Source organism: Aquabacter sp. (genome assembly GCF_965279295.1).
In the GTDB taxonomy this organism is placed as follows: Bacteria; Pseudomonadota; Alphaproteobacteria; order Rhizobiales; family Xanthobacteraceae; genus Aquabacter.
Genome location: NZ_CBDIHQ010000015.1, coordinates 168853 through 219112 on the forward strand (window position 1 = coordinate 168853; position 50260 = coordinate 219112).

At 62.0% G+C, this 50260-nt stretch carries 74 protein-coding genes and 1 tRNA gene; 51 read left to right on the top strand and 24 right to left on the bottom strand.

Annotated features, from left to right (window positions below; all coding sequences use genetic code 11):
• Nucleotides 1-219 precede the first annotated feature (219 nt).
• The 15 genes from ADADO0_RS11300 (at nt 220) to ADADO0_RS11370 (ending at nt 8537) form a co-directional block, all read left to right on the top strand.
• Nucleotides 220-897 (top strand): DUF4145 domain-containing protein, encoded by a 678-nt coding sequence (locus ADADO0_RS11300; protein ID WP_511305243.1) that lies wholly within the window; start codon nt 220-222, stop codon nt 895-897.
• Between the two features lie 1397 nt (nt 898-2294).
• The gene (locus ADADO0_RS11305) at nt 2295-2432 is read left to right on the top strand and encodes a hypothetical protein (protein WP_511305244.1); all 138 of its coding nucleotides are present in this window, start codon (nt 2295-2297) and stop codon (nt 2430-2432) included.
• Nucleotides 2432-2707: a hypothetical protein gene (locus ADADO0_RS11310; protein WP_511305245.1), complete on the top strand. Its 276-nt coding sequence runs from the start codon at nt 2432-2434 to the stop codon at nt 2705-2707. The genes ADADO0_RS11305 and ADADO0_RS11310 overlap by 1 nt, the downstream gene beginning before the upstream one ends.
• Before the next feature lie 326 nt (nt 2708-3033).
• The gene (locus ADADO0_RS11315) at nt 3034-3303 is read left to right on the top strand and encodes a hypothetical protein (protein ID WP_511305246.1); all 270 of its coding nucleotides are present in this window, start codon (nt 3034-3036) and stop codon (nt 3301-3303) included.
• 242 nt (nt 3304-3545) lie between these two features.
• The gene (locus tag ADADO0_RS11320) at nt 3546-3785 is read left to right on the top strand and encodes a hypothetical protein (protein WP_511305247.1); all 240 of its coding nucleotides are present in this window, start codon (nt 3546-3548) and stop codon (nt 3783-3785) included.
• A 2-nt stretch (nt 3786-3787) separates the two neighbouring features.
• On the top strand, nt 3788-4168 hold the full coding sequence (locus ADADO0_RS11325) for a hypothetical protein (RefSeq protein ID WP_511305248.1): 381 nt from the start codon (nt 3788-3790) through the stop codon (nt 4166-4168).
• A gap of 4 nt (nt 4169-4172) precedes the next feature.
• Nucleotides 4173-4559, top strand: coding sequence for a hypothetical protein (locus ADADO0_RS11330; RefSeq protein WP_511305249.1), 387 nt, complete (start codon nt 4173-4175; stop codon nt 4557-4559).
• Nucleotides 4556-4816 (top strand): hypothetical protein, encoded by a 261-nt coding sequence (locus tag ADADO0_RS11335; protein WP_511305250.1) that lies wholly within the window; start codon nt 4556-4558, stop codon nt 4814-4816. The genes ADADO0_RS11330 and ADADO0_RS11335 overlap by 4 nt, the downstream gene beginning before the upstream one ends.
• Before the next feature lie 147 nt (nt 4817-4963).
• Nucleotides 4964-5263, top strand: coding sequence for an XkdD/Y8K6 family phage-associated protein (locus tag ADADO0_RS11340; RefSeq protein ID WP_511305251.1), 300 nt, complete (start codon nt 4964-4966; stop codon nt 5261-5263).
• Nucleotides 5256-5588, top strand: coding sequence for a hypothetical protein (locus ADADO0_RS11345; RefSeq protein WP_511305252.1), 333 nt, complete (start codon nt 5256-5258; stop codon nt 5586-5588). The genes ADADO0_RS11340 and ADADO0_RS11345 overlap by 8 nt, the downstream gene beginning before the upstream one ends.
• An 83-nt stretch (nt 5589-5671) precedes the next feature.
• Nucleotides 5672-5905 carry a hypothetical protein gene (locus tag ADADO0_RS11350; RefSeq protein WP_511305253.1) on the top strand — a complete coding sequence of 78 codons (234 nt, stop codon included), beginning with the start codon at nt 5672-5674 and terminating at the stop codon, nt 5903-5905.
• Nucleotides 5905-6918: a tyrosine-type recombinase/integrase gene (locus ADADO0_RS11355; RefSeq protein WP_511305254.1), complete on the top strand. Its 1014-nt coding sequence runs from the start codon at nt 5905-5907 to the stop codon at nt 6916-6918. Before ADADO0_RS11350 ends, ADADO0_RS11355 begins: the two co-directional genes overlap by 1 nt.
• 152 nt (nt 6919-7070) lie before the next feature.
• Nucleotides 7071-7517, top strand: a complete 447-nt coding sequence (locus ADADO0_RS11360) for a hypothetical protein (protein WP_511305255.1) — start codon at nt 7071-7073, stop codon at nt 7515-7517.
• Between the two features lie 208 nt (nt 7518-7725).
• On the top strand, nt 7726-8211 hold the full coding sequence (locus ADADO0_RS11365; protein WP_511305256.1) for a cupin domain-containing protein: 486 nt from the start codon (nt 7726-7728) through the stop codon (nt 8209-8211).
• A gap of 71 nt (nt 8212-8282) precedes the next feature.
• Nucleotides 8283-8537, top strand: a complete 255-nt coding sequence (locus tag ADADO0_RS11370; protein WP_511305257.1) for a hypothetical protein — start codon at nt 8283-8285, stop codon at nt 8535-8537.
• A 92-nt stretch (nt 8538-8629) separates the two neighbouring features.
• Here the strand turns inward: ADADO0_RS11370 and ADADO0_RS11375 are convergent, their stop codons facing one another.
• The 7 genes from ADADO0_RS11375 to ADADO0_RS11405 all read right to left on the bottom strand — a co-directional run bounded on the left by ADADO0_RS11375 (nt 8630) and on the right by ADADO0_RS11405 (nt 14845).
• A complete protein-coding gene (locus ADADO0_RS11375) occupies nt 8630-9550 on the bottom strand; it encodes a DUF4435 domain-containing protein (protein ID WP_511305258.1) in 921 nt (306 codons plus the stop codon).
• Nucleotides 9543-11105, bottom strand: a complete 1563-nt coding sequence (locus ADADO0_RS11380) for an AAA family ATPase (protein WP_511305259.1) — start codon at nt 11103-11105, stop codon at nt 9543-9545. The genes ADADO0_RS11375 and ADADO0_RS11380 overlap by 8 nt, the downstream gene beginning before the upstream one ends.
• Nucleotides 11106-11204: 99 nt before the next feature.
• Nucleotides 11205-11660 carry a hypothetical protein gene (locus ADADO0_RS11385; protein ID WP_511305260.1) on the bottom strand — a complete coding sequence of 152 codons (456 nt, stop codon included), beginning with the start codon at nt 11658-11660 and terminating at the stop codon, nt 11205-11207.
• Nucleotides 11657-11785, bottom strand: coding sequence for a hypothetical protein (locus ADADO0_RS11390; RefSeq protein ID WP_511305261.1), 129 nt, complete (start codon nt 11783-11785; stop codon nt 11657-11659). Before ADADO0_RS11390 ends, ADADO0_RS11385 begins: the two co-directional genes overlap by 4 nt.
• 38 nt (nt 11786-11823) lie before the next feature.
• Complete coding sequence (locus ADADO0_RS11395) at nt 11824-13968, bottom strand: AAA family ATPase (RefSeq protein WP_511305262.1); 2145 nt, start codon at nt 13966-13968, stop codon at nt 11824-11826.
• The gene (locus ADADO0_RS11400) at nt 13965-14381 is read right to left on the bottom strand and encodes an SLOG family protein (protein WP_511305263.1); all 417 of its coding nucleotides are present in this window, start codon (nt 14379-14381) and stop codon (nt 13965-13967) included. The genes ADADO0_RS11395 and ADADO0_RS11400 overlap by 4 nt, the downstream gene beginning before the upstream one ends.
• Nucleotides 14378-14845 carry a hypothetical protein gene (locus ADADO0_RS11405; RefSeq protein ID WP_511305264.1) on the bottom strand — a complete coding sequence of 156 codons (468 nt, stop codon included), beginning with the start codon at nt 14843-14845 and terminating at the stop codon, nt 14378-14380. Before ADADO0_RS11405 ends, ADADO0_RS11400 begins: the two co-directional genes overlap by 4 nt.
• Before the next feature lie 47 nt (nt 14846-14892).
• Here ADADO0_RS11405 and ADADO0_RS11410 point away from each other — a divergent pair, with 47 nt between their 5' ends.
• Together ADADO0_RS11410 and ADADO0_RS11415 are read left to right on the top strand one after the other, a co-directional pair.
• On the top strand, nt 14893-15180 hold the full coding sequence (locus tag ADADO0_RS11410; protein ID WP_511305265.1) for a hypothetical protein: 288 nt from the start codon (nt 14893-14895) through the stop codon (nt 15178-15180).
• 63 nt (nt 15181-15243) lie between these two features.
• Nucleotides 15244-15906 carry a hypothetical protein gene (locus ADADO0_RS11415; protein ID WP_511305266.1) on the top strand — a complete coding sequence of 221 codons (663 nt, stop codon included), beginning with the start codon at nt 15244-15246 and terminating at the stop codon, nt 15904-15906.
• Nucleotides 15907-16145: 239 nt separating this feature from the next.
• Here the strand turns inward: ADADO0_RS11415 and ADADO0_RS11420 are convergent, their stop codons facing one another.
• Together ADADO0_RS11420 and ADADO0_RS11425 are read right to left on the bottom strand one after the other, a co-directional pair.
• Nucleotides 16146-16517 (bottom strand): hypothetical protein, encoded by a 372-nt coding sequence (locus ADADO0_RS11420; RefSeq protein ID WP_511305267.1) that lies wholly within the window; start codon nt 16515-16517, stop codon nt 16146-16148.
• On the bottom strand, nt 16514-16792 hold the full coding sequence (locus ADADO0_RS11425) for a hypothetical protein (protein ID WP_511305268.1): 279 nt from the start codon (nt 16790-16792) through the stop codon (nt 16514-16516). The genes ADADO0_RS11420 and ADADO0_RS11425 overlap by 4 nt, the downstream gene beginning before the upstream one ends.
• Nucleotides 16793-17022: 230 nt before the next feature.
• On the opposite strand from ADADO0_RS11425, the gene ADADO0_RS11430 reads away from it, so the two are divergent.
• Nucleotides 17023-17685 (top strand): hypothetical protein, encoded by a 663-nt coding sequence (locus tag ADADO0_RS11430; protein WP_511305269.1) that lies wholly within the window; start codon nt 17023-17025, stop codon nt 17683-17685.
• Between the two features lie 14 nt (nt 17686-17699).
• Here ADADO0_RS11430 and ADADO0_RS11435 read toward each other — a convergent pair whose 3' ends face one another.
• The 6 genes from ADADO0_RS11435 to ADADO0_RS11460 all read right to left on the bottom strand — a co-directional run bounded on the left by ADADO0_RS11435 (nt 17700) and on the right by ADADO0_RS11460 (nt 20499).
• Nucleotides 17700-18434, bottom strand: coding sequence for a hypothetical protein (locus ADADO0_RS11435; protein ID WP_511305270.1), 735 nt, complete (start codon nt 18432-18434; stop codon nt 17700-17702).
• Complete coding sequence (locus tag ADADO0_RS11440) at nt 18389-18997, bottom strand: hypothetical protein (RefSeq protein ID WP_511305271.1); 609 nt, start codon at nt 18995-18997, stop codon at nt 18389-18391. Before ADADO0_RS11440 ends, ADADO0_RS11435 begins: the two co-directional genes overlap by 46 nt.
• Nucleotides 18997-19443, bottom strand: coding sequence for a hypothetical protein (locus ADADO0_RS11445; RefSeq protein WP_511305272.1), 447 nt, complete (start codon nt 19441-19443; stop codon nt 18997-18999). The genes ADADO0_RS11440 and ADADO0_RS11445 overlap by 1 nt, the downstream gene beginning before the upstream one ends.
• A 50-nt stretch (nt 19444-19493) precedes the next feature.
• A complete protein-coding gene (locus ADADO0_RS11450; protein ID WP_511305273.1) occupies nt 19494-19730 on the bottom strand; it encodes a hypothetical protein in 237 nt (78 codons plus the stop codon).
• Between the two features lie 12 nt (nt 19731-19742).
• Nucleotides 19743-20102 carry a hypothetical protein gene (locus ADADO0_RS11455; protein WP_511305274.1) on the bottom strand — a complete coding sequence of 120 codons (360 nt, stop codon included), beginning with the start codon at nt 20100-20102 and terminating at the stop codon, nt 19743-19745.
• Between the two features lie 124 nt (nt 20103-20226).
• Nucleotides 20227-20499 carry a hypothetical protein gene (locus tag ADADO0_RS11460; protein ID WP_511305275.1) on the bottom strand — a complete coding sequence of 91 codons (273 nt, stop codon included), beginning with the start codon at nt 20497-20499 and terminating at the stop codon, nt 20227-20229.
• An 81-nt stretch (nt 20500-20580) separates the two neighbouring features.
• Between ADADO0_RS11460 and ADADO0_RS11465 the strand changes: the two genes are divergently transcribed.
• The 20 genes from ADADO0_RS11465 to ADADO0_RS11560 all read left to right on the top strand — a co-directional run bounded on the left by ADADO0_RS11465 (nt 20581) and on the right by ADADO0_RS11560 (nt 32045).
• Nucleotides 20581-21372, top strand: coding sequence for a LexA family transcriptional regulator (locus tag ADADO0_RS11465; protein WP_511305276.1), 792 nt, complete (start codon nt 20581-20583; stop codon nt 21370-21372).
• A gap of 266 nt (nt 21373-21638) precedes the next feature.
• Nucleotides 21639-22625, top strand: a complete 987-nt coding sequence (locus ADADO0_RS11470; protein ID WP_511305277.1) for a YqaJ viral recombinase family nuclease — start codon at nt 21639-21641, stop codon at nt 22623-22625.
• Nucleotides 22622-23077: a hypothetical protein gene (locus tag ADADO0_RS11475; RefSeq protein WP_511305278.1), complete on the top strand. Its 456-nt coding sequence runs from the start codon at nt 22622-22624 to the stop codon at nt 23075-23077. Before ADADO0_RS11470 ends, ADADO0_RS11475 begins: the two co-directional genes overlap by 4 nt.
• A complete protein-coding gene (locus ADADO0_RS11480; RefSeq protein ID WP_511305279.1) occupies nt 23077-24336 on the top strand; it encodes a recombinase family protein in 1260 nt (419 codons plus the stop codon). The genes ADADO0_RS11475 and ADADO0_RS11480 overlap by 1 nt, the downstream gene beginning before the upstream one ends.
• Nucleotides 24333-24464: a hypothetical protein gene (locus tag ADADO0_RS11485; RefSeq protein ID WP_511305280.1), complete on the top strand. Its 132-nt coding sequence runs from the start codon at nt 24333-24335 to the stop codon at nt 24462-24464. The genes ADADO0_RS11480 and ADADO0_RS11485 overlap by 4 nt, the downstream gene beginning before the upstream one ends.
• Complete coding sequence (locus tag ADADO0_RS11490) at nt 24464-25189, top strand: hypothetical protein (protein ID WP_511305281.1); 726 nt, start codon at nt 24464-24466, stop codon at nt 25187-25189. The genes ADADO0_RS11485 and ADADO0_RS11490 overlap by 1 nt, the downstream gene beginning before the upstream one ends.
• Before the next feature lie 10 nt (nt 25190-25199).
• A complete protein-coding gene (locus tag ADADO0_RS11495) occupies nt 25200-25664 on the top strand; it encodes a single-stranded DNA-binding protein (RefSeq protein WP_511305282.1) in 465 nt (154 codons plus the stop codon).
• 10 nt (nt 25665-25674) lie between these two features.
• Nucleotides 25675-26772 (top strand): ATP-dependent DNA helicase, encoded by a 1098-nt coding sequence (locus tag ADADO0_RS11500; protein ID WP_511305283.1) that lies wholly within the window; start codon nt 25675-25677, stop codon nt 26770-26772.
• Nucleotides 26769-27047, top strand: coding sequence for a hypothetical protein (locus tag ADADO0_RS11505; RefSeq protein ID WP_511305284.1), 279 nt, complete (start codon nt 26769-26771; stop codon nt 27045-27047). Before ADADO0_RS11500 ends, ADADO0_RS11505 begins: the two co-directional genes overlap by 4 nt.
• 90 nt (nt 27048-27137) lie before the next feature.
• Nucleotides 27138-27785: a phosphoribosylanthranilate isomerase gene (trpF, locus tag ADADO0_RS11510; protein WP_511305285.1), complete on the top strand. Its 648-nt coding sequence runs from the start codon at nt 27138-27140 to the stop codon at nt 27783-27785.
• Nucleotides 27782-27979 (top strand): hypothetical protein, encoded by a 198-nt coding sequence (locus ADADO0_RS11515; RefSeq protein ID WP_511305286.1) that lies wholly within the window; start codon nt 27782-27784, stop codon nt 27977-27979. The genes trpF and ADADO0_RS11515 overlap by 4 nt, the downstream gene beginning before the upstream one ends.
• Nucleotides 27976-28152 (top strand): hypothetical protein, encoded by a 177-nt coding sequence (locus ADADO0_RS11520; RefSeq protein ID WP_511305287.1) that lies wholly within the window; start codon nt 27976-27978, stop codon nt 28150-28152. Before ADADO0_RS11515 ends, ADADO0_RS11520 begins: the two co-directional genes overlap by 4 nt.
• Before the next feature lie 361 nt (nt 28153-28513).
• Nucleotides 28514-28849, top strand: a complete 336-nt coding sequence (locus tag ADADO0_RS11525) for a hypothetical protein (protein ID WP_511305288.1) — start codon at nt 28514-28516, stop codon at nt 28847-28849.
• Nucleotides 28846-29397 carry a hypothetical protein gene (locus tag ADADO0_RS11530; protein ID WP_511305289.1) on the top strand — a complete coding sequence of 184 codons (552 nt, stop codon included), beginning with the start codon at nt 28846-28848 and terminating at the stop codon, nt 29395-29397. The genes ADADO0_RS11525 and ADADO0_RS11530 overlap by 4 nt, the downstream gene beginning before the upstream one ends.
• Nucleotides 29390-29659, top strand: coding sequence for a hypothetical protein (locus tag ADADO0_RS11535; RefSeq protein WP_511305290.1), 270 nt, complete (start codon nt 29390-29392; stop codon nt 29657-29659). Before ADADO0_RS11530 ends, ADADO0_RS11535 begins: the two co-directional genes overlap by 8 nt.
• Nucleotides 29652-30062, top strand: coding sequence for an ASCH domain-containing protein (locus ADADO0_RS11540; protein ID WP_511305291.1), 411 nt, complete (start codon nt 29652-29654; stop codon nt 30060-30062). The genes ADADO0_RS11535 and ADADO0_RS11540 overlap by 8 nt, the downstream gene beginning before the upstream one ends.
• Nucleotides 30059-30637, top strand: coding sequence for a J domain-containing protein (locus ADADO0_RS11545; protein ID WP_511305292.1), 579 nt, complete (start codon nt 30059-30061; stop codon nt 30635-30637). Before ADADO0_RS11540 ends, ADADO0_RS11545 begins: the two co-directional genes overlap by 4 nt.
• Complete coding sequence (locus tag ADADO0_RS11550; RefSeq protein ID WP_511305293.1) at nt 30634-30882, top strand: hypothetical protein; 249 nt, start codon at nt 30634-30636, stop codon at nt 30880-30882. Before ADADO0_RS11545 ends, ADADO0_RS11550 begins: the two co-directional genes overlap by 4 nt.
• A 3-nt stretch (nt 30883-30885) precedes the next feature.
• Entirely contained in the window at nt 30886-31755 is an 870-nt protein-coding gene (locus tag ADADO0_RS11555) for a hypothetical protein (RefSeq protein ID WP_511305294.1), read from the top strand.
• On the top strand, nt 31755-32045 hold the full coding sequence (locus ADADO0_RS11560; protein ID WP_511305295.1) for a hypothetical protein: 291 nt from the start codon (nt 31755-31757) through the stop codon (nt 32043-32045). The genes ADADO0_RS11555 and ADADO0_RS11560 overlap by 1 nt, the downstream gene beginning before the upstream one ends.
• 196 nt (nt 32046-32241) lie before the next feature.
• Here the strand turns inward: ADADO0_RS11560 and ADADO0_RS11565 are convergent, their stop codons facing one another.
• Both ADADO0_RS11565 and ADADO0_RS11570 read right to left on the bottom strand, forming a co-directional pair.
• Nucleotides 32242-33573: an integrase gene (locus ADADO0_RS11565; RefSeq protein ID WP_511305296.1), complete on the bottom strand. Its 1332-nt coding sequence runs from the start codon at nt 33571-33573 to the stop codon at nt 32242-32244.
• Nucleotides 33574-33696: 123 nt separating this feature from the next.
• A tRNA-Thr gene (locus ADADO0_RS11570) sits at nt 33697-33772 on the bottom strand.
• A gap of 191 nt (nt 33773-33963) precedes the next feature.
• Between ADADO0_RS11570 and ADADO0_RS11575 the strand changes: the two genes are divergently transcribed.
• The 11 genes from ADADO0_RS11575 to ADADO0_RS11625 all read left to right on the top strand — a co-directional run bounded on the left by ADADO0_RS11575 (nt 33964) and on the right by ADADO0_RS11625 (nt 43040).
• A complete protein-coding gene (locus ADADO0_RS11575) occupies nt 33964-34194 on the top strand; it encodes a hypothetical protein (RefSeq protein ID WP_511305297.1) in 231 nt (76 codons plus the stop codon).
• 61 nt (nt 34195-34255) lie between these two features.
• A complete protein-coding gene (murA, locus tag ADADO0_RS11580) occupies nt 34256-35545 on the top strand; it encodes a UDP-N-acetylglucosamine 1-carboxyvinyltransferase (protein ID WP_511305298.1) in 1290 nt (429 codons plus the stop codon).
• A 68-nt stretch (nt 35546-35613) separates the two neighbouring features.
• Nucleotides 35614-36063 carry a DUF2948 family protein gene (locus ADADO0_RS11585; RefSeq protein WP_511305299.1) on the top strand — a complete coding sequence of 150 codons (450 nt, stop codon included), beginning with the start codon at nt 35614-35616 and terminating at the stop codon, nt 36061-36063.
• 87 nt (nt 36064-36150) lie between these two features.
• Nucleotides 36151-37458 carry a histidinol dehydrogenase gene (gene hisD / locus ADADO0_RS11590; RefSeq protein WP_511305300.1) on the top strand — a complete coding sequence of 436 codons (1308 nt, stop codon included), beginning with the start codon at nt 36151-36153 and terminating at the stop codon, nt 37456-37458.
• Between the two features lies 1 nt (nt 37459).
• Entirely contained in the window at nt 37460-37969 is a 510-nt protein-coding gene (locus ADADO0_RS11595) for a UPF0262 family protein (RefSeq protein WP_511305301.1), read from the top strand.
• Nucleotides 37970-38024: 55 nt separating this feature from the next.
• The gene (locus ADADO0_RS11600) at nt 38025-38432 is read left to right on the top strand and encodes an arsenate-mycothiol transferase ArsC (RefSeq protein WP_511305473.1); all 408 of its coding nucleotides are present in this window, start codon (nt 38025-38027) and stop codon (nt 38430-38432) included.
• Nucleotides 38433-38524: 92 nt separating this feature from the next.
• Nucleotides 38525-39145 carry a Maf family nucleotide pyrophosphatase gene (locus ADADO0_RS11605; RefSeq protein ID WP_511305302.1) on the top strand — a complete coding sequence of 207 codons (621 nt, stop codon included), beginning with the start codon at nt 38525-38527 and terminating at the stop codon, nt 39143-39145.
• Nucleotides 39142-39339, top strand: coding sequence for a DNA gyrase inhibitor YacG (gene yacG, locus ADADO0_RS11610; protein WP_511305303.1), 198 nt, complete (start codon nt 39142-39144; stop codon nt 39337-39339). Before ADADO0_RS11605 ends, yacG begins: the two co-directional genes overlap by 4 nt.
• A 149-nt stretch (nt 39340-39488) precedes the next feature.
• The gene (locus ADADO0_RS11615; RefSeq protein WP_511305304.1) at nt 39489-40973 is read left to right on the top strand and encodes an aldehyde dehydrogenase; all 1485 of its coding nucleotides are present in this window, start codon (nt 39489-39491) and stop codon (nt 40971-40973) included.
• A 47-nt stretch (nt 40974-41020) separates the two neighbouring features.
• A complete protein-coding gene (locus ADADO0_RS11620) occupies nt 41021-42421 on the top strand; it encodes an aspartate aminotransferase family protein (RefSeq protein WP_511305305.1) in 1401 nt (466 codons plus the stop codon).
• A gap of 229 nt (nt 42422-42650) precedes the next feature.
• The gene (locus ADADO0_RS11625) at nt 42651-43040 is read left to right on the top strand and encodes a DUF1236 domain-containing protein (protein WP_511305306.1); all 390 of its coding nucleotides are present in this window, start codon (nt 42651-42653) and stop codon (nt 43038-43040) included.
• Between the two features lie 68 nt (nt 43041-43108).
• Here ADADO0_RS11625 and ADADO0_RS11630 read toward each other — a convergent pair whose 3' ends face one another.
• The gene (locus ADADO0_RS11630) at nt 43109-43714 is read right to left on the bottom strand and encodes a glutathione S-transferase family protein (RefSeq protein WP_511305308.1); all 606 of its coding nucleotides are present in this window, start codon (nt 43712-43714) and stop codon (nt 43109-43111) included.
• A 42-nt stretch (nt 43715-43756) separates the two neighbouring features.
• A complete protein-coding gene (locus ADADO0_RS11635; protein WP_511305309.1) occupies nt 43757-44605 on the bottom strand; it encodes a 23S rRNA (adenine(2030)-N(6))-methyltransferase RlmJ in 849 nt (282 codons plus the stop codon).
• 111 nt (nt 44606-44716) lie between these two features.
• Here ADADO0_RS11635 and ADADO0_RS11640 point away from each other — a divergent pair, with 111 nt between their 5' ends.
• A complete protein-coding gene (locus ADADO0_RS11640; protein WP_511305310.1) occupies nt 44717-45121 on the top strand; it encodes a hypothetical protein in 405 nt (134 codons plus the stop codon).
• Between the two features lie 10 nt (nt 45122-45131).
• Here ADADO0_RS11640 and ADADO0_RS11645 read toward each other — a convergent pair whose 3' ends face one another.
• The gene (locus ADADO0_RS11645; protein WP_511305311.1) at nt 45132-45788 is read right to left on the bottom strand and encodes a ribonuclease T2 family protein; all 657 of its coding nucleotides are present in this window, start codon (nt 45786-45788) and stop codon (nt 45132-45134) included.
• Nucleotides 45785-46261 carry a hypothetical protein gene (locus ADADO0_RS11650; protein WP_511305312.1) on the bottom strand — a complete coding sequence of 159 codons (477 nt, stop codon included), beginning with the start codon at nt 46259-46261 and terminating at the stop codon, nt 45785-45787. Before ADADO0_RS11650 ends, ADADO0_RS11645 begins: the two co-directional genes overlap by 4 nt.
• Before the next feature lie 333 nt (nt 46262-46594).
• Here ADADO0_RS11650 and ADADO0_RS11655 point away from each other — a divergent pair, with 333 nt between their 5' ends.
• Entirely contained in the window at nt 46595-47923 is a 1329-nt protein-coding gene (locus ADADO0_RS11655; protein ID WP_511305313.1) for a type III PLP-dependent enzyme domain-containing protein, read from the top strand.
• Nucleotides 47924-48030: 107 nt separating this feature from the next.
• On the opposite strand, the gene msrP is transcribed toward ADADO0_RS11655, so the two are convergent.
• The 3 genes from msrP to ADADO0_RS11670 all read right to left on the bottom strand — a co-directional run bounded on the left by msrP (nt 48031) and on the right by ADADO0_RS11670 (nt 50199).
• The gene (gene msrP / locus ADADO0_RS11660) at nt 48031-48984 is read right to left on the bottom strand and encodes a protein-methionine-sulfoxide reductase catalytic subunit MsrP (protein ID WP_511305314.1); all 954 of its coding nucleotides are present in this window, start codon (nt 48982-48984) and stop codon (nt 48031-48033) included.
• A gap of 70 nt (nt 48985-49054) precedes the next feature.
• Entirely contained in the window at nt 49055-49486 is a 432-nt protein-coding gene (locus tag ADADO0_RS11665) for a DUF992 domain-containing protein (RefSeq protein ID WP_511305315.1), read from the bottom strand.
• Nucleotides 49487-49716: 230 nt separating this feature from the next.
• Nucleotides 49717-50199 carry a DUF992 domain-containing protein gene (locus tag ADADO0_RS11670; RefSeq protein WP_511305316.1) on the bottom strand — a complete coding sequence of 161 codons (483 nt, stop codon included), beginning with the start codon at nt 50197-50199 and terminating at the stop codon, nt 49717-49719.
• Between the last annotated feature and the right edge of the window lie 61 nt (nt 50200-50260).

Consider the following 50260-nt stretch of genomic DNA (forward strand, 5'->3'; position numbering starts at 1 on the left):
GCGGCTGTCATAGCCGCGGGAGCGCGGGGAAGGGCGGGGCGGCAAGATGCGCTGGGCACTCGGCCGCCGGTGGGAGCGGAAGATCTGTGGCAAGGAGTAACCGATTGAGCGATTGCGAAATGAACGTTGCATCCCGGAGCTAGAAGGCCAGTAGGCATCAGCGAGCCTTGACGGTTAAGCTGGGTGCGAAGAATCGAACGACAATCTGGGATAGAGCGGATGTCCGTGAAGGTGCAAATGCTGAGGTCACCCCGCAATGGACGGCCAATGATGGGCCACCATCTTGAGGGCGTCAGCCGCTGTCCATTTTGTTCGATTGCTCAGCCGAGCCTCGTCAGCGTGTGGAGCAGCGAAGGCTTCACGGAGACTGCGGACAAAATTGGAAATGCATTTTGGGGCGCATATAAGTGTGAAAATTGCGCGAGTATTGTCACTGCTAAAGTAGAAAATGCAGCAGTCGGGACTGCCTCGGTCGTCACCAAGTTAATTCCGTCGGCGCGGACCGCGCACGAAGATATTCCGGAATTGGCCCGCATATATCTACAGCAGGCTTATGACACCCTACACGCACCGGACGCTGCGGCCGTGATGGCAGGTAGCGCAATAGACGCAATGCTTAAGGAGATCGGTTACAGCAACGGCTCATTATATGAGCGTATCGATCAGGCTCTCAAAAAGAACGTCATCACCCAAGGTATGGCCGACTGGGCACATGAAGTTCGCCTCGGATCTAACCGGCCAAGACATGCGGATGCAAAGAGACCTAACGTCTCCCCAGCGGAGGCAGCGCAGTCGGTAGAGTTTGCTGAGGCGTTCGGCAATTTTCTTTTTGTACTCACCGCCCGTATCAGGCGCGGAATCGAGGCGGCGAGCAGCGTTCCACCAACGGAGGAATAATGATACCTCACCAGGGAGTGGCGCTTTTTTTCTCATTTCGAGCCGCGAGAATTGACCCCCAAGGCGGTCCGTCCCCCTGCTCTCCCCCTCGATTAACTCGCACCCCCATCCCCCTCAATGGGTGCACAGATGCCCAGCGGCGACCACCAGCGGCCGTTCGACCATCTGTACCTATCTTGCCACATCTATGGGGAGGCTTGCCCTCCTGCGGGCTTCCTAAGGGCTCGGCGCTATAGGGTGGCCGGCATGCCCTTGCTTGGCGAAGGTCTGGCTCCGCTCGCCGTGTCTATTGCTGGGCATGCCGGCATAGTCGGCCGTGACCACTGCACGGTCATGGGCCGATCTGAAAGGCTGGGCGATCGCGTTGCTTTGCTGCGTCTCAATACTGAAACGCACTGTATATCTCTAATCTCTAAGATGAGACAGTTACTATACATACACATATACAAAGGCGGCGCCTTAGGCGCCTTTGTACTGTATCTAGTCTGTCTTGTTGTTCTGAGACTGTGTGCCTACGAACTCACTGGGTTCTAAGTAGGCATGACAATCACCGTCGCCGCACGGATGGAAGCCCTAAAAGATGCAACACGTCAACAGGCGGTGCCGCGCTGGGCGCGGAATTGTGGCTGGAATGGTGGTCAGCAGCCCCGCATGTATCCCCTTGGCACAGCTCACGAAACACGGTTTTCTGCCGGGTAAATTGGCCCCCCTGCGGAAAAACGTGGATAGCCCATTGACAGGTTTCGGCCCTAGGCCGGATTTGGCGCCATTCTGGCAGCGCTGACGGGGGTGCGAAGCGCCATATTCGGGGGGCCAAAGCGGGCGCGTGCTGCACCAGGTCTGCGGCGCTGCCGGGGTCGCCTCTGGCGCAGTGCAAGTGCCGCGAGAGTGCTGCGGGTGAGGACTATTTCCCCATCTCTTGCCATTCGCCGAAGCGTCTCTTGAAGCCGGGCTTTGCCCCGCACACCCCACATTAGAAGCCGGTCACGCCGCAACCAGGTCCGAAGCTCCGCACGCGTCATCTCGGGCCGCGCACGCAAGCGCCGCCGTATGTGCCCGGACAACGTCCAGCCACCACGCGCATAGCGAACGGGCGCCGAAGCGGCGCCGTCTAGGTCGACCTTGGTCATAGGGCCTCTGCCAGAAAGAGGATGCCGGACCATCGGTCAGCGAGTGCGCTGGCGCAAGCCGGATGCGATACGCAATCACCTGGAATGCGCCTGAAACGTCAATTATTCAGCGGTTTATGCGGTATGCGAAAAATAATGCTGCACTTCGCAACTTTCTGATTGCGTAGATTTCTGCATTATGCAATCAATTGGTCATCGGAACACGGCGCTGCGGCGCACCGACCTTCCCCAACCGCAATCGTGCGGGCCAAAAGCAGGAGATTTCCCATGTCCCGTTCTTCCGTCATTACCGAAACTCAGACGGCCCGCACCCTGAAGCGCCTTGCGGCCGAGGCTCGCAAGCGGGTGTTCCGGCAGTCCCGCCGTGATCGGATCAGCGCCAAGCACGCGTTCCTGTTCGCCTGATGCGCCTCTTATCGTTCATCCCGCATGCGGTCGTGCTGCTGGGCGGCGCCTGCATCTTCGAGGCGGCGATCGGGGGCGCTGTGTCTCCTCCGCTGGCACCGCGCCTGGAATTGATCCGCGCGGCACCGTGCGACGCCTCCGACGATTGTCGGCGGCTCGCCCTCCAACTCGGTCTTGATCCGGTCTACGCGCTGATGCCGGACGATGCCCTGACCCACGCATGCACGCGGGGAGACGACACCGCGTGCGCCTACCTCCTCCCCTGCAATTGGTGAGGGGCGCAGCACCGAGGGGAGACAGGTTGTCCCCTCCATGGTGCGCCTGCCGGCCGCGCTGAACGGCCACCCTCAACGCCCGCACCCGTGTGTTGCCACGTTGGACGGCAACCCCTCGGAGGCAATGCCATGACGGCAAAGCACTCCGGCAGACGGGACAAAAGAAAAAGGACCGCTAGAGCCGTGGCAACGGCAATTCTAACGATCCTCTTTTGGCTCTTGATCTAGTCGGCGCCCGCCCCTTCGGGGGCGGGTTGCCAGGGGAATCTCTCACACCCGACGCCTTTCCGCAATTGTGCGGGCCAATCAGGACACCGAGGCCGAACATGCAAGCCATCACCACCAAATTCCGGGGGCCGACCGACACGCGGGGCTCCCGTGTCATCGCCCGCGCCGCTGCCGGCTCACTGACGCACGCATGGGACTACGCCCTTGACTATGAGGGCAACCACACGGCAGCCGCCCGCGCCCTGGCGGAAAAGCTCGGCTGGGCAGGGCAGTGGGTGGGCGGCGGCTTGCCGGACGGGTCGGGGGACACCTTCGTTTGCGTTGATCGGGTGTCGCAGGAATTCACCATCACCGAGCCGGGGGTGTGAACGATGGGCACCCCTACACCATCCCTAGCCGAATGCATTCGCGCTTCATGTGCGGCGGATGCCGCTTGGAACTCCGAACTGCGACGCGTCTTTAAGGGGCGTGCATCTGAAGCCCGCTATCTCCCCGAGGGACGTGGCGAGGAGGGCAGTACCCTCCGGGAGCTTCACGACTTGCGGCAGGAAGCAACCGCGATTGAGCGCGCCGCATGGGTGCGGCAGCGCGAAGCGGAGGGCGCAGCATCATGAGTCTTGATCGCAACTATCGCCGCGCGCGCCGCGTGCTCGGCACCATCGCCCCCAGCGTGCGCAAGGCTAACGAGGAGCACGCACGGGAGGTTGCCGCCGCCCGCGTCGCCATCCGGGCCGAATTGGAAGCCGGCGCCGATCCCCGCGCGCTCTATGACGCCGAACCCCGTAGCATCACCCGACGCGTGATCCTGTTGGGCGTGCTCATGCGCGGCCTCAAAGCATTGGTGTCATGACAATGGCCAACATCAAAACCTATTCCGTCCTCATTGCATGGAACGACAAAGATCAGGAACAAGGCGAATTCGGCACCGTAGTGAAGGCTGCTGACCCTGCCGAAGCGGAGCACAAGGCGCGGGAAGAAATGCGCGCCAGCCATGAAGAAAACCATGGAGGGGAAGGGGCCGAAGAATACGAACATCAGGGATTCGACGGCTCAATTACCTTCGGAGGCTCACTCCTCAATATTGCCGAGGGTGCCATATGGGAGGCCGCGTCTCTCGAAGAAGCATTGCGCGACATCCTTTTATCCGCCGATGCAAACGACGGTGGAAGCCTCGCCAACGCCATGGAGGCGGCTCGCACCGTCCTCGCCCGCATCGACAACATGGGAGCCTGACACCATGCCCGACTACACCACCAAGGACGACGGCCCCCTCAAAGGCAGACGGGAGGGCCGCGTGATGGCGAGCATCGCCCAACGCGCCCCGAAGCTGTCGGCGGCACAGACCCGCTTACTACATTTCCTGGTCAACGCTAGGCCACAGAAGCCCGAGCGAAATTGTCCAACTGCCGCGAAATTGGTGGCTCTTGGGTTGGCGTACTGGGTCAAGCAAACCGCTAAGTACGGCACCTATTGGTGGGAACTCCACGCCACACCTGCCGCCCTGGCGGATCTGCCGCACCGCTCCGACAAGTGTGAGTGTGACAACACTCACAAGGCCAACGGCACCGTGTGCGGCCTCTGCGAATATGGCGCCGTCGTCGCCAAAGCGGAGGGCCGCGTGTGACCACACTTGCCACTCGCGTCAAAGCCGCATTCGCCGCGTTCAGGGCCGCGCAGCAATCCCACGCATACGCTGTGATCTATGACGTGTGGGAGGGCGGGAAGCCCGGTTGCGGTGACACAAGGGAAGAATTTTACGAGACCTTCAGCAGTCCGGTGGAAGCGGCGTTGATGTTTCGGGACGCGTACCCCGTGGAGTCCGGCGCCGACAATCCGCGCCTTGTTTTGATCCTGGGGGGTATCGATGCCTATCAGCGTTGAACCCTCTATCGTCTGCCTGCCGTGCGGATGTTTCTTCCAGGGGCGCGAGTTTATTTGCGATGACGGGTGCGATGAGCACGCCGAGCAGGATGAAGCGGACGACGCGCCCGAATCCGAAGCTGTCCTTACCCAAGCGGAGGGCCGCGCATGACCAAGCACACCCCCGGACCCTGGATCGTCAATGCTGACGATCCCGCCGAAATTCTCATGGACGATATAGCAAGCATCCATTGCTTGGTCGCGACTGTCCACGCTGATGGATGCGAGCCAGAGCAATGGGGGGCCGATGCGCGCCTAATCGCTGCGGCCCCCGAGATGCTCGCCGCGCTGAGACTGGCCCTGGAATATTGGGCGCACCGGCAGCAGCGCTACAAAAACCGGCATCCTGCGTGGGTGAACGAGGCTCGCGCGGCCATCGCCAAGGCCGAAGGCGGCGCCAATGGTTAGCCTTCGCCTTCGCCTGCGCATGCGCACCCCCAAGGCACGCCCCCTGTGCCCCGAGATGGTCGCGGCCGTGGTCCGAGAGTGCGCGGCCCTATGGGGCGCAGATGCGGGGCAGGTCCTGCGCAGCGACGTCCGCACCCGCCCCGTGGTGCGCGCCCGCCGGGCGGCGATCCGCCGGCTTGCAGCCAGCCCCGGCCGGCCATCGTGCTCCATGCTCGCCCGGGCCATGGGGTGCAGCCACGTCACCGTGCTGTCGGCGCTGGGCAGGAACACCCCTCCCGAGGCAACTTCTCGCGCTACCCCCACCGAGGCAATTTCTCAGGATTGACGCCAGCCCATGCCGCTACCGATGCGGCATGACCGGGCGCCTTGCCCACAACCGCAATTGTGCGGGCCATTCTAGGAGAACACATGACGAATCCCATCATCAAAATCCGCCCGCGCACTGGCCGCGTCGCCCTTAACGGCCGCTTGACCAACATCTATGTGCGCGAGGGGTCCTATATCGGCACCAATGACGACCGCCTGGGGCGTTGGTATGCCGGCGACATCAACGATGATTTCTTCCGCCCGTTCGGTGCAGGTAAACGCACCCGTGTCGATGCGGCCAAATTGGCATTGGCGGATGCCGGGGCCATTTCTTGATGGCGCGCAAAGCCCCCAGCACGAAAATCGGGGACGTGGTCGCAGCTTACATCGCAGAGATGCGCCATGTTGTGATCTCAGAAAGGAGCCTGAACACCACTTCACGGCCCATCACGAGGCTGGTGGGCTCCGCCATCATTCGCGATCAGTCAGACGTTGCAGATACGGCAGCCAGCTACATATCGGCGAGGCGCGGGGAGGGGGTGTCGGATGCCACCATCCGGCGCGAGTTGGTGACGCTTCGAGCGTCCCTGCGGCGCGCTTGGAAGCTCGGGCATCTCACCTTCGTGCCATTCGTGACACTTCCCAAATATGGAGCGCCGCGCAAAAGATGGCTGTCGCCGGAGGAAGCTAAGAAGCTGCTGGAAGCTTGTGCCCCGCAGACCGACCTATTCGTGCGTGTCGCCCTGCTCACCGGCGCGCGGGCCGGCGCCATTATGGACCTGACATGGGATCGGATCGACTTAGACCGCTTAACGATAGATTTTCGGCGCACCGATCTCTCGCGCCGTGCCAAAGGAAGGGCAATCGTGCCTATGGGCGCGGACCTGGCCGGGCGGCTCCGGCACACACCGGACAAGAAGCGTGATGGCAGGCTGTTTCCGGTGACGCTGCGCTCCATCCAAAGAGACATGCGCGAGGCGGCGTCGCGCGCCGGTCTTGTCGGGATCACGCCTCACGTTTTGCGCCACACCGCTGCGACCTGGATGCTAGGAGAACACGGGCTCCCCTTGATCACTGCAAGCCGGATGCTCGGTCACTCAACCTCTGCCATCACTGATCAGGTCTATACGCACATCATCCCGCCGCACCTGCTTGCCGCGTCCAAGGCGTTGGAGAGCACATTAGCCGGCCGAATGCGTCCCGCAATGGTGCTCGGTGATGGTGATGTGCTGGTGGCGCTGCTCCGGGAAATCCGGGGATCGCTTCTCAAGGGCGAACAAACTCCAGCAAGCATCCGCCGGGTGATTCGGATGGTGGACGCCGTGCTCCTTCCCATTGAGTTCTCTTGACCCCCACCGAGGCAACTTCTCGCGCTACCCCCACCAGCGTAACTTGGCGACCCCCGGCGAGGCAGCTTGGCGCACCCCACCGAGGAAATCCGGTGCCAGTGCCGCACCTCGCCGAGGGACGTTGGAGTCCGCACTGCAATCGTGGGAGTGACATGGATCATCAAATTCTCGAAGAAATCGCCAAAACGTTGAGTGCCGATGGCTTGAACTACACCGTCTTTCTGAAATTTTTCGAAGTACCTTTGCCGAATCCCACTGGAAAAGAGGCAATAATAAAAATGGTGTTCGGCGCTGCGGCGGCGCTTGGCGGTCTCCAAAAAGTCGAAAAAGCATCTGTTTGGCCCAGTCTAAGAGATGCGCTGCTTTATGCTGGCGACGATGCCGCTGGTCCGGACGCAGGCACACTTAGATCTGAAAGGTTCCTCGCCCTAATGGGGGTGCTTGAAGACGAGGTCCACAATCTTGTCGAGGCAGCAAACGCCACTGAATCATTTTGGTTGCAGGGTGGGCACCCCGCATACCCAGTGTTTTGGGACTTCGCCTTCCTTATCTCAGGGAAAGCGGGCGCAAGCGTTTTGATAGGGTCAAGCTCGGACTAGGTCGGAGACGTTGTCAACACTACCTAGCCCACCAAGGTAAATTCACATTACCCCCAACCGGGGCAACTTCTCACCTCCACCGAGGAAATCCGACGCCAGTGCCAGACCCTGACCAAGGCGACCGCCTAAGGATCTGCGTCAAAGGGTTTGAAAACCTCGCGGTCGGCTGGCACCGTTGCGGCGCTACATTCCGATCCGAGCACATATAATGTCCGAGAGCCCTCAGCCGAAACCAGTTGCCATACTCGCTTCGTCCGCGCCGCCTCGGACGAAGCCGTCAAGCTATCCCGAGCCGTTCTTCAGCCGGATGGCCCACCGAGAGAAGAGACCTCTGGGGGACCTATTCGGGCTGAAGAACTTCGGCGTGAACCTAACGCGCCTATCACCCGGCGGAGAATCCTCGTTGCTCCACCGGCATAGCAAACAGGACGAGTTCATCTTCATTCTCGAAGGGCAGCCCACGCTGGTAACGGACGGCGACGAGGTCTTGCTGTCGCCGGGCATGTGCGCTGGCTTCCCGGCCCAGGGCATTGCCCATCAGCTCGTCAATAGAACTGCGACCGATGTCGTCTACATCGAGATCGGCGACCGAACCGCTGGTGACGAAGGCACTTACCCGCGGGACGACCTGAAAGCTGCCCTTGGGCCTGACGGTCAGTGGCGTTACACGCACAAGGACGGACGATCGTACTAGCCCACCAAGGTAAATTCGCGTCACCCCCGCCGAGGCAACTTCTCATGCCGGAGCACCAGCAGGAGAAGCCATTGTCACGTCGCTATGTCTACGACCGGATCACCCACGAGGAGTTGTCGCGGAGGCTCACTGTGATGGGGCTTTCGGCGCGGGACCTGGCCCGCGCCAGCGGCGCGCTGGAGGACCGGGTGATGAAGTGGCTGTCGGGAGCGGAGAATATCCCCCCCCACATAGACCTGCTGACTAGGCTGTGGATGGAAATTCCAGAGGTCGATAGGAAGATCACCGGGTGGCTGGAATTCGTCTGTCACGACGTTCGAGATTGAGCGTCGGAAAAGGGCTGTGAACTTCGACCTCCAACAGGTGACACCGCTGGCCTAGACAACCTGTAGGAGGCCTCGCCGGAGTTCAACCACAACTAAATGCCTGTGACAAAGCTCTCAAACCCCGCCGGCAACGAAGAAGCGGTAGAAAATCGAGTCAACGTAAGCTCAGAAACTCGAAATGAAGACTTATTGCCAAGTTCTTTAAATACGCCGCGATCTTCTATTTTGTTCTCATCGGCTAGATCTCTTAGCCATTTCTGAAAAAAAAGCATAGCGAACTTGCCGCGATATCGATCACAAGGTTCGAGGGCCGCAAAATCGTCCTCGAATTCAATTAATTTTTGCTCAGACACCGCCTCTTGATATCGCACGATTGCATCGGCCTCTTGTGACCCGATAGAGGCTGTCCGTAGGTTCACTTCTGCGATCTTCCCAATAGAATGTGGCAAGCTATCGGTTTCAATTTTCAATTGGCGAGCTACGTATAGTCTATAATTTGCCTTTCTCGTTACCTCTAGGAAAAAACCATAGGTTTTACGAAATATGTCTGTAATCGAATTTCTAACCGCGGAATTTGCCTGACAGTGAAACTCAACATCAAGGATAGACGACAAAACGACCTCGCAAACGAGATAATTTTCGATTGAATATTTATCCGTCATGAATATGTCGGGCCCCGGCGTCTGGCCTCTTAGGTCATCGAAGTCGCGGTCGACAAAAAAATAAAGTCCGCTACTCAATCCTGTGGCATCTCTCTGTATCGCGGAGCGAAGGCTCAATAGCGGAGCCTTCCCTCGGCAGGGTAGAAAAATGTATCTTAATTGTGGCCTCACTCGATTCAGCCACTGTGTATAGATGATCTTGTCGTCATCTCCTTCAATGGAAATAATCGCGACTTCTGGATACTCAGATCTTATCTTTGAAACCTCAAGTTTCAGCACAGCATAGCTGTTCCGTGATTTTCGAAGGGCCTGGACGTCCGGATCAATGCCCGCCACGCTGCTCTCACTCATCGAACACATCGTCCCCGTATGAGAAATCCTCCGAATGCGGCAGCGCGCTGCCGCTGCCGCTGGCTAGTACGCGAAGAGATCCTGCATAAGGATCTAATTCGTTCTCGAATACGAAAGGTGAATGAGTGATGGCGATTAACTGATCGCAGAGTGGGGAGTTAACTACGTCTACCAAAATCTGACGCTGCCAATCAATCGATAGAGATAACTCAGGCTCATCAATTAGGACAATCTTCGGTGATTCGTACAAAAAAAGCTTGGCAAAAAGAGAAATCATCTGCTTTTCGCCAGACGAAAGCGCGTCAAGGCTTATTGGGCTATCTTTTAAAGTCCTAACTACTTTAACCTGCAGCGTGTTTCTATTCAAAACCAGTCGTTTTCCATCGGTAATCAGGTCGTCGGAGGGCCTTGGCGGACGAGTTGATATGTCGTCAGTCGAGAGATAATTATTGCAGATCTCAACAAACGCCTGAACTCTCGTTTCCACCTCTTTTGTAGAGGATATTACCTTATTAAGTTGAACAAGAAAGTAATTTAGAAATTTCTCAGAAGGGTCTAATTGCCGATCTTTTGAGTAAATCTTCTCTAGATCAGGAACTGTTACCGGATAATGAGGATACTGAGGGCCGTATCGTCGACTTTGCTCGACCCGTGAGAATAAAAGTTGGAGTTCTTCTTTATCTGGAATTGCGGTTTGGCTTGTGTCGTGGCTCTCATAAGAGCCGTCAATCAATCCATTGATAATATCAGCGCTAATTTTTCTATACTGACTATTTGACTCATAAACGATCAGTTCATTAATTTCGCGCAGCCGTTCCGATATATCAGAAAGACCAAACTGTATATCTCCAGTAAAAAGCCCCCCTCCCGCAAATGCGGGGAAGCTTCTACGGCTTCCTGTGCTGCGAAGCTTCGCATCTTTATTTCTATCCCTGAGTGGAAGTTCTACCCGGCGATAAGTTGGAAGATAGAGTATTTCATATTTAGACAATTTTATCTTGCACGTATTATAAATATTTCCTAGGTTCTTATTTTTTTCGTACATTGATCGAGTTAATTCTGTAACTACTTTCTCGATTGCTCTCGAGTTGAATCCATATTCCCTGGATAACGCCGAGTAAGTGGCGTTATCAAACCTGTCATCGGGATTTATTTGTAATAATGGCCATTCTTGCGTCAAGAAAACGATAAGCGCTTCTGGAGTAACTCCGCATTTTGCGGCCGCAGCAGCGATTTGTCCCATCTCTGGCGCAGAAAATGCAGCTTCGAGATCAAGTTGTCTTAAAATAAGTTCTGTTGGCTCATCGTAAAACTTGCAGAAGATCGTATCAAATTCAAGGCCTCGCAGTCGGAAAAATTGCCCTTTCAGAAAGGCATTTAATACCCCAAGCAAGGTTGTCTTTCCGCTACCATTTTTTGCTATAAGTATAGTCGCCAGATGCGAAGTATTAAGAGAAATCGTGCGATAGCCATGAAGGCCGGTGATTCCGAAAGCTTCCACAAGAGGAGGCTTCGAGGCTTTGCTCGGCCCGGCTGGAATTTCCTCGGTCGTCACGGCGTGCCTTTCAATTCATATAAATTAATGTCTAGAACGCATTTCAATTCCGCACAACCGAGCACGAGAGCAGGGCGCGGCCCGAGAGCGTTTTAATGTCTACGTGTGGATGGCCTCGGTCATTAGCCCGAGTACGATCAGCGCCAGACCACGGTCTCGCCTATCAATTCCTGTCCGCTGCGCGACATCGCGGGCCATCAGGATGCGCTTGAAGGGCAGGCGGATGGCCCGGGACAGCATCCACAACAGGAGTGCTTTGCGCGTGGGCTCATGCTGCACAAAGCGCATCGGCCACTGAAGCGCCTCCTCTGCGTCGCGGATCTGTTCTACCGTCGCTGGCCGCCTGACCCGGTTCCTCTCAAAATCCCCCTTGGCCCTCTCCTCATCAGTCTGTGTCTGCTGGTACCAGAGGTCGAGCTCTGAATAGAGATAGGCTGGCATCGAAGAGCCGTAGCCGCGCGGTCCGACCCGGCCGGCCGTGCGGTGCACCAGCTTGATGGCTTCCTCCAGGCGCTCCATCACGATGTCCCGGGTCCACAGGATATCGTCCGTCAATCGACGTCCGCCCCGAGCCCCATCTCGAGTTTTTCGACGATTGCGTTCAGCCCCTCGTCGTCGCACTCGGGGACAGGATCGACCGTTTCCGTGACAGGTTTCTTATATTTCGTGACATCAGACATCGAAATGCGCTCACAATTCCCGGTTTCCGTGACAGCCATCAAATCGTGAAGGTGTCCAAATCCTCGTCGCTGAGGCGGGTGAATTCGGTTTCAGGCAGCATCGATACCGACGCATGGGCGACGTTCATGCCGCGCACCGGCTTGCCCGTGACCCATAGCCAGGGATCGTCAGACCCGATGATGCCGTACTGAACAAGCCGGTCATGGGCGCGCTTCCACCGCTGGCGGAGGGCATTCTTCTTCTGGTCCTCGCTGCCATCCTCGCCGCCGGCGTACTGGCGCCAATAGAGCTTCTTCACCGTGCCAAGGCTGACCACCCGGCTGATACGGTTCGGGCAGTTCACATCCTGCGGTGGGATCTGGCCTTGGTCGCGGAGTGCCTCCAGCACGCACGATAGGAGCTGGCGGTCCTTTTCCGACCCTTCAAAGCCGGCATCCGTGACCTTGGAGCTGTCCAGGTCCTCCTTGGGAGGGACGCAGACGCATGAGGTGATCACCTTGCCCCGGACATCCATGCCGACGTCCACGGACTTCAGGACAAACGGCCATGTCTTTCCGGCCTCCGAGTCTTTTTGCTTCGCCACCTTGGCGTAGCGCATGGGCCGGCCGTCTTCGTCGGTGCGCTTCTCCGACATCTCGACCATCACCACGTTCTCGACGTTGGCGAAGATGGAGGTATGCCCGCGCGGCTTCACGCCGCCGGCATTGGCGTGGTGGACGATCGAGACCGCCACATCGAGCTCCTCGCAAATGCGCTGGGCTCGGGCCAGGACAGGGGTGACGTCGCGAGCCGATATCTCATCGGCGCCCGGTGTGGCAGCGGCGAACGTGTCGATCACCACCAGCCGAAGCGGAATGCCGAACTGCTCCATGAACATTTGATGCCAGCCGACGCCATCAGCGATCAGCTTGTCCGTGTCGTCGTCTGAGGCATAGAGGTTGAATTTTCCTGGCAGCAGAACGAAGGGCAGGGGGTCTTTGGCCTTCAGGTCATGCCATGTTCGGTATGCTCGAAGGCGCTTCTTGAGGCCGCGTCCGCTCTCGGCCGCGATGTAGAGCACGCCGCCCTGCTCTGAATGGTGGCCGAAGAACTCGACGCCGCGAGCCACGGCCATACCCAACTCTACCGCGAAGAAGCTCTTCCCGTGCTGGCTCGGCCCGACGATCATCGAGACCTGCCCAGCGGTGATCACCTGATAGACGAGCCACTCACTTTCGGCGCCGACCTCATCCAGGCGATCCCATGGGATGGAATAGAGCTGCGGCTTGAAGCTGGTGTCTTTCTGGCACGCCAAGGCGTGGGTCTGCGCCAGCTCATAGAGCTTTTGGAAGGTGCCCCCGGCATCCAGCCATTCACAGACGTCCTCCTTTGGCCCCAGCCCCGGCAGTTCAAGGAACCGCACCCGCTTCGCGACAGGGACGAGGTGTGAGGCCACCAGGTCACGGTGCTTCTGCCCGGGCTCGTCGTTATCGGGGAGGATGACGACGTCAGCACCCTCGAAAAAGGTCTCTAAACCGTCGAACCACTTGCCCGCCCCCATGGGATTGGTGGTCACCGGCACGCGGAGGACGGCGAGCCGCTCTGCCGCCTTCTCACCCTCGACGTAAAACACCAGGGCCCGGCTCTCGATCGCCTCCTGAAGCTCGGCCAGCCGGTAAGGCACGACGTCGATATTCTTGAGGTTCCAGATCCACGCGCCAGCACGGTCGGGGTCCGGCCTTCGTTGCAGGAAGGTCTTCTTTCGCTTGCCGGTCTTCGGATCCGTCACCCATGACCCGTCGGTGCGCTGGAACTCGAACCGCACCGTCTGGCAGACGAGGTGCCCCTCCTGGTCGCGATAATCGTAGACGGCCGTCTCGACCTTCTTTTCCTCGGTCTTGTGCTGGTTGCTCTGGCGCTCCGGTCTTCCCTCGGACACCAGGATGCCCTTGTCCTCCATCCACTGTGCGGCCTCGGCCTCGGTCTTGGCGCCCGTCAGCCTACGGATCATATCGATGACGCCGCCGCCCTCCTTCGCCTCATGGTCGAAGAACGCGCCCTTGGCGACGTCGATGCTCATGGAGCCCTGGCTGCCATAGCGAACATCGCCAGGCTTGCTGAAGCGAACGTTCGGCTTGCCCAGCAGCAGTCCGGCGACGGCCTCGATGTGTGGAGCGAACCGGTCTCCCCCCTGCGCCGTCATTTCCAATCGATCCTTATGACGTCGATGCCCAGGGCTTCGGCCTGCCGCACGCAATCGGCGGTGCCGGCGCCGCCGGGGAATGCCAGGACGTTGTCCGGCTTGAATTCTCTCAGCATCCGGCCGTTGCGCTCCGGACCGGCCCCGTTGCCGAGCTGCTGCCAGTTCGCGGAGAAGCCGGTGAAAGGGATCTTCCGGCGCTTCGCCCAGCGTTCCAGAAGCTGATCCGCTCCCGTGCGGCACTTGCCGGCCGCGACCTCGGTGAGGCCCAGGCGTTCCACCGCCGCATCCATGATCTGCTCAAAGCGCGCGCGCTGGCGGTCAGCCCTTTCCTGGGCATCGACGTATTCGATCAGCGGGGTGTGGGGTGGAACGAAACCGTAGTTCCGGCCGCCAGTGATGACGATGCGGGTCATGAGGGCACCCCGCGGAAATATCCCAGGCCCTGGAGCGTCCGGAGGAACTTCGTCGCCTGCTTCCGCGCACTCGCGTCCATGGCCGGGATGTTGGCCGCAGGCTCAAGGGCGGGCAGCAGCAGGTCCAGCGCCTTCTGGAGCTGGGAATCCTCAGCCAGGACGAAATATTCCGCGGTGACGAGATCCTGGAGCCAGTAGAAGGCGATCAGGCCGAGCTTGGAGGCGGCGTCGCCTGCCTTGCGATATGGCGCGGTAGCAACCGTGAATGCGCGTTCCGAACGCCGGATGATCTTCGCGCGCTCGGGGGCAGGGAGATCGCCAAGGACCTCGGTGGCGGCCAGCACCAGGTGCGTGCGCGCTGCAACGACGTCATCGGCCTTCGGATCAACGGCGCCGGCCTCAAGGACATCCAGCAGGATGACGGGCGCTAGGGTGAGCTCCACCCGCTGGCGATCGTTCAGCATGGCACGCCCCCGAAACTGATTCGCGTGTTCCGGCGTTTGGAGTCCCCATGAGATGGAACGACCACCTCACCCACCCGATCCCGCTGCGCACTGGCGCCATCCTGGTGAGCCTTCGCGATGCGGCTGAGGCGATGATGGCGGCCGGCGAGGGCGTGCTGAAGGACGAGACCTTGGCGTACGCGGGCAAGCTGCTGATGGGGGCGGCCGAGACCGGAGCAGACGCCGACGTTGTAGCCGCCACGGATCAGGTCAGGATTGCGCTCCAGAAGCGCGCGCTGCTGCCGGTCGACTACAGGCCCAAGGCGCAGCGACGGGGAGCGAGAAAGCAGGGGTAAGCTTACGCCGCCCCTCTCGACAACCTGAACGTGAATATGCAGGCTCCGGACCTGGGGGAGCATATGAAAAAGCAGATACTGCCGTTCATCGGTGGGTGGGTGATTGGCGTAGCGCTGTTCGTTGCGGCCTGGCCTCTCATAGCGCAGGTCTTCAAGCTGCATGTGTGCGATGCAGTGATGGGATATTCTGCAAATGTTGCTGGCGGGCTGCTCGGCGGCGGTATGACTCTTATTGCCGCAATTGTAGCGTTCGGACTTACCCAACAGCAAGTTCAAATGCAGGCAGAAGAGCTGCATGTAATGAAAGCAGAACGGTCGGATCGCGCTAAAGCAGTTGCAACAATATTGATGCGTAGCGTAGCCATTGCAAGAGCTGAAGCTGAAAATAATTTGACTGAGATCGCCACTAACGCGGATCTCATTGATCCTAGCTCCATGTTTCAAATAAAGACAATTGAAGCCGCGATGGGTTTTGGTGAGTTGTGGCGAATGGGTGACGAGATTGTCGTCACTACGCTCGATTTGGATATTTTGATTGTTGGGTTTAACGGATTTATTAATCATCCCCCCGGTAGTCGACTTGTGATGAGAGAGCGCGCAGTTACTATTTTGGAGGGCATCAAAGACTACGCAACAGAGATCGTAGAAAAGTCTAGCACCGAGTTGCTGGATCATGCTGCCGCGCTTGGTAAATCCGGGCGGCCGTCGCTTTTCGATACCATCTGAACCGTCGGAGCCTGGAAGATTGTGAATGCAATACGAAGTTTCGCATTCTTGTTCAGAGGTCGGTCCCTCCAGCCAGAAGATGTGCGGCAGCGTAATGGAAACGAATTCATCGCGAGTGATGGCTAGGCAAATGCAGTCTCCCGAGAGGCGATGGGGCGGCTGCAAATCGAGCGCGCGCCGGGACATGCGGTGGATCACCGGGACCGGACGGCAGAGCGTTGAGGAGCAGCGTTTCCTGGTCACCGGACATCTCCCGGATCAAGGATGTTTCGGAGCATCTCGGCTTCCTCGGTCACCATCAGCGTGATGATGCGGGTGGCGAACTGCTCCGGCGTCATGTCGGCTTTGTCCGCCATCTGGCCCAAGGCATCGGCGGCGGGGCGGGGCAGCGCGACCGGTACCGTCACCTCGGGGGCGATGGTGATGCCCAGGCTTCGCAGCACGCCGCGCAGTTTCGACGGATTGGCGATCCCCGTTTCGGCGCAAATCTGGCTGGGCGCCTTTCCCTGTCCCGCCAGATAGGCCGCTCTTACCTTGATGGCGAAGGAGTAGCTCGCCGTCTTTGAGCGGCTCTCGCGCTTGCGCGCCGGGGTCCGATTGGTCTCGTTCACCAGCGCGGCCCCTGCAATTTGAGGCGCTCAAGAAGAGCCGTCACCTGCGTCCAGTAGGGGGCGCAGCGCACGAGGAAGGCTTCGGCCTTGTGCAACGCCAGAGCGCGCCGGAGCTGCCCCTCGTCCGGCCCCTTGCGGACGCCGGTCTCGATCAGATACTTCTGAACGGTGATGATCCGCTCGGATTCCATGCGCAGGGCGCGCAGCATGTCGGCCACGGACAGGCGCGGCGGCGTCCACTGATCGGGCCATGTCGGGGGGAGATCGCCGCTCATGTCGGGCCTCCGCAACGCAGAGGCCTATCAGGGCTCCACCTCAAGCTGTACGATAATGCCAGGACACCGATGCTGAGATGGCCAAGAATGCCCCCAGTCATTCGACCTAGGCCAACGGTTTCGTGGAATACGCAGCTAATGAGTGGGCCCGAGCCGGCGAAAACGGCTCGGGCCCCGACACCCAACCAACGAGCGGACCGCTGGAGGGCACCGATGGAAGGAATTGGAAAATGGGCAGCAAACCCGCCGAGACCATCGCCGCCAACGCCGACGCGGCCACCGAGCCCGCCACCTCGACCGCCGACACCAATTCGGGACTGCCCGCCGGGCATTCGTCCGCGGCCCTGACGGCGGACGGCCTCACGTTTGACCTGCTGCAGAACGCGGCTTACCACGCCGACCGTCTTGCGCATTTCACACGTCTTCACCGAGGCGTTAGCTTTTTCACCATCTTGCTGGGAACAGGTGGCATAACGGCCGCCGTTGCAGACAGCTGGGTGTTCGGTGTCATCATCGGCGTGGCGGTTGCTGTGTTGTCGAGCCTTGATCTCGCCTTTGACTTCCGCGCGCAGGCTAGACTGCACGAGCGCTTGCGGGAGCGTGTTTTCGCGATCATGGCTGAACTTGACGAAGCAGGCGGTGATGCCACCCGATTTCCGAGCATTCGCGGTTCCCTGACCCGTCTTTTTGGGGAGGAACCCGCTGATATGTGCGCAGTGAGCGCGATGGCATACAACGCAGCCATCCAAGCCACGCAGCGAAACGTAAATCCCGACGATTTGATCCCACTTACCTTCTGGCAGCGACTGGTTCGTCACTGGGGCCGCTGGCCGGGACAGTATTTGACCGTCCGGGAGATCAAAGAAGGGGGCACTAAAGCCGCGTCTAGGTGAAAGGAAGCACGCCGTCATTCCGATCGCTCCCCCTTGGTGCTCAGCCAATGAAATGTCGGGGCGGCGCGCGGCGCGGTGAGATCCCACACCAGCCAAACCCAATCAGCGGTGCCGCCGCCGGCCTTGTTGCCGGCGCGCAGGTATTCGCCAGGAGGGCACGAGGGCCTGGGCGTAAGGATGTAGATCCTGCTCGGCGGGTGCTGGGCGTAGAAGCCGGCCGCGCGCTTCCCGCCAGCCAGAAACTTCAGGTCCGCGAACACCGCGACCTTGCTGGTCGCGAGGGACAGCGCGCGCCGCGCGAATTGCTCGTTTCCGACCGCCCTGAAGAACGGAGGGTTCATGATGATGTTGGGTTGCGCGATATGGCGAACCGTCAGGAAGTCGGCTTCACCGATGAAGAAGTCCTCTTCGGTGCGGCGCTTGATATCCGTGCCGACGGCAGCATGGCCAACAGAGCGAGCAGCCCGCACGACGTTGCCACCGCCGCATGTTGGGTCAAGAATGGCGCCAATGAACCGTTCGGAGCGCAGCAGCGCCCGCGTGCATTCCTCGCCTTCGACATACCAGTCCAGACCATCGCGCGCCCAAAGGTGAGCGGCCTTGGCCTTGCGACGCTCCTCAATGTCATCGGCGGCCAATAGGACATCGAGTTCGCTATGGGCATCGAGATCAGCGAGCATCGCTTGGAAATCCAGCATCTCCTTCATTCGGGGATCTCCTCGATCTCGTCGAATGCGCTGAATGGCCATGCCTTCTCGGCGGCCGCGCGAGCGACGGATTGATTGCGCGGCTGGAATAGCGGGGCGGTCGCAATGGAGGTCTTCGGCGATTCAATCGCGCAGGCGAACGACCAGACTGCGAGGGCGTCGGCGGCGTCGGCGCTGTTGAACTTCCACCCGAGCTGGCGGCACCGAAGTTGAACCTGTCGCTTTCCCTCGTCGCCGCGCGGGTCCTTGCCCAGGAAGTGCTTTCGCACGTCGCTTACCGACACCTCGAACACACGGGAATAGCCCTTGGCTTCCAGCAACGTTTCCAGGAGAAAAGGGAGGCCGACCAAGATCCTCGTGGTGTTGAAATTGGTCTTCTTCGCCATGATGCGGGGATCGAATGGCGCCTCGAAATAGATGGCGTCGACGTGGTGGACCTTCAGGAAGTCCGACAGCCAGATCAGCATGCCGGCACCGACGCGCCCGTTGCTGGAGCTGGGAGGTGCCCACCGCTCCGTACCGGACAGCGGCAGCGAGCCGGGCGCGCCATACGCCCAGCCCGCCACGGTGGCGATGTCCAATGCGAGGATCGCCCGGTCGCTCATCAGTGCATGTTCTCGAAGTCTTCGATGGCGCCCTTGGCCTTCGCCTTGGTCTCGGCCTTCGCCCGCTGCGCCACCGTCGGCTGTGCCGGCGCCCTCTCGCCGTCATCGAGCGGCTTGCCGCCCAGGCGCGCGGCGGTAGCCATCACGATGGCCTCCCAATCGGCTTCCTGGTCGCCTTCGATGTTGGTGACGATCTCGGCGATCTGGTTGCGCAGTCTGCGCACACGGATGTCCGTTTTCAGCAGCTTCGGATCGACGCCGCGCGACTTCGCCTCGGTCAGGAGATCGGCCTCATCCTGCTTGTACTGCTTGCACTTGGACCGGTACGTGCCGAGATCAGATTCCCGCTGGTCCTGGATCTCGTCCCACCGATTCAAAATGCTGTTCACGACTTCTGGATTGGCGGTGTTCGGCTTTGCTGCCGCTGCTTTTGCTCGACGTGCCATGCTGGCTTCCTTGACGCTGCGCTCGCGATCGGCACGAGCAACCGACCCGGCTACTTGCGACGCTCGACGGCGCGCCGGAATTCAGCGGCTTCGCGCCGGTACCACTTGGTGGTTTCCGCAGTCCAAAAGCTGATCGCGGCCTCGCGGGCGGCGGCTTCGGTGCTGCGATAGAACATCACCGGGAGGAGGCTTCCAGGTTTCACGCCTTTGCCCATCTCGGGGATAAAGGCGACGAATTCCTTGCCGAGCGGCGCTTCACCCACGGCGGCGTAAACGACGGGCTTCATGGTTGCCTCCTGTCAGCGCGCAGGCGCTTCAGAGATGTCATCCACTCGTCCGCTAAGACGAGCAGCCGCGCGCACCAAAGGCGCACCAGCCCTGGATTTCTGTCTTGCGATTTCAAGTTGGTTTTCCAGCATCTGAGCTTGCCGTGCGCACTCGCGCTCATAGGCGGCGAGCAGGGCGAAGTAGATCGATGTGCCGATGTCCTTGATGACATGCGGACGGTGAACCAAGGACCAGAGCTTTGAATGGGGAACGCCAGCCTTCCGGGCCGCACGCTTCAACGCCGCCTCGGCGTCGCCGTGCCCCTGGCGCTCCTGCTCATGGAGGAAGCGCGCCCAACCAGAAGCGTCTTCGACGAACCCAGCGGCGCTCACAGCCCACCTCCTGCAAAAAGTGCAAGGGTTGCTGCACCGCAGAAGACGGCCGCCCGGCTAAACCAGGTCCGACGCTGATTGAGCGGGGTGGAAGGGAAGGGCGCAGAAAATGAAACAGGCAGCATCAAGATGCCACCTGCTCGGGCTGTTCGGGCGCATGAGCGGCAACCAGTGTGTCGCTGGTCACATGGCTCATCTCAAAGCGGTGGCACACCGTGATGAACTTTCGCCAGTATCCGATCGGGATCGACTGGCGCGATTTCCACGCACTAATCGTCCCAAGTGGGCAGTCCATGAGGGCCGCGATGTAAGCCACAGGCGCGACGCCAGCCTCTTTTGCCGTGGAACGCACGGCGGCAGAGAGGTCGGTGAGGAGGGAGGAAACATTATGCGACATGCAATCAGACTGCGTTTCGCAATCTGCAATGTCAAGCACAGATTCTGCACATCGCAATCAAAGCGAGGGTAATCTTATCCAATGGAAAAAGATCCTCGCGTCATCGCCATGGGTACCCGGCTCAAAGAGGCGCGCATTGATGCGGGCTTCAAAACAGTTCGAGATGCGGCCAGCGCACTCGGCGTGAAATACGGGACCTACTCCGGCCATGAAGCTGGCACCCGGGGTTTCGACTCCGAGCTACCCCTGTATGCCCGCCGCTTCCGAGTAGCGCCGCAGTGGTTGGCGTTTGGCACAGGGCAGAAGCGGATTTCCCTGGTCTCTTCGTTCGACCCTGACGCCCCGGATGAAAGCCATCCACTCCGAGTAATCGAGGATGGCGTTGAGCGAACGGGGAAGGGCAGTGTGCGGGTTCTGCCGCCTGGAGCTATCGCGGAAGTCGATCTCAGACCGGGTGCAGGAGGAGGAGGATACGCTTCGATAGTGGTCGACTCAAATAAGATAGGCCAGTACCCAGAAGGTTCTCTTAGGAATGAGTGGCTTTTGCCTCCTTCGTTTGTAAAAGATGAGCTTGGTCTTTCTTACGGGATGGCCGAGATCCTACAGATTCACGGCGATAGTATGTACCCGGATCTCGCAGATGGTGATCGCGTAATCTGCGACAGAACCAATCAGAAAGTAAATCAAGGTGGTATATTTGCTGTCTATGACGGTGACGGCGTTATAGTTAAACAGGTAGAGCTTGTTAGAGAAGCAAAGAAGGCTCAAATTTTATGTACGTCTCGTAATGAAAAATATAAACCATTTATTCTAGATCTGGATGATGGTGTTTTTATTATTGGACGTATCACGGTTAAGATTGCCAGAATGTAGAAGGGGGCGCCTAGCGCCCCTCTTACCGTCATTAACCGTTATTCTATATATATAATTAAGGGTAAAACTACCCGCACACGTGAGCACGCGCAGGGGAGGTGATCCCTCAAATTCTGCACAAGTGATTCGTCCATCTGCGACCTGCGTGATTGCAATATGAGAAAATAATTGCAGAACGCAGTTGACGAATGTTCTGCGTTTTGCAATCGTCTGTGTGTCGTCACCTCGGAATGGCCGGAGCGGACGACGACGCAACGGACCAATCAATGCCCATCCAGACCATCAATGTCGGCTCCCGCGCCGACTGGCTGGCGCTGCGCGCCAAGGACGTCACGGCGTCCGTCGCCGGCTCCCTCTTCGGCGTTCACCCCTACGTGTCGGCGTTCAGCCTATTCGCCCTGAAGACCGAAATGACGAAGGAGGACGTTGAGGAGAGCCCTCCGATGCAGCGCGGCCGGCTCCTAGAGCCGGTTGCGGTCCAGCTCCTCAAAGAGCAGCGCCCGAACTGGAAGATCAAGCACAACGCCGGGGCCGGGCAGGTCTACATGCGCGATCCGGATCTGCGCATTGGCTGCACGCCGGACGTCTTTGTGATCGACGAGAATGGTCGCCGGGGCAACATCCAGATCAAGACTGTCGAGCCCTTCATCTTCAAGAACAAGTGGCAGGGCGGCAGCTCCAAGGGCGAGATCGAGATCCCCGACTGGATCGTCATCCAGGCGATCGTAGAGGCGAAGCTTACCGGAGCAGCCTTCGCATGCGTTGCGCCTCTCACTGTCGGTCACGGCCTCGCAATGCCCCTCCTCGAAATCCCTCTTCACGAGGGGATCTGGGACAAGTTCAAGACGCGCACGTCCGACTTCTGGCGCCGGGTCGAAGCCGGCGAGGCCCCCCCGCCTGATTACGCCATCGACGGCGCGCTGATCGCGGCGATGAACGCGAAGGCCGACGGCCCCCCGATCGATCTCTCCGGGGACAATCGGCTGATGGAGATCCTCGCCCAGCGCGAGGTCCTCAAGGCACGCGAGAAGAACGGTTCCGACGCCGAGAAGGAGCGGAAGCAACTCGACGCCGAGATCATTCACAAGATGGGCGCGGCCTCGGTTGCGAACCTTGGCAACGGCGTGGTGGTGACCGCTGCCGTCACTGATCGCAAGGGCCACGTAGTTCAGGCCAGCAAATTCCGCACTGTTCGGGTGAAGGGTTTCTCCCTGCCGCCGTCAGCCGGCATTGCGAATGGAGAGGCGGCATGAACGTGCCCTCCGCGATGGATCGCCTGCGCGACCAACCCATTACAATCTCTGCCGATCCAGAGGTTGGCTTCGTTGTGAAGCAGGGCGACCTTGCCTCTCCAGGCTTGGATTGGGGCGAGATGTTCGCCCAGATCGTTTCGCTCACGCATCCCTCAGTCACCGGCCCTCGCTTCGCGATGCGGACGGATATCGAGTGGTTTCGGCTGCGCGAGAGCCAGGACTTGAAGGTTGCCGATGAAAAGGCCCAGCGACTGAACACCGTCACGGTGGAAGTCGACCTTAACGCGGCGCGGGACTTCGAGGCCGGCCTTTCAGACATTTTGTGCTGGGCCCGCGGTTACTGCGCGGCTCAGCCCGACAGCAGCAATGCACCCCTCGGGATCGAGGCGCTGCGCAACCTCAACATCATTCTGAAACGCGCCATCACGCGCACCGAAGAGGCGAAAAGCTAATGAGCAACGCATTGGACCTTTCCGCGGCAGAGCAGCGGGTTGCCGGACGCATCACCCCAGAAAGTGCGCGCAGCGTTTCGATTTCGCGTGGTGGCGGCCTCGTGATCCGCGACATGGCCGAGGCCATGGAGTTCGCGAAGATGATGGCGATCGGCGGCGTCTCGGTTCCGAAGCATCTGCGTGGAAACCCCGGCGCGTGTCTGGCGGTGACCATCCAGGCGCTGGAGTGGGGGATGTCCCCCTTCGCGGTTGCCAATAAGAGTTACAGCGTCAATGACCGCATGGCTTATGAGGCACAGCTTCTGGCGGCGGTGGTGATCCAGAACGGTCCGTTCGCGGAGCTCCCGACATATTCATATTCTGGCGAACCCGGCACAACGCGTGTGTGCACCGTCACCGTGAAGCTGAACAACGGCCAGGTGATCACGCATTCCTCGCCTGAGGTGGGGAAGATCCAGCCGAAGAATTCGCCGCTTTGGAAAACTGACGAGGATCAGCAGGAGGGCTACTACACCGTTAGAGCGATGGCTCGGCGCAACTTCCCTCACATTCTGTTGGGTGCCAACGCGCCTGAGGACATCGTTGAGGAGGAGGCGCAGGCACCGCGCGACATCACCCCGGTGCGGCAGACCACCACGCAGAAGCTCGACCAGCTTGCCGGCACGTCGTCGGCGCAGACGGTGGACACCATCGATCCAGACACGGGCGAGGTCCTTCAGCAGGAAGCCGAGGCCCCCGCTGCTGCGCCGGCGGCATCTAAGCCCAGGGCCCGCAAGGCGCCAGATCCGAAGCCTGAGCAGCAGGCGCCGGCACCCACGCAGCAGCAGGTTGCCGCCGCCGTTGCCGACCCGCTTGTTCAGAAGACGCTGGAAACCTTCCCAGGCTCCCAGGTCGTCGACGTTCGGACAAATGCCGGGAGCGAGCCTGAAGGGGCTTCTGCGGAGGTCTGGGACGACTTCGACGCCGACGACGGACCTGAAACCGCGGAGGATGGCGTCACCCCAGAAGAAGAACGCATCCACATGCGGATGGCCGACTTGGATCATGTTCCTATCGGCATCGACAAGGACGACATCGCCCAATGTCGCCAGTACTTGGCCGGCTACGACGCCGCCGTGTTGGGTCAACCCTTCAACACATGCCCGATCGATCTCCGGGTTGAAGCGCGGGCTGTGGAATGCGCGGCATGGTGTAGGGGCCATGACACCGTGACCGGCGATTCCTACGAGGCCCGGCAGGCCCGGCGGAAGAAGAAGTGAGCTTTCGCCATCCGGGGGGCCTGGCCTCCCGGGCGGCTTCCCAGGCGGTCGCTGCCTGGGCCGCCGTCCTTCTCGCCGCGATCCTGATCATCGCCATCGCCACAATCTGCCATGCCGGAATTCTCTGATGCTCATCCGATGCATCGACTTCGAGGCCACCGGTGTGCCCAGCGACACCGAGCGCCAAGCCCTGTGCGAGGTTGGCTGGTGCGACTTGTGGGGTACCGCGGAGTTCGGCTGGGAACATGGCTTACCGACAGCGGTGCTCACCGATCCAGGTCGGCCGATGCCACCAGAAGCGGCGGCAGTTCACGGGATTGTAGATGGGGACCTAGTCGGGGCCTTTCAGGCGACGCGGGTCTTCATGGAGATGAACCGGACACCGCCAGATTACTGGTGCGCATACAACGCGGACTTCGAGCAGAACTTCTTCACCGGCGGTGAGGTCCCGTGGCTCGACCCATTCAAGGCGGTGGTGCGGCTCTTCCCCGACGCGCCAAACCACCAGCAGGGCACCATGCGGTACCTGCTCGGTCTCGACCTGGACCGCGATGCTGCTTTCCCGCCGCATCGCGCAGGGCCGGATGCCTACGTGCTCGCTGCCTTGCTGGCGCAGCTGCTGAACGATGAGCTGATCGACGTCGAGAAGCTGGCGCGGTGGACCAAAGGGCCCGCGCTGCTGCCGCGCTGCACGGTCGGCGAACACCGGGGGAAGCCCTGGAGTGAGGTCGATATCGGCTTCCTGAATTGGATGCTTTCGCCGGGAAAGAACTTCGACCGCAACGTCAAAGCGACGGTCAAACACGAATTGAAGCGCCGCTCTGATGCTAGCGCCGTACAGCCAAATAATTGAGGCGTCCCCAATGACAACCATCAATCGAGTTACGATCCTCGGCAATCTCGGGAAAGACCCGACGCATCGGGCGACAACAAACTCCAATCTCGTCCAATTCACCATCGCGCAAACGGAACGTTACAAGAAGGGAAACGACACTATAGAGCGGACGGAATGGGTGAATGTGAAGTGTTGGGGGAGCCAAGCTTTTGCGGACTTCCTTCTCAAGAACCTGAAGAAGGGGACGCGTGTTCTCGTCGAAGGCAAGTTCTCGACAGAGAAATACGAGAAGGATGGGCGGGATGTTTACAGCACCTTCGTCCTGGTTAGCAGCGTTGGGTCGTCCGTCATTCCGTTGAGCAGTGGTGGCGGGTCGAGTGGCGGCGACGGCTATCGCGGAGACGACGAGAGCAGCCGTTCTGCCCCTTCAGAACAGCGGAAGAGCGCGCCGTCTAAGCCGAGCGACGACTTCGACGACGAAATCCCGTTCTGAGGCGAATGCTATGTGGTCGCCCCAGCAGGAACACGCCCTGAAGGCCGTCGGTGCGTGGCTCAAGGATGAGCACGGACCCCAGGTCTTCTACCTCGCCGGGTTCGCAGGAACCGGCAAGACGACGTTGGCTAAGACCCTCGCGGAGAGCGTCGACGGAAACGTCATCTATGGCGCGTTCACGGGCAAGGCTGCGCTGGTGCTTCGCCGTAAGGGATGCGCCGGTGCGAGCACCATCCACTCCATGATCTATCTGCCGCGTCGTGCGGCAGGTGGCGCCACCGATTGGTTGCTGAACGAGAACAGCCCGGTGGGCCGCGCGCAGCTCGTCATCATTGATGAATGCTCGATGGTGGGCGAGGACCTCGGCAGGGATCTCCTGTCTTTCGGCACCCGCATTCTGGTGCTTGGAGACCCGGCTCAGCTCCCTCCCGTGCGCGGAGAAGGCTTCTTCACTGCCCGCAAGCCGGACGTGATGCTGACTGAGGTCCATCGGCAGGCGCAGGACAACCCGATTATCCGGATGTCCATGGCCGTCCGAGAAGGGAAGCAGATTCCCTACGGCACATACGGTGAGAGTCGGGTCATTCCCCGCGCCTTCCAAAAAGACGTCATGTCCTCGGACCAGGTGCTTGTGGGGATGAACCGCAGCCGCCGCGATTACAACCAGCGCATTCGCAGGCTGATGGGCTTTGAGGGGGCGATGCCCGTTGTCGGAGAGCGTCTGGTCTGCCTCCGGAACAAGCATTCTGCTGGGCTTCTGAACGGAGGGCTCTGGAACGTCGGGGCCCTTCTGGAGACCAAGCCGCGCGATGTCCGGCTCCGGATGATGCTGGAGCCTGAAGACGCAGGCGATCAGCTCAGCCCGGCAGAAGTCTATGTGCATCCGAAGTTCTTCCTCGGCAGCGAGGGTGAACTGTCCCTGGCCGAGAAGAAGAAATCGGATCAATTCGACTTTGGATACGCGCTAACCGTTCACAAATCGCAAGGATCGCAATGGAACAGCGTCTTCCTCTTCGATGAGGGCGGTGCGTTCGATGACTATGCCAAGTGGCTTTACACCGGAATTACCCGCGCGGCCGAGGCCGTAACCATCGTGAGGGCAGCATGAACGAAGAAGACATCCGTAAACTCGGCGGCGAGCTGGCCGACACTATCCGACCGCTTGCCTTGAGCGACATCCACTCCGCGTATCTGCCCATGGCGGAGCGCATCTTCGACACCACCGCGACCCTGCTGGTTCAGGTCTTGGTGGACATCAACCGCATCGCCACGGCGGTGGAGCAGTTGGGCCCCGCCAAGGGGAGGGCTGCGTGCGAGAAGTATGCGGGACCCAGCATTTACGAAGACGAGAATTTCAAGCCGGTGGACATGGTCCTCGACTGAACCCCTCGCAAGAGGGTCATGGCGGGTGGGCGGTTTCGATGCCCTGACAAGCCCCCGCCCACCCGTCATCACATACAGAAGGATTTCGAGATGAGCCCCGCGTTCGTCACCTTTACCGGCGTTGACGACTGGACGTCGACCGAGGGCATGCGGCTCCTGGCGCGCCGCTACCCGATCGAGTGGGGCGTCCTGTTCAGCCGGAGGCGCCAGGGCGTCGATCCGCGGTACCCGGGCGGCGAGATGCTCTCGCGGCTGATGTGGAGCGGGCTGCGCATGTCGGCGCACCTCTGCGGCTCCTACAGCGACGACGTCATGGAAGGGCGGTCCAGCACCGATATTCCGGCGGACCTCTCATATTTCGAGCGGGTTCAGGTCAACCACGCCGCCCCCGTTCCTGCGCGGATTGTCCAGTTTCAGAACGGTTGGGACACCTATCTCCGGGGCATCGCGCAGTGCCGGGATTATATCTTCCCGGCGAACAACTCGGTCGATTGGCTATTCGACCGGTCTGGCGGCACCGGAGTCACTCCCGACGCGTGGCCGTTGCATCCCGGCGGCATGCGCCGCGTCGGTTATGCCGGCGGGATCGGGCCGGACAACGTCCTGGAAGTGATCTCCGCCATCAACTGCACCGGGCCCTATTGGCTCGACATGGAGAGCGGCGTCCGCACCGACGACCGGTTTGATTTGGACAAGTGCAAGGCTGTCTGCCGGGCGATCTGGGGAGGTCGGGCATGATCCTTTCGGTTCTGCTGCTCGGGGTCCTCACCGGCATCGGGCTGGTCGCCACCGTCGTCATCATCGTCAGCACATGCCAGGTGGTGACGCTGCCGCGCCATTCATTCCGCCGTCTCAGGGCGTTGGAGAACAACAACTTCGCCTTCCTTGCCCTGCTGCTGGCCGTGCTCGCGGGCGGGAGGTTGGCGCCGTGACCGATCCCATCACCATCGGAGTTGGCCTCATCGCCATGGTCCTGGGCGCCCTGATCGGCGTCGTCATGACCGGCGGGAACACCCCTGAAGTCAGGCGCGCGCGGCAAGAAGGATACCTCGCCGGGGTGCGCGACGCAGCGGCCAAGCGCCGGAAAGGGCCGCGTCATGGCTGATGGAGCAATGCAATTCTCCGGGCCCATGGTGCGCGCGCTCCTTCGGGAGGTTGCTCACCCTGGCACGGGCAAAAGGCAAACCCGGCGGCCAATTGAGCCGTACACGGGCGGGAACCTTCGCACCGGCGATATCCTGGTGTCCTGGCCGGCCAACGAATTTATGCGGAAAGGCGCATCTTTCCGGCCACGATTCCTCCAAGGAGACCGGCTCCGGGTCCGGGAGACCTGGCGCGCAGAGGCGCGCTGGGATGATGTGCCGCCGCGCCTGATCGCGAAGGGATCGCCGATCTATTTCGAGGCTGGTGGTGGCGGCGAAGAGGCAATCCCCGAGTGCGCTGGAAAGTTGCGCCCGGGCAGGTTCATGAACCGCTGGGCGTCCCGCCTGACGCTCTACGTCACAGACGTGCGGGTGCAGCGGGTCCAGGACATCAGCGAGTCCGACGCGCTGGCCGAGGGCATCCTCTTCGACGAGAGCCTTCCGGAGGATGTCCACCGCTACTGGCTCGACCTCGGAAACGACAGCAAGGGCGCTGAGTGGATCACGAGCTGGGACGCACGCGACGTCTATAGGCAGCTCTGGCACCACCTCCATGGCGCCGGCTCCTGGGAAGCGAACCCCTGGGTCGCCGCATACACCTTCATGCCGGTCCTCGCGAACATCGACAGCCTCCCCGCGACGGTTGGGGAGGCGGCATGACAACACCCGACATTCCTCGCCACGATGGCGCAAGTGACCCCACCCATAACAAGCTGCGGCGGGCTATCGAGAAGCGAGAGCGTGCTTACCTATGGGTCCCCTCGGACGCAATCACGTTCGTTCCCCGCCTGCTCCCAACCATATACGGCGACGGGCGTGCTCTCTTCACCATAACGACGATCAATCAGCGCCCCGCTTATTGGGTGATCCGCGCGTGCAGCACTTGGGGGTGTGGGCTGGATCGCGAAGATTCGGCGGGCCCTGATTTTGCTGAGATGACAGATGAGATCATGACCGAACTTGAGGACGCGTTCGGTCGAGGCCGGTGCGGATACTCGGGAAATAGCCTGTTCTGGCCAAAGAAGCACCGCCTCAGAAATTGCAAGTGTGAGGAGTGCTCGGATCGCTTCAAGGCACGTTGGCCAATGGTAGATGACGACGGCGGCTGTTCCTGGTCGCGAACCGACTGGCCTGCGGGATTTCAGACCGTCCCCAATCCGCTTTCGCGGCGGGGCAATCTATTGGCCGAAGAGCGCGCCAATGGCTGAGCTCCACCCCTCGATCGCGGCCATCCAGCTTCAGTCCAGCCTGCTGCTGGACGAGCAAGAGCTTGCCGCGCTGCTCGCCTTGGCCGCCTACGGCGACAGCCTGGACCTGCTGTTCCACCGCCTGGGCAACCGGTCGCTCGGCGAGCATGAGCCGGCTTTGCGCCGGATCTTCACCACCATTTCGGAAACGGCGCCGGCAGTGCTCGCCCGCTCGCGCGAGATCCGCGCAATCCTCAACAACATGGGAGACCAGAATGGATGACCGCATCCCGGCCCTGTCCATCCGCCAGCCTTGGGTGTGGGCCATCATCCACGCCTGGAAGGGCATCGAGAACCGCGATTGGAACACCAAATATCGCGGCCCGATCCTGCTGCATGCGAGCAAGGGCATGACGCGGGCCGAATATGACGACGCCATCCAAATGGTGAAGCACGCGCAGAAGGCCGGCTGCGCTCCCACGACGCTGCTGATCCCGAAGTTCGAGCAGCTCCAGCGCGGCGGCATCGTCGGCCGGGCAGACCTGGTCGACGTGATCACCGAGAGCACCAACCCCTATTTCTTCGGGAAGTATGGGTTCGTGCTGAAGAACGCGCGGCCGGTGCCATTCGTCGAGTGCAGCGGGAAGCAGGGGTACTTTTACCCCGATGTGCAGGTGGCGGCATGACCGCGGCCTATCCACTTTCCTGGCCCGAGGGCTTTCCGCGCGCCAAAGAGCCCGAGAAGGGCCGGTTCCAGACGACGCTCTCTGGCGCCCTGAAGAACGTCACCGGCTCGCTGCAAGCCTTCGGGCGCGACAGTGGCAAGCCGGTGACCAACATCATCCTCTCGTCGAACGTCACTCTCGGGGGTCAACGCCCGGACGATCCAGGCGTCGCGGCGTGGTTCCTGTGGGACGGCGAGCAGCGATGCATTCCGGTCGATCGCTACGGCACGCCTGAGGCCAACCTCCAGGCGATCCACCATGTGCTGGAGGCCCGGCGCACTGAACTTCGGCACGGCACCCTCGCGTTGGTCCGCGCGACCTTCAAGGGCTTCACGCCCGCGCTGCCGGCGCCCGGGGCGCGGCGGCCATGGCGAGAGGTTTTCGGGTTCAACCCCGGCCCCGTCACGCGAGCCCAGGTTGATGCCGCCTATCGGCAAGCGTCGAAGGGCGCCCATCCCGATCGGCCCGGCGGCTCGCACGACAAGATGGCGGAGCTCAACGCCGCCCGTGACGCTGCCATGAAAGAGATCGGGTGACCCCGGCGATCCACTTCGTCGGCTTCCGCGGTGACGAATATTGGTCGGCCGTCAGGATCTGGGGCCGACCGACCTTCATCCATCGCAAGTGGGATCAGCGCGCCCGCCGGGAGATCGCCGACGGCGACTTGTTAATTTTCGCGACCGGTTCGGAGGCCGACGAGCCCAGCCGGTTCAATGGCCCTGACATTGATGAGGAGCAGCAACATGGACGCCAACGAGGCGCAGGACCGGCCGGGAAGTGACCGATGAGCGCGCAGAAGATCGAAAATCTTATCGGGCTGCTGCGCGAAGAGGCACTTCTCCGCGTCACCGAGAAGGCGGAATTCCATCGATTTGAGGTGACGGAAGACCGCCTTGTGGAGGATCTTTGCGGGCGGGCCGCTGCGGAGCTGACCCGCTTCGTCGGAGAGGTGGGGAGCCTAAGGCAGGAGCGAGGCGAGCTCATCCGGAAGCATGCGCAAGCCGTGATCGAGCTGTCCATTGCCAGGAAGGAAGTCCGCGACGCCAGCACTGAGCCCGGCTGCGATTGCCAGCAGTGGCCGACGCACGTTTCCAATGAGTGTCCGGTGCACAACCTCATCCCGGACGCGCCGCCGGAGGATTCAGGGGCGCCCGATCTGCCTAGGGCCGTGGATCTCCCACCCGGCGGAGCGCATGCACTGCTGCTGCTTCTCGCGTGCCTCCGGCAGCACCTCGCCAGCCTATGGAAGCCCACTCACCGCCATAGGAAGCGCGGCAGCACGTATCAGGTCATCGGCAAGGCCGAACTTCAGGTCGCCGGCATGTTCCCACCCACGGAAGGGGACAAGCTGACAATCTATCGTGCGGAGGACGGCACCCTCTGGGCGCGGCCGACCCCAGAATTCGAGGATGGGAGGTTCGAGGATCTGGGCGCGAAGCCTGCGGGCGACCCGGCGGGCGAGCCCCGGGCTTGGATCGTAACCAATGGAAAGGAAGAGCCTGACCGCATGTACCGCCGCTTCGGCACCTTCGGCCCGTACTTCACCACGGTCGAGGATCATGCCGTTCGGTTCGCCCGTCGGGCGGACGCGGAGATGTACGCCTTAGAAGGGGAGGGCGCCTGGGCAGTCCTCCCGGTCCGGGGGACGCGCTGATGGAGCGGATGACCTCGACACAGATCACGATCGGCCACGATCTAGGCAAAGCAGCTGCCGAAGAATGCACCCGGGTCGCAATTCGCAAGATCGACCTCTGCGACCATCACCTTCAGGGCTTTCTAGTTGCCGCTCACGCGGCGGCGGCCCTGGTGGGAATCGCCGCGCACCAGCTCAACCCGGGTGGCGGCATGGAAAAGGAGAGGGTCGAGGAGGTGCTCGACTTTCTAAGAGGGATTGCGGTGGACACGATTCCGTCGCTGCCGCCCGCTCATGGGGGCGGCCGGTAAGGATGCCGACCCACCCGACTTCTCATGATGATGGCCGTGTCTCGATCGAGCGCATCGAGCGCGCGCTCGTGCTCGCGGCATACATCGTGGTGAGGCATGGTGAGGTGTATTCGCCCTACGTCGAGCGGCTGGAGAGGGAACTGGAGAGCGCTCGGCGGGACGATCCTACATCCCGCGCGCGCCGCATCCTGGAAACCTACACCCGAGAAGGCGGCCGGAAGGCGATTCGGGACAGCCACTCAAGCTTCTGAGCGAGCGACGGCCCGACGCCATAGAGCGGTCGGTGCCATTTATGCCCCATCAGGTTCGCCACGACCTTCTCGGGCGCCTCAACCTTGGTCAGGCGGTCCTCGAACGTGTGTCGAAGGGAGTAAAGGCTCTGTCCCACCTCCGGACGTAACTTCCGGGCGTCCAGGGCATTGTTCACCAACCCCGACAGGCTATCGCCCTTGTCCATATAGCGGGGGAAGCCATTGGGCTGCAGCTTCATTGCTTCCAGTGCGACGCCGACCAGCGGGATCTCGCGCTTCGACTGATCAGTCTTCATTTCCCGGCCGTCGGGTCGAACCAGCACATGCGGGATCTCATGGTCGAGGATGATGGTCGACTCATTGAGGTTGCATGCCTCGGATAGGCGAAGGCCTGTCTCGGCGATCAGAAAAATGCACCGCCGAGCCTCCTCATTGAGATCGTCGAATACACCTTCGGCAAGGAAATGCGCTTGGACAAACTCGGGCGGGTAGGCGGTTCGCTGGCGGTCGCGGCCACCGCGAATGCTGGCCTTGTCGAAAATCGGCTTTAGGTCGAGCTGTTTCGATTCGGCGATATCGCGGAACATCGAAGCCACACGACCGATCGCCTTGTTCGCCGTGTCGATTTCGATTTCCTCCGCCATCACACGGTCTAGGAGGACCTGGCGAAAGGTCAGGACGTCTTGCCGGGACAGGTCGCTCATCGGCTTGTTGCCGCTGATGGCCTCGACGAAGGTGTTGAGGGCCGTCACGCGCTGCACCCGCCAGCGGTGCATCTGCCGCGGGGATTTGCTCTTGAGCGCCGCCGCATTGATCGCTTCAAATTCCACGGCCATGTCAGCGACCATGAACACCGGCGGAGCCTCGCCACCGAGGATTGCCGCAACCTCCTGTCGGACTTCCACCGTCTCGCGGGCTTCCAGCATCTCCAGCCGCTTCACGATCGCTTCGAGGGCCAGCAATTGGGCTGCATCGTGCGCTGGCAGGTAGGGCACCCCCAGGGTGCGGGCTTTCTTGAGAGCCTCGCGGTAGCGGTTGGAGGCATCGGGATCAACGCCGTCCCGCTTCTCCCGCCAGAACCTCACAAGGTCGGCGTCCAGCTCCTGCACCTTCTTACTCGCGGCTACGCCTCGGGGGTCGTCAACGACCCGAATTCCCGTGGTGAGCTGGATGATGCCTCGATCATCGACCCTGACGAATTCCTTTGGAACCCGCCTGACCAGATACCAAAAGCCATTGCGCTTATGCGGGGTAGCCGCCTTCGCAGGACGCGGCATCGCGGTTCCCCGGTGAGGTGTTTGTTGTGCGATTTGTTATGCGAAAACCCGCAGATAAACGCAATATGCAATTTTGTGAGCGATAACAATCGTTCATTTGCAACGGTTTGCGGGAAAAATGTATGGTGCCGCTTGAGGGATTCGAACCCCCGACCCCCTCATTACGAATGAGGTGCTCTACCAGCTGAGCTAAAGCGGCTCCGAGGCTTTGCCTCTTCCTGGTGCATAAAATGCACTGGGCGAACCTACGGCGCGAGGCCGTCTGTTCGTTGACGACCTCATACGTGCCTGCGATCCGACTTGCAAGGGTGCGTGCGTCTGCGAGGAGCGCGGCTCACAGGCTTGGCGTGGCGCTTGCCTCCGACGGTTAGCGCCGCTAACGCTCTGAGCATGTCCACAGAGAGTGAGAAAAAAGCCCGGCTTGCCAGCGCACTGCGCGCCAATCTCGCGCGTCGAAAGGCACAGGGCCGCGCCCGTGCCGCGCAGGATGATGACGCGCCCATCCCGGACGGGGAGAGGCTCACGGATGGCGAGCAGGACGAGGCCCAGAATGAGGCGGCAGCGTCCGAAGCATCCCAGGCGCGCACCGCGCGCATTGTGCACGGGGATGGAGAAGGCTAGATCAGTTTCAAATCGATGCGCGCACCGCGCGCGCCACCCGCAGCCGGGAGCCTTACTTCGCATGGATAAGATCAGGATCGTCGGCGGCCACTCCCTCCGGGGCATCATTCCTATTTCCGGCGCCAAGAACGCCGCGCTGCCGCTGATGATCGCCGGCCTCCTGACCGAGGAGAAGCTGACCCTGGAAAATGTGCCGCGCCTTGCCGACGTGGCGCTGCTCCAGCGCATCCTCGGCAACCATGGCGTGGACATCACCACCGCCGGAAAGCGCAATGGGGATGACCCCCATGCTGGCCAGACCCTTGAGATCGATGCCCGCGCCATCGTCGACACGACTGCACCTTATGACCTTGTCTCGCGGATGAGGGCGAGCTTCTGGGTGATCGCGCCGTTGATCGCCCGCATGGGTCAGGCGAAGGTGTCCTTGCCCGGCGGCTGCGCCATCGGAACCCGCCCTGTGGATTTCCACCTGGATGCGCTGCGGGCGCTCGGCGCGGAAATCGAGATCGATGCCGGCTATGTGGTCGCCAGCGCGCGCGATGGATTTGTCGGGGCGAGGATCGTGTTCCCGAAGGTGTCAGTGGGCGCGACCCACACGGCGTTGATGGCTGCGGCGACCGCACGCGGTGAGACCATCATAGAGAATGCCGCGCGGGAGCCGGAAGTCGGTGATCTCGCCGCTTGCCTCGTGAAGATGGGCGCCCGTATTTCCGGCGCCGGCACGTCGACCATCCATATTGAAGGCGTGCCCCGGTTGCGCGGTGCGCGCCATGCGGTTCTGCCCGACCGGATCGAGACCGGGACCTATGCCATGGCGACCGCCATGGTGGGCGGCGACGTGATGCTTGCCGGCGCGCGGGTGGATCTGCTGGAAAGTGCCTTGGATACGCTGCGCGCCTCCGGTGCCGAGATCGACGCGACCAACGAGGGCATTCGCGTGCGCCGCAACGGCAACGGCATCCTGCCTGTGGACATTTCCACCGCGCCGTTCCCGGGCTTTCCCACGGATCTTCAGGCGCAATTCATGGCGCTGATGACCCGTGCGCGCGGACGCTCGCATATCCGCGAGACCATCTTTGAAAACCGCTTCATGCATGTGCAGGAACTGGCGCGGCTGGGCGCTCATATTCAGCTCGACGGCGATACCGCGACAATCGAAGGCACCGACAGGCTGAAGGGTGCGCCGGTGATGGCAACGGACCTGCGTGCTTCGGTGTCCCTGGTGATCGCAGCGCTGGCGGCGGAAGGGGAGACCATGGTTCAGCGGGTCTACCATTTGGACCGTGGGTTTGAACGGCTGGAAGAAAAACTCGCGCGCTGCGGCGCTGAGATCGAACGCATTAGCTCCTGACGCTTCAGGCCCTTGATCCGGTGGCGGGTCGTCGCCACCTGTGGGTCAAGAGAACGAGGAAAAACCCCATGGATGCTCTCAAGCTTCTCGCGCTGGACGAGGAAGACCTGGCGATCATCTCGGCCCATCTCCAGGATGCGGTGGTAAAGGTGGGAGACATGGGTTTCCTGTCAAAGAGCCAGCGTTTTGCCCTTGTGCTGAACCGTTTCGACTGGGACCAGAAGGAAACCGCCGAGCAATATGTCCGGCGTCGCACCGGCTTGCATTTTGAGCGGGTGCGCAATGTCCGATTTCGGGGGTTCGATCCCGCATCGCGTGAAGCCGTCCTCAACCTGCTGGCGGTGACGTTCGAGGAGACCGAGGCGCCCTCCGGTGTGGTGACGCTGGCTTTCTCCGGCGGCACGGACATCCGTTTCGAGGTGGAATGCATCGAGGCCCGCCTGTCCGATCTCGGCCCTGCCTGGGGTTGTCCCCGTGCGCCCGAGCACAAGGGAGCTGTGGGCGCCGCCGAAAGCTAAGCGGTCTGGCCGGGGCCTGATGGGCTTGACCGCGCTCGTGGCCAAATCCCCGTTCACCTTTGCCCGCACATGTTCTATCGAAGCGGCATGCCGATCCGCCTCGATACCCGCACCCCAGATTTCGCCGCCGATTTCACGCAATTCCTCTCAGGGAAGCGGGAATCCTCCGCCGATGTGGCCAGCATCGTCGCCGGCATCATCGCCGATGTCAGGGAGAACGGTGATGCGGCGCTGATCGCGCTGTCCAAGACATTCGACCGTGTGGACCTGGAGCGTCTGGGCATCCGCGTGTCCGGCGCCGAAATCGACGCGGCTCTCGCCAGCATCCCAGAGGACACGCTCGCCGCCCTCAGCTTCGCGAAGGCGCGCATCGAGGCGCACCACGGTCGCCAGAAGCCGAAGGACGAGCGCTACACCGACGCTGTCGGCGTGGAACTCGGCCAGCGATGGACGCCGGTGGATGCGGTGGGGCTCTATGTTCCGGGCGGCACCGCCGCCTACCCCTCATCCGTGCTGATGAATGCGGTTCCGGCGAAGGTGGCGGGCGTTCCGCGCATCGTCATGGTGGTGCCTTCGCCCGATGGCGAGATCGCGCCTTTGGTTCTGGCTGCGGCCCGCATTGCGGGTGTGGACGAGGTGTATCGCGTGGGTGGAGCCCAGGCGGTGGCGGCGCTGGCCTATGGCACGCAGACCATTGCGCCGGTGGATAAGATCGTCGGCCCCGGCAACGCCTTCGTGGCGGCCGCCAAGCGCCAGGTGTTCGGCAAGGTCGGCATCGACATGGTGGCCGGGCCGTCCGAGGTGCTCATCCTCGCGGATGGCGATGCGAACCCGGACTGGATCGCGGCCGATCTGCTGGCCCAGGCGGAGCACGACACGGCGGCACAATCCATTCTTATCACCGATTCCGCCGATCTCGCCGCGCGGGTGGAGCGCAGCGTCGAGGACATGCTGAAAACCCTGCCGCGTGTCGAGATCGCCTCGGAATCCTGGCGCGTGCATGGTTCGATCATCCTTGTCGGCTCCTGGGACGAAGCGATCGACCTCACAAACCGGATCGCGCCCGAGCACCTGGAAATCCACACCGCAGATGCCGAGGATCTGGCTGCAAGGGTTCGCCATGCCGGCGCGATCTTCATCGGCCCCTATACGCCCGAGGCGATCGGCGATTATGTGGGCGGCACCAACCATGTGCTGCCGACCGCACGCTCCGCGCGCTTCTCGTCTGGCCTGGGCGTGCTTGACTTCATGAAGCGGACCTCGATCCTCAAATGCGGGCCGGAGGCGCTGCGGCTCCTCGGTCCGGCGGCCGTGAGGCTGTCACAGGTCGAGCGTCTTGATGCTCATGGGCGTTCCATTCTCGTGCGGTCCAATGCCGGATCGGAGGCAGGTTGAGATGAATGACGCCACCTCGACGAAGACGGCGCAGGGCGGCCCCACCCGCCGCCTGTGTGCCATTACGCTCGATGACGCCTCCATCGGCCGCGGCGGCGCGGATGTGGAGCACGAGCGGGCGACCGCCATCTACGATTTGCTGGAAGAAAACACCTTCACGCCCGCGAACGATCCGGGGGAGGGGCCTTACACCCTCCATATCGGCCTGATCGATAACCGGCTGGTGCTGGACGTGAAGCGTGAGCTTGGCGACGCGGTGGTGCAGCACCACCTCTCGCTCACTCCGTTCCGCAAGGTGGTGAAGGATTATTTCCTGATCTGCGAGAGCTATTACCAAGCGATCCGCACCGCATCGCCCACCCAGATTGAAGCCATCGACATGGGGCGTCGTGGCCTGCACAACGAGGGGTCGGAGCTGCTGCAGGAGCGGTTGAAAGATAAGATCGACCTGGATTTCGACACCGCCCGGCGCCTGTTCACACTCATTTGCGCGCTCCACTGGAGAGGCTGAGGTGAGCGCCGTTTCCGCGCCGGTACGATCTTCGCGTCCGCAGTCTGTGCTGTTCATGTGCGGCCAGAACGTGGTGCGCTCGGTGATGGCGGAAGCCATTGCCAAGCACCTGTTCGGCAAATCCGTCTATGTGAAATCCGCAGGCGTGATCGCGGGCGATCCTGACCCGTTCGTGGCGAGCGTGATGGATGAGATGGGGCTCGACGTGAAGCGCCATCGTCCGCACAGCGTCGAGGACCTGGAGGAATACGAGGGCCTGGGCTTCGACCTCGCCATCTCGCTTTCGCCCGACGCGCACCACAAGGCGCTGGAACTCACCCGCACCAACGCGCTCGACGTTGAGTATTGGCCGACCTCCGACCCGACTCTCGAGACCGGCAATCGCGAGCAGCGCATGGAGGCGTACCGCGCCGTGCGGGACGAGTTGGAAAACAAAATCAGGGCGCGGCTGCGCCAAACCTGAGTGAAAATCGCATAACGCGCGGGGATGCGCTGCCACGCCCTTTCGGCTAGCTTCCGGCCCATGTTTGGACGGCAGGTTCTAGCGAGGCGCATGTGAACGACCGGGTGAAGCTCGTATTGGCGTCAGGTTCTCCGCGCCGTCTTGCCCTGCTCAACCAGGCCGGCATCGAGCCGGATGTGCTGATGCCGGCTGAAATCGACGAGACACCCGGAAAGGGTGAGTTGCCGCGCCGTCTGGCCCTGCGTCTCGCGCAGCAAAAGGGCGAGCTGGTGGCGATGCGCGCGCGCGAAGCGGGCATCAGTGCCATCACGGTTTCGGCCGACACCGTGGTGGCGGTTGGTCGCCGCGTGCTGCCGAAGCCAGAAGTTCAGGACGAGGCGGAGCATTGCCTGCGCCTGCTCTCCGGCCGCTCCCATCGGGTCTACACCGGCCTGTGCGTGGTCTCGGTGCGAGGGCGGGTCCGTACCCGCCTCGTGGAGACCCGGCTGCGGTTCCGCCGCCTTTCGGGTGATGATATCGCCGCCTATCTCGCCAGCGGCGAATGGCGCGGCAAGGCTGGCGGATACGCGATCCAGGGTGTGGCGGGTTCGTTCGTGGTGAAGCTCACTGGGTCCTATTCCAGCGTCGTCGGCTTGCCGCTGGCCGAGACGGTGGCGCTGCTGTCCGGCGAGGGATACCCGGTGCGCGCGGGTTGGGGCGAGCGCGCGGCATGAACGACACACCTAAAATCACTGCGCCAGCCTGCCCGATCTGCGGCAAGCCCGTAATGGAGAAATATCGCCCGTTCTGCTCCAAGCGGTGTGCCGACGTGGATCTCCATCGCTGGCTTACCGGCGCCTATGCGATCCCCGTGACTGAGGAAGACGACGAGGACGGGGACAACTCGGAGCCTGGCCCGCGTTCCTGAGCCGAGCGCAGGCGCGGCGGTAGAATTGTCCCAAGGGGGTGTTGCCGCAACGCGCGCCGGGCTATGGATGGCGGGACCTTGCCCAGCCGCCCCGTGGCCGCATCGCCGCCACGGCGAGGCGCCGGGCGCGCTCTTTCAGGAGGACGCGCATGACCGTCATGGCCTATGCCGCACCGGCGACCCTGCCTGATTTCCGCACCGACGCCTTTATTGGCGGCCGCTTCGTGCCGGCCCGCAGCGGCCGCCGCTTCACCTCCTACAACCCCGCTACCGGCAAGCCGCTGGCGGAAGTCGCGTCCTGCAATGCGGAGGACGTCAACTCGGCGGTGGCCGCCGCCCGCGCCGCTTTTGAGGATCGCCGCTGGGCCGGCCTGAAGCCGGGCGAGCGCAAGTGCATCCTGGTGCGTTTCGCCGAGTTGGTGCGAGCCAACCGCGATGTCTTGGCCCTGACCGAGACGTTGAACATGGGCAAGCCCATTTCGGACGCCAAGGCCATCGACGTGCGCGCCACCGCCGACTGCATCGCCTATTACGGCGAGGCCGCGGACAAGGTTTATGGCGAGATCGCGCCCACCTCGGACGAAAACCTCGCGCTTATCCTGCGCGAGCCGCTTGGTGTGGTGGGCTGCGTGACGCCTTGGAATTTCCCCATGATCATGGCGGCGTGGAAGTTCGCGCCAGCGCTGGCCATGGGCAATTCGGTGGTGCTGAAGCCGGCGGAGGAATCTCCGCTCACGGCGCTTCACCTTGCGGCGCTGGCGCAGGAAGCCGGCATTCCCGACGGCGTGTTCAACGTGGTGCCGGGCCTCGGCGAAGAGGCGGGCGCGGCGCTCGGGCGGCACATGGATGTTGACGCCATCGCGTTCACCGGCTCCACCGAGGTGGGGCGCTATTTCATGCGCTATTCCGCCGATACCAACCTGAAGCGCGTGTCGCTGGAATTGGGCGGCAAGACCGGTTTCGTGGTCGCCGCCGATGCGCGGGACCTCGACGCGGTGGCTGAAGCTGCGGCCGCCGGCATCTTCTTCAACCAGGGCGAGATGTGCACCGCCGGCTCCCGTCTGCTGGTGGACAACAAGATCAAGGATGCCCTCGTGGAACGCGTGGCGGCGCTCGCCGCCAAATGGATGCCGGCCGATCCGCTCGATCCCTCAGCACCTGCCGGTGCCGTCGTCAGCCGCCAGCATCAGCGCCGCATCCTCGATGCCATCGCGCGAGGCCGCGCGGAGGGCGCGCGCCTGGTGACGGGTGGCGGCGCGGTGCTGGAGGAGACCGGCGGTGCCTTCGTCGCCCCGACCATTTTCGACAATGTGGAGCCCGGTTCCTCGCTCTCCCAGCAGGAGATCTTTGGCCCGGTGCTCTCCGTGGTCGGCTTCGATGGGCTGGACGAAGCGGTGGAAATCGCCAACGGCACCGTCTACGGCCTCGGCGCGGCCATATGGAGCGCGGACCTCGGCGCGGCGCACAAGGTCGCGCGGCGCTTCAAGGCGGGCGTCGTCTACGTCAATTGCTTCGATGCGGACGACATCACGGTGCCGTTCGGCGGCGTGAAGCAGTCCGGCTTCGGGCGCGACAAATCCTTGCACGCGCTGGAAAAATACTCCGACCTCAAGACCATCTGGACCCGCCTCTGAAAGCGGTCCGCTTCCCCTCAACCCTCTTTCCCAGGAGTGCGCCCATCGTGACGTCCGCCCCGGTTTCCAACTCCACCGCCCATTGGCGCCATCTCGACGCCGCGCATCATCTTCACCCGTTCTCGAACACCAAGTCGCTGAACGAGGAGGGCGTGCGGGTCATCACGCACGCGGCGGGGAGCTATATTTTCGATTCCGAGGGCAACAAGATCCTGGACGGGATGTCCGGCCTCTGGTGCTCCAGCGTCGGACACGGGCGGCCTGAGATCATCGATGCGATTTCGGACCAGTTGAGGAAGCTCGACTATTACAACACCTTCTTCAAGACCACCCATCCGGCCGCTGCGGAACTCGCCGCCGCGATCGCGGAGGTCGCGCCGGAGGGTATGAAGCATGTGTTCTTCACCTCCGGAGGCTCGGAGGCGGTGGACACCGTCATTCGCATGGTGCGCCATTATTGGGCGGCGATGGGCAAGCCCGAAAAGCACATCTTCATCGCCCGCAAGAACGCCTATCACGGCTCGACGGTCGGCGGCGCGAGCCTCGGCGGCATGAAGCCCATGCATGCCCAAGGCGGTCTGCCGATCCCCGGCATCATCCACGTCCAGCAGCCTTACTGGTGGGCTGAAGGCGGCGATATGAGCCGCGAGGCGTTCGGCCTTTTCGCCGCCCGTGAGGTCGCCCGCGCCATCGATGAAGCGGGCGCCGAGAATGTCGCCGCCTTCATCGGCGAGCCGATCCAGGGTGCCGGCGGGGTCATCATTCCTCCCTCCACCTATTGGCCGGAGGTGCAGAAAATCTGCCGCGAACGCGACGTGCTGCTGGTCTGCGACGAGGTCATCTGCGGTTTCGGGCGCACCGGCGAATGGTTCGGATGCCAGCTCATGGGCGTGCAGCCGGATCTCATCACCTTCGCCAAGGGCGTCACCTCTGGCTATTTCCCCCTGGGCGGGGTGATAGTCGGCGAGCGGGTCGCGACCGGCTTCATCGAGCAGGGCGGCGAGTTCAACCACGGCTTCACCTATTCCGGCCATCCCGGCGGCTGCGCGGCGGCGCTGGCGAACCTCAAGATCCTGCACGAGGAAAAGCTGGTCGATCGCGTGAAGAACGAGATCGGCCCTTATCTCCAGGAGCGTTGGCTCAAGCTCTCAGAACATCCGCTGGTGGGCGAAGCCCGCATGGTCGGCCTGATCGGGGCGCTGGAACTCACGCCTGATAAAGCCGCCCGCGCGAAGTTCGCGCAGGAGGAGGGGACCGTGGGCTTGCTCTGCCGCGACTTCTCCTTCCGCGAAGGATTGGTCATGCGCGCTGTGCGCGACGGCATGATCCTGGCGCCCCCCTTCACCCTGAGCTTCGCGGAAGCGGACGAATTGGTGGCGACCGTCCAGAGCGTGCTGGATCTCACCTATGCCGAGCTGAAGGCCCGCGACTGGCTGAAAGCGGCGTGAAGAGGGGTCGCGCGCCAAGTTTGGCATTCAACCTTTCATGTCAGTAAGTGCCTGAAGCCATAAGAATCTAAATCCATCGAGCCCGGTAAAGCTTCCGCTTTCCGGGCTCGAAATGTTTAAGCGTGGCCGTGAGATGAGAAAATGACTTCATTCATTTTAAGTCTCTCCAATGGAACGAAGGCCGTGCCGTGCCGTTTCGCTTCGGGTTATGAAAAAAAGGAGAGATCCTATGCGAAATCGTCTTATTGCTACCGCCGCGGTCCTCGCCATTCTCTCGCCTAGCCTTGCATTCGCGCAGGCATCGACGGCGACTGGCGCGGTCGGCGGCGCGGCTGTCGGCGCTGTCGTCGGCGGTCCTGTCGGAGCAGTGGTCGGCGGCGCGGTCGGCGCCACCATGGGTGCAGCCGCCGAGCCCCCGGCGGAAGTGCGCACATACGTGATCCAGGAAAACCGCCCCTCGGTCCGCATGGAGCGCCAGGTCGTGGTGGGTGAGCCCCTCCCGTCCACGGTGCGCGTCTATCAGGTGCCGAACAACAGCCAGTACGAATACACCGTGGTCAACGACCAGCGCGTGATCGTGGAGCCGGGCACCCGCAAGGTGATCCAGGTCATCCCGTGATCTCAGCAGGCTATTGACCGGGATCTGCCCGCAGACCTTCGGCAAGCCGGCCTCTCCTCCTTCGGCGCCTAGGGCGCCGAGGGAGGCGCGGTCTCCCGGAACACGGGAACCCGTTCGGCAAAGTCTTCCAACCACCCAACCATGCGCGGGTTTCTGCTCCGCCAGCGGCCGCCGACCCTGATGTCGAGATAGGCCAGCGCGCACGCCAAGGCGATGATGCCCGTAGTCGGCTGCGGTCCGAATTCCGTCGGCGACACCTCAAGCTCAGCTACGGCGCGATTGATCTTTGCTTCCTGACGCGCAACCCAATCGGGATGCCGCCGTTCATCGGGGCGATACCGCACCTCGTAAAAAATCATCAACGCGGCATCCATGATGCCATCCGCCAGCGCCTCCAGGCGCATCGCCTCGAATCGGGCTTCCGGTTCGGTCGGAATGATTATGCCGCCGCCGGCCACATGGTCGAGATACGCCAGGATGACCGGCGAATCGAACAGCGGCTTGCGCCCGTCCACCAGCAGCACCGGAAGCTTGCCGAGCGGATTCTGCACCAGCAGCGTATCGGTATCGCTCAGCGTGTCGGCCACCTCCAGTTCCAGTGGAATACCGAGATGGCCCGCGGCAGTGCGCACCTTGCGCGCGAAGGGTGAGGTCGGGGAATAGCGCAGGCGCATGGGATGTTGCTCGCGGCAGATGGTGATGGTGGAAGGCGGGGCCTATTCGGGAACCAGCCATGACACTCGCGAGCGCCCGGCGCCGTTGTGAGCCAGGATGGGTGCAAGGGCTGAGAGTATGGTGCGCATCTCGTCCGCCAGCGTGAAGGGCGGGTTGACGATGATCAGGCCCGAGCCCGAGAGACTGTCCTGGCTGCGCACTTCGGCGAAATCCAGTTCGACCTTCAGTGTCTTCGGCATGCCGAGCTTTGCCACGTCGCGGCGGAATTCATCCACCGCCCGCAGGTTCTTGATCGGATACCAGACCATCGCCATGCCGTGGGCGAAACGTTCATGGGCCGCGCGCAGCGCCTCGGTCAAACGGGCGAATTCCCCCGGCTCCTCGAAGGGCGGGTCCACCAGCAGAAGTCCTCGGCGTTCGCGCGGCGGCAGATGGGCGCGCACTGCATGCCAGCCGTCCTGAAGCACGACCTTGGCCCGTGCGTCGCTGCCGAGGCGGCGATCCAGCTTCATCTTCTCCTCGCCGTGCAGCTCACAGAAGATGAAACGGTCCTGCGGCCGGGAGAGCGCCAGCGCGAGCGCGGGAGAGCCGGGATAGAGCCGCGCCCCGCTTTGTGCCCGCAATAGGCGCACCGCGTCGAGATAGGGTGCCAGCAAGGCAGCGGCGGGAGCCGGCAGGTCGGCCGCGAGAACCCGCTCGATCCCGGCGTCCGCCTCGCCGGTGCGCTGCGCGCTTGAGCCGGAGAGGTCATAGAACCCGGCACCCGCATGGGTATCCAGGACACGGAACGGCGTGTCCTTCTTGGCGAGATGGACCAGCACCCGGGCAAGGGCCGCGTGCTTCATCACATCCGCCGCATTGCCGGCATGAAAGGCGTGGCGATAGTTCATGGAAATTCCCAGCCGGAGGACAGCGGCGGTTTGTCGATTGCGTCCGGCATCCTCAAATGCACTCTTACGCGCCGGTCAAGCTCGGACCGTATCATACAGGAGCCGCCGCTCATGAAATTCACCACTGCCCTGTTCGCCGCCACCTTGATCGGCGCGCCCCTGGTTGCCGCGCCGGCCCTCGCACAGCAGGTTCCGACCATCACCGGCACCTGGAAGGGGCAAAGCGACGGGCTGAGCAAGAAGTATGGCTGGATCACTGGCCCGGTGACACTGGTGGTGTCCGAGCAGCGCGGCCGCTCCTTCAAGGCAACCTTCACCTATGCCGCCCAAGCCGGGGGCGACCGCACCGAGACCATTGCAGGCACCTTCGCGCCGGATGGCAAATCGGTCTTCCTCGCAGGTGATGACGGCATCCACATCGCTGTGCTCCAGGGCACCACGCTGGACGCCTGCTATGTCGAGCCGGGCGACAACGACGGTTTGGCGGTGTGCTCCCATCTCGAGAAGCAGCCCTGATCCCAGCGCCTTAGTGAAGCGTGGGAATTTCGAGGGGACGGCGCGACTTGCAGCTGCGCCGGTCCACCTCGTTGCAGGAGACGAAGGCAAGGTCCTTCCCGAGGCAGACCCGCACCTCCCGCAGCAATCCCGACCCGCAATCCACCGCGATCATGTCCGGGGCTAGCCCCGGATTCGCCTGCCGGAACGCGGCTTCGATGGCATCGCCGGTCATCGAGGCCGTCTGCGTCGGCGCGGCGAAGGCCGGCGGCACGACGATCCGCTCGCGGGCTCGGCGGACCAGATCAAAATACCCTTGAGGGGAAAGGCCGGAGCAGGTGCCGTGCTTGCGCCATTCGTGCAGCACCAGGCCCTTGCTCGGCATCATGTCCGCCATCCCGGCGAGGGTGGCATCCGGCACATAGGGGGCGGGGTTCAGGCAGGACGAGGGGTAGCCGGTGGTGAATTGCGGCCAGAGGCCGTGGACCACGAAGCCACGCTGTGCGCTACGCTTCTGCCGACATTGCTGAGAATTTGCGCCCTGGGTCGCGCAATAGCTCGGGTTCCAGGACAGGGCCAGGACGTAGAAATCGAACTGTCCCGGCTTTTCTTGTATCGCCCGGTCCTGTGCCGAAGCCGCGGTTGCCGCCAGCAGGCCGATCAGGCCTGCCAGCAGACGGCTTATCACGGACGCGCCATCTTGCAGTTGGGGGCATAGGCGAGGTTGCGGTCGAGACCATCGATGCACCATTCCACGCCCCAGGTGTAACCCTGGAAGCCGGAATCCTCGATGATCGCGTAATAAACCGCATGCTGGCGTGCGTCGGACAGGGTGACGGTGGCGCTGCAATAACGGCGCGGCTGGAAGCCTTCGCCCCAGGGGCGATAGGCGATTTCGCGCACGTTATAATAGTTGTTGATGTTGAGCGGCGCGTTCCAATACTGGCGCTCGGTCGCGGCGAAGCGCATGGAGATCGTGCCGAGGGCAAGCGGCTCGGTGCAGGCGGGCAATTCGCTCGCGGATGAGCTGTAGCTGTCGTTGGGCAACCAGAAATTGTCCAAGAGGATGTTCGCCGCCGCGGCGGGCGTGACCGCCGACGCGAAGGCCATGCCGGCCGCGATCGCGACCCCGGCCCAACGACTGCGCAAACTTCCACCCATTCCCACTCTCCCAACGCCCACTCAAGCTTGAGGCGGCGACGATGAGTTGCCGGCGCGGCCGGGTCAAGCGCAGGAGGGCAACACTTCCAGGGAAAAAGTATGAGCATTTCGCCTTCGCGCTGCGCCTTTTCGGACGTTCGCGGTGAGGAGGCGCTGATAAGGAAACGGAAACAAAGGGTTAATAAAGATCGGCCCGGTTTCATGCGGTTTCCCAGGCCCGCTCGCAGCGCGCAAAAATGTTATCCGTGAAGGGCTCAAAAAACTTACGTCATTGACGTTTATGCTCAGTCGGTGGCACCAGTGCCGCGCATCTCACGAGATGAAAGAACATTCATGTCGAAATCAGGCTTCGTTCCTCACCTCGTCGCGGGGGGGGCATCTTCCAATCTCCAGCGGTTCGCCACTGGGCGCGACGTTGCGATTCAGATGCGGCCGGATCAGCCTGTCTATTGTTACCGTCCCGCTGTTCTCAATGCGGACGCGCGTGCCTTCAGTTCCGTGTTCCCCGGCAAGACCGCCTATGCGGTAAAGACCAACGGCGAAGGCATGGTGCTGAAGACACTTGCCGACGACGGTATGTCGGTTTTCGACGTGGCGAGCCCGGCGGAATTCGCGGCGGCGCGTGCCGTCTCCCCCAAGTCCGAACTGCTCTACATGCATCCTGTGAAGGCGCAGTCGGACATCCGGCTGGCGTTCGAGAAATACGGCATTCGCGTCACCGCCGTGGACCATGAGGATGAGGTCGCGAAGATCCTGCGTATCGTCAATGCGCTGGACCTCGACCCCGAAGAGTTCACCATGTTCGTGCGCATCGCCTCCAAGGGCGAAGCCGCTTACGAGCTTTCGAAGAAGTTCGGCGCGGCGCCGGCCCATGCCGCCGAACTGCTCCAGCGCATCCATAACATCGGCTTTAAGTGCGGCATTGCCTTCCACGTTGGCAGCCAGGTGGAAGATCCGAACACCTATGAGCGGGCCATCGCCACAGCCGCCGAGGTGCGCGATGCCGCGCGAGTACCGATCGTCGAGCTGGATATCGGCGGTGGGTTCCCGGCGGTTTATGCCAGCGACCCACGCAAGCCGCATGCCGCCATGCCGCCGCTGCCGGAACTGATGCAGAGCATCATGGATGCGGTGAAGCGTTACGGCTTCGACGGCGTGCCGCTCGTGGCCGAGCCGGGCCGGGTGATCGTTGCGCGCGCCTACTCCCTGATCGTGCGGGTGCTGCTTAAGAAGGGGCAGCGCCTCTATATCAACGACGGCATCTGGTCTTCGCTGTCGGACAGCTGGACCGGCAAGCTCCTGCTTCCGGTCAATCACATCCCAGATCCGGCGCGCCGCCGTCGCTCGGGCGATCCCAGCAAGATGCTGCCGTTCCGCATCTACGGTTCAACGTGCGACAGCGTAGACGTGCTGTCACGGCCGTTCTACCTGCCGGAGACCGTAGACACCGGCGATTGGATCGAGATCGGCCACATCGGTGCCTATTCGCTCTCGCTGCGCACGCGCTTCAACGGCTTCTACCCCGACACCTATGTAGAAGTGGACCAGCCCTTCGTGGCGCTGGACACTTCGGGCGCCGTCGCCGAGCCGGACCGCCGCATGGGCATCGACCGTCGCTCGGTAGAAGACTTCGGCGAAGAGCCGCCTGTGGACGGAGCGTGAGCCTGTAAGCGCCAAAGCCTGCGGCTGCTGAATAGGGATAAATGAAAATGGCCGGGTCAAACCCGGCCATTTTTGTTTTAAGCGGCCTGCCGGATGCGGCTTGCGCATCACATGAACAGCTTTTCCTTTTCCATTCCGGCATAGAGGCCGGAGACATATTCACCGTAGCCGTTATAGATCAGCGTCGGCTTGCGATCGCCCGTGGCGATGTCCTTCTCGGTCGCCTGGCTCCAGCGCGGATGTGCAACCTGAGGGTTCACATTGGCCCAGAAGCCATATTCCGAGCTTTGGATCTGTTCCCAGAACGTCTTCGGCCGGTCCTGGACAAACGAGACCTTTACGATCGCCTTGGCGGATTTGAAGCCGTATTTCCAGGGTAGGGCCACGCGCAACGGCGCGCCGAACTGGTTTGGCATCGGCTTGCCGTAGATCCCGGTCACCATGAAGGCGAGTTCGTTGTTCGCTTCCGCCATGGTCACGGCTTCAACGTAGGGCCACGGGTAGAAGCGGCCGTTCTGGCCCGGCGCGACGGAGCGATCGAGGAAGGTCTCGAAACGCATGTATTTTGCGCTGCCCAGCGGCTTGGCGTAGTCCACCAGCGCCTTCATGGGAAAGCCGGTCCAAGGCACAGCCATGGACCACGCCTCGACGCAGCGGTGGCGATAGAGGCGCTCCTCAAGCGTCACCGACTTCAGCAGATCGTCGATGCCCACCTGCATCGGCTTTTCCACCAGGCCGTCGATGGTGATGGTCCAGGGGCGGGTCTTCAGCTTGGCCGAGGCTTGGGCGACATCGTAATTGGTGCCGAACTCGTAATAATTGTTCACCGTGCTGGCGGCTTTTTCCGGGGTCATCGGCCGGTCCAGCGTGTAGCGGTCGTTGCGCTTGGCCGGATAGAGCCCGGCGGAAGGGTCGGTCTGCGCCAAGGCGGCGGCGGGCAGGGCGCCCGCGCCGATGAGGCCCGCCCCTGCGCCGAGCAACGCCCGCCGCGATAGGAAGACGTGTTCCGGCGTCACCTGGTTTTCGGGGATTTCCCACCCGCGCTTCATTCGAACATGCATAGGTTCGCCTCCGTTGCCGGAGCATTGCGGCGCGCCGGGACGCGGCGCAATTCAAACGCGCGTGTTCCGCTCAGTGATCCCGCGCTGTGGCGGTCACAAGTGTGAGGGTGGCGCCTGCGATGTAGATGGAGAGGCCGCTATCGGAGGAAATGCTCACCGGCTGCAAAGCTACGCCTTGCGCCACATCCTTGCCCACCAGCACATTCGCCGAAAAGCCGGGGCCGATCGCAAACCCGGTCGAGAGGCCGACATATTTGCCCGCAAGCGCGCCGGGGCCAAGCTGGGGCGTGGTGGCGAGTACCATCCAGAGCATGCTGCCAACGTCCGAGACGCCGAAATCCAGCCCGCCGCGCTCCAGGGTGCCGGTGTAATATTGGTTAACACCGGCGGTCGCGCGGTATTCGCAGGAGACCTTCCGCGTTGAACCGAAACCGTAGCCGATGGCACTTGCCCCGCGGCATTCCAGCAGGCCCGACTCAACCTTCGGCATCTGCTGCGCCATCGCAGCGTCCGCAAGTGGAAAGGCGAGCGCCAGGAATGAGAGCGCCGCACATTTCGGCCAAACGGAGATATTCACAGCTCTCAGCACGAACGCGCCGGCAGGATGGCTGAAAGTGCCGGGGCGGCTAGGGAGCGGCGCATCGGATTTTCCCATCTACCAGATATCGCCCGTCCGCACGTGGCGGGCTAAAACCCGGGACGGGCCGGCGAACCGGCCCGTCCCGGAAGAGATCAACGCAGGGTCAGGTCGGCAACGCCCAGCGCGAGGTTGAGGCCGGTCTCGCCGGAAACGGAGAGCGGCTGCAGGGCGATGGTGCTGTTCGAGCCACCGACCAGCACGTTGGCGCCGATGCCGACGCCCCATGCCGCGTTGGCGGAAGCGCCGACATAGGTGCCGCGCAGGTCGCTCGGGGAGATCTTGCGGGTCGGGGCGAGCACGGCCCACACGAGGGTGCCCCTGCCGTTGAAGCCGACGTCGAGGCCGAAGCGGCGCACCTGGCCGGTGTAGGAGCCGGCGCGGGTCGCCTTGGTGGCGGGCTTCAGCACGCAGCTCATGTCACGGATCGAGCCGATGACGAAGGACACGTTGGGCGCCATCTGGCAGACCAGCGTGCCGACCTGCACGCGCGTCTGCGCGGCGGCGGGGAGCGAACCGATGCTCAGGGCGGCGGCGGCGATGGCAGCAGCGATGCCGGTTTTTACGAACGTCTTCATGATTTAATCCTCCAGGGATGTGTCTTGACCGACGGGACACCGGCGGGCGCCGCAAAGCCTT

Excerpts from the sequence above, each read along its gene's own strand:
- ADADO0_RS11625 (WP_511305306.1), top strand. The coding sequence starts at position 42,651 with ATGCGAAATCGTCTTATTGCTACCGCCGCGGTCCTCGCCATTCTCTCG.
- ADADO0_RS11635 (WP_511305309.1), bottom strand. The coding sequence starts at position 44,605 with ATGAACTATCGCCACGCCTTTCATGCCGGCAATGCGGCGGATGTGATG.
- trpF (WP_511305285.1), top strand. The coding sequence starts at position 27,138 with ATGAGCCCCGCGTTCGTCACCTTTACCGGCGTTGACGACTGGACGTCG.
- ADADO0_RS11630 (WP_511305308.1), bottom strand. The coding sequence starts at position 43,714 with ATGCGCCTGCGCTATTCCCCGACCTCACCCTTCGCGCGCAAGGTGCGC.
- ADADO0_RS11300 (WP_511305243.1), top strand. The coding sequence starts at position 220 with ATGTCCGTGAAGGTGCAAATGCTGAGGTCACCCCGCAATGGACGGCCA.
- ADADO0_RS11500 (WP_511305283.1), top strand. The coding sequence starts at position 25,675 with ATGTGGTCGCCCCAGCAGGAACACGCCCTGAAGGCCGTCGGTGCGTGG.
- ADADO0_RS11365 (WP_511305256.1), top strand. The coding sequence starts at position 7,726 with ATGTCCGAGAGCCCTCAGCCGAAACCAGTTGCCATACTCGCTTCGTCC.
- yacG (WP_511305303.1), top strand. The coding sequence starts at position 39,142 with ATGAACGACACACCTAAAATCACTGCGCCAGCCTGCCCGATCTGCGGC.
- ADADO0_RS11585 (WP_511305299.1), top strand. The coding sequence starts at position 35,614 with ATGGATGCTCTCAAGCTTCTCGCGCTGGACGAGGAAGACCTGGCGATC.
- ADADO0_RS11360 (WP_511305255.1), top strand. The coding sequence starts at position 7,071 with ATGGATCATCAAATTCTCGAAGAAATCGCCAAAACGTTGAGTGCCGAT.
- ADADO0_RS11355 (WP_511305254.1), top strand. The coding sequence starts at position 5,905 with ATGGCGCGCAAAGCCCCCAGCACGAAAATCGGGGACGTGGTCGCAGCT.
- ADADO0_RS11425 (WP_511305268.1), bottom strand. The coding sequence starts at position 16,792 with ATGAGCGGCGATCTCCCCCCGACATGGCCCGATCAGTGGACGCCGCCG.
- ADADO0_RS11315 (WP_511305246.1), top strand. The coding sequence starts at position 3,034 with ATGCAAGCCATCACCACCAAATTCCGGGGGCCGACCGACACGCGGGGC.
- ADADO0_RS11430 (WP_511305269.1), top strand. The coding sequence starts at position 17,023 with ATGGGCAGCAAACCCGCCGAGACCATCGCCGCCAACGCCGACGCGGCC.
- ADADO0_RS11595 (WP_511305301.1), top strand. The coding sequence starts at position 37,460 with ATGAATGACGCCACCTCGACGAAGACGGCGCAGGGCGGCCCCACCCGC.
- ADADO0_RS11310 (WP_511305245.1), top strand. The coding sequence starts at position 2,432 with ATGCGCCTCTTATCGTTCATCCCGCATGCGGTCGTGCTGCTGGGCGGC.
- ADADO0_RS11565 (WP_511305296.1), bottom strand. The coding sequence starts at position 33,573 with ATGCCGCGTCCTGCGAAGGCGGCTACCCCGCATAAGCGCAATGGCTTT.
- ADADO0_RS11515 (WP_511305286.1), top strand. The coding sequence starts at position 27,782 with ATGATCCTTTCGGTTCTGCTGCTCGGGGTCCTCACCGGCATCGGGCTG.
- ADADO0_RS11350 (WP_511305253.1), top strand. The coding sequence starts at position 5,672 with ATGACGAATCCCATCATCAAAATCCGCCCGCGCACTGGCCGCGTCGCC.
- ADADO0_RS11665 (WP_511305315.1), bottom strand. The coding sequence starts at position 49,486 with ATGGCGCAGCAGATGCCGAAGGTTGAGTCGGGCCTGCTGGAATGCCGC.
- murA (WP_511305298.1), top strand. The coding sequence starts at position 34,256 with ATGGATAAGATCAGGATCGTCGGCGGCCACTCCCTCCGGGGCATCATT.
- ADADO0_RS11440 (WP_511305271.1), bottom strand. The coding sequence starts at position 18,997 with ATGAGCGACCGGGCGATCCTCGCATTGGACATCGCCACCGTGGCGGGC.
- ADADO0_RS11450 (WP_511305273.1), bottom strand. The coding sequence starts at position 19,730 with ATGAAGCCCGTCGTTTACGCCGCCGTGGGTGAAGCGCCGCTCGGCAAG.
- ADADO0_RS11415 (WP_511305266.1), top strand. The coding sequence starts at position 15,244 with ATGAAAAAGCAGATACTGCCGTTCATCGGTGGGTGGGTGATTGGCGTA.
- ADADO0_RS11340 (WP_511305251.1), top strand. The coding sequence starts at position 4,964 with ATGACCAAGCACACCCCCGGACCCTGGATCGTCAATGCTGACGATCCC.
- ADADO0_RS11505 (WP_511305284.1), top strand. The coding sequence starts at position 26,769 with ATGAACGAAGAAGACATCCGTAAACTCGGCGGCGAGCTGGCCGACACT.
- ADADO0_RS11435 (WP_511305270.1), bottom strand. The coding sequence starts at position 18,434 with ATGGCCATTCAGCGCATTCGACGAGATCGAGGAGATCCCCGAATGAAG.
- hisD (WP_511305300.1), top strand. The coding sequence starts at position 36,151 with ATGCCGATCCGCCTCGATACCCGCACCCCAGATTTCGCCGCCGATTTC.
- ADADO0_RS11400 (WP_511305263.1), bottom strand. The coding sequence starts at position 14,381 with ATGACCCGCATCGTCATCACTGGCGGCCGGAACTACGGTTTCGTTCCA.
- ADADO0_RS11410 (WP_511305265.1), top strand. The coding sequence starts at position 14,893 with ATGAGATGGAACGACCACCTCACCCACCCGATCCCGCTGCGCACTGGC.
- ADADO0_RS11655 (WP_511305313.1), top strand. The coding sequence starts at position 46,595 with ATGTCGAAATCAGGCTTCGTTCCTCACCTCGTCGCGGGGGGGGCATCT.
- ADADO0_RS11325 (WP_511305248.1), top strand. The coding sequence starts at position 3,788 with ATGGCCAACATCAAAACCTATTCCGTCCTCATTGCATGGAACGACAAA.
- ADADO0_RS11670 (WP_511305316.1), bottom strand. The coding sequence starts at position 50,199 with ATGAAGACGTTCGTAAAAACCGGCATCGCTGCTGCCATCGCCGCCGCC.
- ADADO0_RS11545 (WP_511305292.1), top strand. The coding sequence starts at position 30,059 with ATGACCGCGGCCTATCCACTTTCCTGGCCCGAGGGCTTTCCGCGCGCC.
- ADADO0_RS11460 (WP_511305275.1), bottom strand. The coding sequence starts at position 20,499 with ATGTCGCATAATGTTTCCTCCCTCCTCACCGACCTCTCTGCCGCCGTG.
- ADADO0_RS11475 (WP_511305278.1), top strand. The coding sequence starts at position 22,622 with ATGAACGTGCCCTCCGCGATGGATCGCCTGCGCGACCAACCCATTACA.
- ADADO0_RS11320 (WP_511305247.1), top strand. The coding sequence starts at position 3,546 with ATGAGTCTTGATCGCAACTATCGCCGCGCGCGCCGCGTGCTCGGCACC.
- ADADO0_RS11530 (WP_511305289.1), top strand. The coding sequence starts at position 28,846 with ATGACAACACCCGACATTCCTCGCCACGATGGCGCAAGTGACCCCACC.
- ADADO0_RS11395 (WP_511305262.1), bottom strand. The coding sequence starts at position 13,968 with ATGACGGCGCAGGGGGGAGACCGGTTCGCTCCACACATCGAGGCCGTC.
- ADADO0_RS11575 (WP_511305297.1), top strand. The coding sequence starts at position 33,964 with ATGTCCACAGAGAGTGAGAAAAAAGCCCGGCTTGCCAGCGCACTGCGC.
- ADADO0_RS11650 (WP_511305312.1), bottom strand. The coding sequence starts at position 46,261 with ATGGGTGGAAGTTTGCGCAGTCGTTGGGCCGGGGTCGCGATCGCGGCC.
- ADADO0_RS11375 (WP_511305258.1), bottom strand. The coding sequence starts at position 9,550 with ATGAGTGAGAGCAGCGTGGCGGGCATTGATCCGGACGTCCAGGCCCTT.
- ADADO0_RS11540 (WP_511305291.1), top strand. The coding sequence starts at position 29,652 with ATGGATGACCGCATCCCGGCCCTGTCCATCCGCCAGCCTTGGGTGTGG.
- ADADO0_RS11600 (WP_511305473.1), top strand. The coding sequence starts at position 38,025 with ATGTGCGGCCAGAACGTGGTGCGCTCGGTGATGGCGGAAGCCATTGCC.
- ADADO0_RS11490 (WP_511305281.1), top strand. The coding sequence starts at position 24,464 with ATGCTCATCCGATGCATCGACTTCGAGGCCACCGGTGTGCCCAGCGAC.
- ADADO0_RS11390 (WP_511305261.1), bottom strand. The coding sequence starts at position 11,785 with ATGTCTGATGTCACGAAATATAAGAAACCTGTCACGGAAACGGTCGAT.
- ADADO0_RS11615 (WP_511305304.1), top strand. The coding sequence starts at position 39,489 with ATGACCGTCATGGCCTATGCCGCACCGGCGACCCTGCCTGATTTCCGC.
- ADADO0_RS11555 (WP_511305294.1), top strand. The coding sequence starts at position 30,886 with ATGAGCGCGCAGAAGATCGAAAATCTTATCGGGCTGCTGCGCGAAGAG.
- ADADO0_RS11345 (WP_511305252.1), top strand. The coding sequence starts at position 5,256 with ATGGTTAGCCTTCGCCTTCGCCTGCGCATGCGCACCCCCAAGGCACGC.
- ADADO0_RS11305 (WP_511305244.1), top strand. The coding sequence starts at position 2,295 with ATGTCCCGTTCTTCCGTCATTACCGAAACTCAGACGGCCCGCACCCTG.
- ADADO0_RS11525 (WP_511305288.1), top strand. The coding sequence starts at position 28,514 with ATGAACCGCTGGGCGTCCCGCCTGACGCTCTACGTCACAGACGTGCGG.
- ADADO0_RS11465 (WP_511305276.1), top strand. The coding sequence starts at position 20,581 with ATGGAAAAAGATCCTCGCGTCATCGCCATGGGTACCCGGCTCAAAGAG.
- ADADO0_RS11480 (WP_511305279.1), top strand. The coding sequence starts at position 23,077 with ATGAGCAACGCATTGGACCTTTCCGCGGCAGAGCAGCGGGTTGCCGGA.
- msrP (WP_511305314.1), bottom strand. The coding sequence starts at position 48,984 with ATGCATGTTCGAATGAAGCGCGGGTGGGAAATCCCCGAAAACCAGGTG.
- ADADO0_RS11535 (WP_511305290.1), top strand. The coding sequence starts at position 29,390 with ATGGCTGAGCTCCACCCCTCGATCGCGGCCATCCAGCTTCAGTCCAGC.
- ADADO0_RS11330 (WP_511305249.1), top strand. The coding sequence starts at position 4,173 with ATGCCCGACTACACCACCAAGGACGACGGCCCCCTCAAAGGCAGACGG.
- ADADO0_RS11495 (WP_511305282.1), top strand. The coding sequence starts at position 25,200 with ATGACAACCATCAATCGAGTTACGATCCTCGGCAATCTCGGGAAAGAC.
- ADADO0_RS11445 (WP_511305272.1), bottom strand. The coding sequence starts at position 19,443 with ATGGCACGTCGAGCAAAAGCAGCGGCAGCAAAGCCGAACACCGCCAAT.
- ADADO0_RS11640 (WP_511305310.1), top strand. The coding sequence starts at position 44,717 with ATGAAATTCACCACTGCCCTGTTCGCCGCCACCTTGATCGGCGCGCCC.
- ADADO0_RS11470 (WP_511305277.1), top strand. The coding sequence starts at position 21,639 with ATGCCCATCCAGACCATCAATGTCGGCTCCCGCGCCGACTGGCTGGCG.
- ADADO0_RS11405 (WP_511305264.1), bottom strand. The coding sequence starts at position 14,845 with ATGCTGAACGATCGCCAGCGGGTGGAGCTCACCCTAGCGCCCGTCATC.
- ADADO0_RS11560 (WP_511305295.1), top strand. The coding sequence starts at position 31,755 with ATGGAGCGGATGACCTCGACACAGATCACGATCGGCCACGATCTAGGC.